We start from the raw sequence: 45,445 nt of genomic DNA, 5'->3' as shown, positions 1-45,445 counted from the left end.
ACGATTTTTTGCCCATTATGCTCTATTTCATCGACACGCAAAAGCCCTACATTTTCTAGGCATTTCATATGTGTAAGATAAGATTCTCCAAATGTCATAAAAAAGCGGATTCTCTTTAGCCCCTTGATATTGCGCACAAGCGATTCAAGCTCTTCGTGATAAAGTAGATAGCTATTTTTTACGCCCACTTCTGGATAATCCCATTCTTTCATTAAAGCAAGAGGGGTGACATCACGCCACCGACTTGAAAGCCTTTATCTTGTGATTCAAATGTTTCACTTAAAAAATGCAAAGTTGCTATGCCACCTAGTGAATGCGTAATAAAATAAGTATCCCTATCAATCTTTTGAATCTCTTTTTGCATAGCACCAAGCCACTCTTTTAGCACGGGTTTATCTGCATTGGGCAGATTGAAGATATTGACTTTATATCCCTCTTTGCTTAGTTTTTGTGCGACAGCATTAAACCACCCATAATTGCTAGTGCTTTTATAGCCGTGGATAATATAAACATCTTTAGCAAAGACATTGATAGATAATGCAATCAAAAAAACTAATAAAATACTAAATTGCTTTGATATAACTCGCAATATTATGAAGTCCTTTTGTTTTTTAATTTTTGATCAAGAGAATAATTACATTGATTTTTTAAGTTAGGATATTCTCTATAAAGTTTATCATTAAGTAAAGCACCATTTTCTTTTTTATTTCGTTTTATACCATCGCCTCCCCAAGTCCCCCATTGCTTAAAGAAAAATGCTATTTTTTGTTTCTCACATTGTTTTTTGATATTTAAAACCCAAGATTCTTGCATAGCCCTTGCATTAAAACCACTCTCCCCACCAACAATCACCCAATCAATACCACTTAAATCAAGTTCTCCCAAATCACTTATTAAAGGCTCACAAGAAAGCCATTTTACATTGGCCTTTAAATCGCGGATTAGTTCGATTCTATCTTTTACTCTGTGAGATTCTATTGTCGTGCCTAACCAGACATTAGTTGGAATCTTATTTTGTAAAAAATATTCTCTCATCCTTTTGGGGCGTTTCGTAAGGATTTGATATTGGTGATAGGGAGTTTTTTTGATAACCTGCAAGATAGAATCCAAAAAAGCATAATCCATTTTTTCATGAAATAAATCACTCATAGAATTTACAAAATATAGTGTGGGTTTTTTATTTTTCAATGGTTCATGAAGTCTGTTTGGAAGCATTTTAAACTTAAAGCCATCTTGATAATCTTTATTGCCCATAGCTTGCAGTCGCTTTGCCATGACTTCAGCATAGCAGTTTTTGCATCCGCTACTTACTTTATTGCAGCCAATAGTAGGATTCCAAGTAGCTTGTGTCCATTCAATTTTTGTTGGTTTCATTTTTTAAGCTCAATATAAACTTTTATTTCTTTTTTATCCAAATGAAAACCGGAATTTGCACCACAATATTCACACTTTAATTTATTTTTATTTTCTTTAAGAATAACACTTGTATGTTTAGTTAAAAATCCATTATCTAAACCAAAATTTTTGATTTCAATATTGCTTCTTTTTTCTTTTAAAAACTCCAATAGTAAATTTTGGTATTCTTTCTCTTTTTGTGTAGGAGCACTCTCATCGTAAAACAAGGTTCCTTTTTCCCTAGAAATGTCTTTGTCTATATTTATATTTCCTTCTCCAAAATCTTTATCTATTTTCCAAGCAGTTTCTAAAAATTTCCTTTGTCCTTCTATATGAGTAGAGAGAAAAATCAAGCCATTGATATTACGATTATCTTTAATAAGAGAAAAAGGAGTAATAAAATTATTAGGAAAAATTTTTTTAAAATATCCAGCTATTACTCTATGGGTTTGATAGCTAGTTTTCCCCTCAAAATCTTCTTTTGATATATACTCAGCATCTAAATATTTTTTAAATGATTCTTCTTCTAAAAATCTTCTACAATGCCCAGAAGAAATAAAAATTAAGATATCTCTTCCTTTGCATAAAAATTCTTTAACTTTATTAATATGTTGAATGCCGTATTGATCTAAAAATATAAGCTTGTAATAATTGTTGGAATACAATTTAAAACTTTGAGTATCAGATGAAATATATTTTACTTCTATATTTTTATCTTTCAAATTAGGGTATTCTTTTGCAATAGTAGATCTTAGTTGCTCAACCTTATTCTTATCATTATCATTAAAATAAATTTTTATTTTCTTACCATTACGATTCCGTTTCAATACTGCATCTAGAATCCTAAGTGGAGAACCCTTATGCGTTTTTGTGCCATCATATCCACTACCACAAAACAAATCATAAATTTCTAGTGTCTGAAATGCCTTATCATCTTTTCTATAATTAAGTGTAACACTAAGCCAATCATCAATATATTGTTCAAATACTTCTAGTTTTGTCAATGTTGCATTGTCCCACTCTTCTTTATGCATATCTTTTGCCATTTTCACTCCTAGTCGCCTACAAATCTATGGATTAATACACCACTCTAAGCCTATCACTTAGGCTAGAATCAAGATTCAAAAAATATTCTAAGCTTAAATCCTCAAAGCCATCGATGAAAATATATTCATTTTGTGTCTTGCATAAAAATTCTAGCACTTCTTTATCACAAGCTACGAGATACAAGCAATCCTCACATTGATAAAGTTTGTTTTCAAAAATTGGCTTTAGGGGTTTATCTAGTGTTTTCCCACTTTGTAGGCTCAAATTTAGTGCTTTATCAAATGGGCTTAACTCTGCGTTACTAAGTAATCCTAAAGTGCCTTGTTTGTCTGTAATGAGTTCGCTCTTGTCGCTTAGGCTTAGCACACTAAAGCAGATAGTAAAATCTGGGTTTGCATTTGCAATTTTCTCACCTGCTCTTTTTACTCTTTCAATCGTTATATCACTAATGACTGGCTTTTTGCTTCCTAGCTCATTTTTGCAAAAATCATAAGCTGCTTTGCTTTTAGAATCTATAAAGCTTTGCCCCTCTATTTTGTCTATATTCAGAATCTTTGTAACACATATAACAATCAAGTGCAATCATTGCATTTTGCACACTCGCGATTTGATAATCTTGCAAACTCATATCTGCGCTAAAGTTTTGTAAATCATAGCGTTCATATATCCCTTTATGTTGCATTCTCTTGTCATTGCATATTTCACTTAAGAGCAAATGTTGTTTGATGTCTGCTGTTTGCTTTGCCTTTGCCATTACCTTTCCTTTAGGGCTTTATAGGTTTCTTCTAGATTCTTTTCATCTTCTAGGATAAAATTTATATTGTATTGTTTGTTATCACTTGCAGTTATTCGGAAAATTCGAACAACTGAATCTTCTTGTAATCCCCATCTTTTAAGATATTTGTTATATGCTCACTTATACTAGATTTTGAGGTGTCAAAGCAAGGCTTCTTTAGAAAAAGTTTTGCCAAGCTTTCTTGGTTTAAATACACACTATCACTAAACTCATAAAGCTTGACTTTAATCTTTTTATCTTGCGTGGTGTAGAGGATGATGTTATTTTGCATTATTATTTGCTTTCAAAAAACTTATATCCATCTGCGATATAACACACTCTATTGTCATCTAATTCCATCTTGCACGAAATTAAACCATAACTCATTGAAGCCACAGAATATTTTTGAGACATAGAAGTTGGATAAAGAATAAGGCTTTTTGCGTTTTCTATAGCCATACTGAAATCATCATTTTTATTGTATTTATTGTATTTATGCAAATAACTCTTATAAAGATATTCAAAAAATATTTTAGAGCTTTTTATTTGTTGTTCAGCCTTTTTTCTAGTTGCTTCAGTGTTTTTAGATTTTATTTCACAAAAGAATATTTTTAACTCTTTATTTTTTATTAAGAGCACAATAAAATCACAAGATTCTATCTTGTCCCCATTATTGCCAAATAAGTTTGTAATTGACGGACAATTCTTAACATCTTGCTGAATAATCAAAACATCATCTTTTTGATCAAAGTTGAATTTGATTTCCTGTATTTTACTTTTTTCTTCTTGTTCTTTAACAACAAAATATGCCCCTTTTTGAATAGCTTTTAGGCTACTATGCAGACAATTTTTAAAATCTTTTAACTCCTTATTTACCATCCTGTTTCCTATATTTCTTTAAAAATCAAACCCTGATTCTCATTTTGACTTTCAATAGCTTCATCAAAAGTCTCCATAAAAATACCTTGTGCTTTTGTTATCTTCACATTTTCTAAAGTATTTTTTCCTTTAATGTTTTTTGCTACATATGCTTTAATCTTATCACTATTTAATTTATACTCTTTTAAGTAACCTCTATTTTTAAGCTTTTGTATTGCTTGGTCTGTTAGATTACTAAGCATGATACAATTACTTAATTCTCTCACAATATAATCGCTATGAGTGGTGATAAAAATTTTAATCCCTGCATTTGCTAGTAGTGCAAAAAGTCTTGCCAATCGAATCTGATTTTTAGGATGCAAGTTAAGTTCTGGCTCATCTATCATCAAAATATCACCCTTTTGTGCTTGATGTAGAATATAATAATTTAACATAAGCAAAGAACGAACAGAGCTAGATGCTATTTCTACATTATAAGCCGTTCTTGTACCTTTTGGCTGAAATAAAATACCAACATCTGTAGTCTTATATTTGCCACCCAAAATCTTTGCTAAACAATCCAAAATTGTTTTATATTGTTCTTTCTCTTTTTTAAATAAACTTTGCTTTTTTGCAATTTCTTTAATTTTTCTAATAAAATTAATATTATCCCTAACTGGTTGTGGATAAAGTTGTTTTTTTGCATCAAGTGTTTCTGTAATTTCGAATAATCCTATATTTTTTTCATCTCTCAATATTTTTCTAGCGGCTTCAAGTCTAGCAATTTTCATAAAATCCAGTTCTTCTTGAAAAATTGACGCACCAGTTCTTTCAACACTAAGAATAAAATTTCTACTCATAATAATATTTAACAATGAATCTAAAAAAGACTTAATATAACCATTAAATTCTCTAGCATTTTCTAGCTTAATCATTTCTATTGCCAAACCATCACTATAAATAGTATGTTTGAATTTAGTTTTATATCTCGTGTGAATTTCATTATTTTCTAAATATTTTTCTACGGCATGCTTGATATCTTCCAAAGATATTGTAATATCGACATTAAAAGATGCATTTACAAAATTCTCATTTTTTCCTGCCATAACCTCTAATAAAATATATTCAGAATATGCTCGCCCTTTTTCCTCCAAATGTTTATATATCCTTTTTTGTATTTCTTCAAAAGTGATTTTCTTCTCTTGTATTTGTTTTTCAACATATCCGCTTTTACTATCTAACAAACTTCTTCTTCTTGTAAAAATATTATAATCTCTAATCTTTCTCATAAAATCCAAATAGCCATATAAACTATAAGTAGCATAAGTTTTTCCAGTATTATTTTCACCGCAAATTAAAGTAATATCGCCTACTTCAAATTCCGCTTCATCAAGCATTCCTATATTTTTTAGTTGAATTTTCATTTTTATTTCTCCCACCAGATTAGATTTCTTAGTTTTGGGTATTTGATTAAGTCGATAGTTTCTAGATTCACAATATCATCATTTTCAAATTTGCAAGATTGTATGCCATTTTCATCAAGAAAAATACTTTTGATTTTAAGCCCTAAGAGATTTGACATTGTAGTAAAAATATCAAAGTTTTTATTCATTTCGCTCATATCAAGGCAGATTTTCTCTCCTTTTTTAAGTCCTTTGATAAGTTTGCGTGATTTTCTATAATCAATCAAAGAATCTTTATCTAGCACATATTCACATTGCTCTAGGGATTCTTCATAGCTTTCAAGCTCATAGTATCTAAAAGCACCACCACCTTTAAACTCCACTTCTTTACTAATCCCACTTGCAAAACCACCGATAACCTTTTTCATTCGCGGAATTACCACTTGATAAACATGCTCTCCCATTTCTACGCCAAGCCATTTACGCCCTAATTTATGAGCAGTGGCGATTGTAGTGCCACTACCTGCAAAAAAATCTAAAACAAGAGAATCTTGATTGCTACCTATATTACAAATTCTTTTTAAAAGTTTTTCGGGTTTTGGAGTGTCAAAAGTTTTGTTTTGAAATAAAGCTTGAATCTCTTTTGTCGCATCCGTTGTAGTGCCAAATTCTGTAAAAATTGTGCGTGTTTTTATTATTTTTGTCTTATCTAGAATTTCATCAAAATAAATCACTTCATAAGGCGTTAATCTCCCTTTAGAATCTTTTTGCCAAAAAACTATGTTCCCTATCTAAGTTTTCAGGTTTTTTACGCCACCTTCCATCTTTGCCATTTGGAGCGATAGGATAAAAATCATTACCATTTGGAGCTTTAATAGGGTAATGTAAGCTTGGAGCGTCTTCTTTTAAAGCACCTGCATCCCATTTTTCAAGTTTTAAAATTTTTGCTTTTTTATCATTTATTATTTTTGTAAAATCACTTTCTAAGTGTTCTACTTCAATATCTCTAATTTGCCAACTATTTTTTGTATAGCATAAGATATATTCGTGTTCTTTGGCAAAATTTTCTGAGTCTTGTGAACCGCCTTTTTCTTTTGCCAAATTAAATTAGCTATAAAATTCTCTTCCCCAAACACCTCATCACATAGAATCTTAAGCCTTGCTTGTTCATTATCATCAATGCTTATAAAAATACTTCCGCTATTTTTTAGAAATTCTTTTGCTAGATCTAGGCGATTATTCATCATCGTAAGCCATGAGCTATGGTTAAATTTATCGGTATAGACAAAGCCATCGCCCCCTGTATTATAAGGCGGATCAATATAGATTAAATCAATCTTGTCTTGATATTTTGGCATGAGAGAATTAAGGGCTTGAAAATTATCACTTTTGATTAGCTCTCCATGTAAAATCTCATCTAAATTATCAAATGCACACAAAAGCTTATAATAATTCTCTTCGCTCAAATATTTCGTATCAAGAGGCAAAAATTTATATTGCTCATCATTGATATTTTTGATTTCAAAATGCTCATCTATGAGTTTTAGCTCTTGCCATTCTTTGATTTGCTGTTTAAAGCCTGTGTCTTGAAAGATAGATTCTAGTATTTGCTCTAAATCTCTAGCGTGATTAGAGATAGTATCAAGACTAAAGACATAATGCACATTTTTAGCAAACTTTGGCTTACACCAAATTGCTTTTAGCTCATCTTCAAAATCCGCTATCAAGTCAATGATTCTAAAGGCTATTTTTTTGAGTTGATTTAACTCATCAATCTTTTCTTTACTCCAATCTGTAATATCATCTACCACATATTTAAACATCCATAGATTAAACTGCTCTTACAAAAAGGCTCTTGCGTTTTTGTGGATAAAAAAGTCGACTTCATTTTGCTTTTTGTAAGCGTATAGAATCTTTTTTATTTCTTCTTCTTGTAGCCGTATTTGCTTGTCTTTTAGGGCTTTGATAAATTCATCGCTTAAATCACTACTATTTTGTTTAAAGACATTGGGGAGATCTTGTAGCTCTTCTTTGTTGTTTAGCACATAGATTCTAATCTCTTCATCTATTTTAAACTTAAAAATAGCCTTATTTTTAGCATTATCACTATTTGGGGTAAAGTAACTTGTATCAAAGATAAAGGTATAGTTAGAATCTTCGCTCTTAATCTCGGCATTATGATAGATGACATCAGATTTGACATAATAGAGATTTTGTGTTTTATAAAAAAGGCTTGTATCTTTAGAATTAGTATACACTCTAGCGTAAATGTTTTTGTGCAAGGGCGTAGCATAGAAAAAGGGCGTGCCTGTTTCATTGAGATAGCTTCCAAAAAAATTATAAAGTTTATTGTAAATAGGACATTTTGCTTCCTCTTTTTCTAGTTTTTCTTTGATAGTTTTGAAGTATTGTGATTTTATTTTGAGTAGATTGATAAAGCCACTTTTTTGTATCTTGTCTGTATTAAATAGGTTTTGAGTATCCTCTATTTGCACTCCAAGATACATAGATTCTAATTGTGAAAAAAAGGCTTGTTTGTAATCTATGGCTTTCCTTTTAAAATGTTGTCCTTAAAGTTGGATTCTATTATAAAAAATCTTGACTAAATTTAAAGAATGGGTGTATTTACTTTCTCCCATCCTCTAGTATTTTTCTCTCGCCTTTAGAATCTATCTCACACACGACATAGGGAAGTCCTTGTTTGTTTAGTTCTGCCATAAAGGGATCGGGGTCATTTTGTTCCATATTCCACACACCACTACCATTATTGGAATCTATCCCTTGATATTCCCCACCTTGTGGCATATCACTATTATCTACACTATTTGGTATTTTTGCCGCTCCTATGCCCCATTTACCCTCGATGATTAGTTTTGCTCCAATCATCGCTGGCACACCTGTGGTATAGCTAACCCCTTGGGCATTGACTTCTTTATAACACGCCTCGTGATCGCAAATATTATAGATATAGATTGTCCTATCTTTGCCATCTTTTATGCCTTTGATGTAGCAACCGATGTGCGTTTGCCCTTTGGTTCTAGGAGCTAGACTTGCTGGATCTGGCAGTAGTGTCTTTAGCACTTGTATTGGTACGATTTTTTGCCCATTATGCTCTATTTCATCGACACGCAAAAGCCCTACATTTTCTAGGCATTTCATATGTGTAAGATAAGATTCTCCAAATGTCATAAAAAACCGAATCCGCTTTAGCCCTTTGATATTTCGCACAAGCGATTCAAGCTCTTCGTGATAAAGTAGATAGCTATTTTTTACGCCCACTTCTGGATATTCCCATTCTTTCATCAAATCAAGCGGTGCTATATCTTGCCATTGTCCGCCAAAGTAGTCTTCATTTTTTAAATCTTGTGTATTTGCCTCTAGGCTAAAATGCTTTTCTTCTCGCTCAAACTTGCGATAAATGGTGTCTTTCTTTAGGTCTGTGTTTTGTGCAAGATTCTCATCTTTTACCCAAAACCTCGCTTTAGAGCTAACTTCGCGCAAATTAATTTCAGGATTAAAGTTTGTCGCAAACGCATAGCCGTGATCCCCTGCATTGCAATCAAGTATATCTATGCTGTGAATCTCATCAAAATAATGTTTTTGCGCATACGCACAAAAGACATTCGTAACGCCCGGATCAAATCCACTTCCCAAAAGCCCAAAAATCCCTGCTTGCTTGTAGCGTGTATCATATGCCCATTGTTCTTTATACTCAAAATGCGCAGAATCTGGGTGCTCATAGTTTGCGGTATCTAAATAATGCGTTTTTGCCCTAAGACACGCTTCCATAATGCTCAAATCTTGATAGGGCAAAGCGACATTTACCACAAGCTTTGGCTTGTATTTTTCTATCAAAGCCACCATAGATTCGACACTATCAGCATCGACACAATCTATCTCAATCTCACGCAAGCCTTTTTGCTTGATAGAATCTGCTATCACTTTGCATTTATCTAGTGTGCGAGACGCCAAGATAATGCGTGAAAAAACTTCTCTGTTTTGTGCCATTTTATGCGCAACCACTCCACCAACTCCACCTGCTCCAATCTGCAAAACACAAGCCATAATAAACTCCCTAAAAAAACACATAAAATACCACGATTGTATAAAAACTCACTTGACAATATTGTTAAGCTCCCTCTCCTCTTTGACTTCAATTTTGCAAAATAACCTCCTGTTTTTAAGTATCTTCGGGTTACTATCACACGGTGTTTAATTTTAATTTTTATAATGCTGGCACATACCTCGCGTATGAATCTATAACATAAAGGGTTTGGCATGAAATTTTTTCTAGCAATGGTTCTAGGTGTAAGTTTTCTTTCTGCAACTAGTATAAATACTGAGAGTGTGAAAGTGTTTTGGGGTGGATATAAAACTCCAAAAAAAGTTGAAGTGAATGGAAGTTTCTCGGATGTCAAGTTTAAGTTTGGCAAAAACAAAAACACATTAACTCAAGCTTTAGAAAATGCTACGGCAACGATTGATCCTATGAGTGCAACGATAGGTGACGATGAGCTTAAAACAAGTAATATACGCGAGTATTTCTTTAGCAAGTTTGATAAGGACAAAAAAGAAATAAAAGTCACACTAAAAAATGTCGTAGAAGGTGAGAATGTCGGGACTATCCTAGCAGTCGTTAAGATGAATGGTAAAACCCAAAAAGTTCCAATGAAATATACTATTGAGGGTCATACATTCAAGGCTTGGGGAACACTTGACTTGAGTGAATTCAAGCTTGATGCTGCAAGAGAGAATCTCCAAAAAGCAGTCGCTGACTTGCACGAAAACCTCACTTGGTCACAAGTAAAAATAGGTTTTGAAGCACATATCGCTCACTAACACTCTCTTGCTCGAACTTTAGAGATCTTAATCTCTAAGTTCGATTCTTTACTTCGGTTTATAGCACCATCACAAATACCACCCATGAGAATATTTAGATCAGTTTTAGGATGTTTTTTGCGTGTGTGAGTGGATTACACTTTGTATTTATTGTACTTTCAAGGTACGTAATCCAAAATATCTTGCGTATTCATTATTGGGCCATTTATTTGGATCATCTCCTGGATTCCCCCAATCTCCGTAGTTTCTATAGCCAGACTTGAAGTATTTATAATCCAAGACTATATCTTGGTTACCCAAGGCTTTTTGTCCTTCTATAAAACCTAGCATTTGCTGCCACTTGTTATTCATAATAAAACACTCATATGCCACATGAAATCCATAAATGAGTGTAGCTAATACAATACCAGATCCGATGAATTTATATAGTAATACAAATTTTGTCTGGAAATACACCAGAAATGCTGTGGTAATGACAATATTTATAAGCGTGTATTGCAACTGCGCTCGATGTGGAACTTCTACTTGGATAGTAGCTAGAATATAGACTATGTATATCATAAATGCATATATCAAGGCTTGGAATAGTTTTGCTTCAGTCTTAAATTCTGATCTTTTGCAATCCCACCAAAGCAAGGCACAGTAAATAACACCAAAAATAAGCATAAAAAACTTATGTATAAATATACAACACATTACAATGAATACGCTACTTAGAATCCAAACAACCAAAGCTTTTAAGTGTGTAAATTTCTGGGAAGTATATATAGCACTTGCAAGCATAAGAGTCACGCCAAGATACATTATATTTCTGCGTGGAAATATGAAAAAAATATATTCTATACGTGCTATTTTTTCTTCTAAACTCATACTCCAAAGATCTCTCAGTGAGAAATACAAACCAAAAGATTTAACCAATTCAGCACGTTTGGCAGTGCCAGGACTAAAATATAAGATAAGCCAACCAGCAAAAAAACCAAATCCTCCAGTAAAATACCAGAGTGGGAGTTTGATATTTTTACGCCAGGCTACAAGAATACTGGCTAAGAATACAAATAGAGTAATAATATTTAATTCGCTGCTCCAACCCGCTATTACACCTAAAAAGAACATACTTAAAGCTTTTATGGATTCTATAGATTTGTTTGAGATTGGTTGGTTTTGCAGGGTGTTGTGCCAAAAGATTCTGTAGGGAATAAGATAAAGGAATATGACAAAATATGCCCACAAGTAGTTAAAGCTCCCTGCTGCCCAGTAAAAAATTGAACCAAAAGCACTATAAATCATAAGTAATAAAAGTATGCAAAATATGATAATACTGTCGCTTAATCCTGCTTTGGGTAATCGCCCAAACATCAATACAAAAAACATATATATTACACCTACGCCAATTCCAGCATTTATAAAATTAAAAATCTGCATATGTGCAAGATAGCCTCCAAACCACACACGAGCTATCTCACCTATGCGTCCATTCCAATTCATATAAGAGGAGATACCGCCTGTAAGACCACCAAAATCAGCGGTTAAATCATCACTTTGTGTCGGAAATAAAGAATTAAGAAGAAATAAGAAGAGATACAGACTAAGAAAAACACCAACAGCAAAAATCTGAGTGTTTACAGTGAGGGGGGGGGGTATTAGATACTATCTTGGAATGCATAAAAACCTTTCTTTCTTTATTTTGTAATGGTTTAAGTTGGGAATCATTTAGAGAAATAATTGATTAAAAAATATGAGGGCATGAAATATGGTGGGCCTTGCAGGACTCGAACCTGCGACCGATCGGTTATGAGCCGAGCGCTCTAACCAACTGAGCTAAAGGCCCTTGTCATACATTTCACACCCTATCTAAATGGCCACCTAAAAAGCTTCCATTTAGTCGTGGGGTGGGCATTATACTCGAAAACAAACCTAAAGGCAAGAATGGATTCTAGAATGGTAAGAAGTGCTATGAAAGTAATAAAACTTGTTCCACCATAGCTTACAAGCACTAATGGCACACCTACAACAGGGGCAAATCCTAATACCATACAAATATTCACGCCAGCATAGAGGAAAAATAGCATTGCGATATACCCACTGACTACACGTAAAAATAAGTCTTGCGTTGAGCTTATACAAATACTCAAGAGGTAGAGTATTAGCAAGAAATAAAGCCCCAGAAGCCCCAATGCTCCAAATAATCCAAAACGCTCCACAAAATATGCAAATATAAAATCTGTGCTTGCATAAGGTAAAAAATTGAGTTGAGATTGGGTTGCCATATCTTTGTTTTTACCATATGCGCCACCTGAACCAATAGCAATAAGTGCTTGTTGGACTTGATAAGGGTAATTGCCACTGATAAAGTCATTTATTCGTCTTTCGTGATACTTTTTGAGCAGACCACTGCTAAAGACAATAGAGTATGTTGTAGGTGCTAATAAAAGTCCGATGATACTTAGCGTTATCCAAATCTTTTTATTCACGCCTACCAAAAAGAGCACGCCAAAGCCGGCAAGCAAAATAAGAAGAGCAGTGCCTAAATCCGGCTCCAAAAGAATAAAAAAAAACGGCAATATAATGAAAGAAGAGATAATGCCAAAATCCTTCCAGCCATAGCCACATTCAGGTGGTGGTTTTTTACTGATATATGAAGCCAAAAATAGCATAAGCGCTATTTTCATTATCTCGCTAGGCTGGATAGAGAAACTTGTGAAAGGAATCTCAATCCATCGCTTGGCATTATTTTTCTCCACTCCTATAAACTTGACTGCTAATACCAACAAAAGCAACCCAATATAAAGAAAAATAATCGAATAGTTCAATCGACGATAAGGAATAAAAAACAATGCTACTGCCACACAAAGGCTAAGAAAGATATATTTAAGTTGTTTGATAAAAAGAGCGCTATCAAGCTCATTGACCAAGAAAAGTGAAATCAAAACAAGCGGCACTATAAGCAAAACAACAATAAAATCGAAGTGTGCTAGAATTTTCATTGCGCCAAGACCTCAACCACCTTAACTAAACCACGACTCTAGGAATTTGTGATACATTGAAGAAAATCATTATAACAGAAGACCACCCTAAAATGCGTTTGGATGTGTTTGTAAGTCAATCTTTGGGGGTATCTCGATCAAAGGCAGTAGAGCTTATCAAAAGCCAAGCATTATTGCTCAATGAAAAAATATGTTCTAAAGCGAGTGTGAATGTTGGCATGGGTGATTGTATAGAGATTAAGGAGAAATCAGGCGAAATAACAGAGAAATGTATGGATTCTCTGAGTTTAGAGGAATTACAAGCCAGCAAGAGAGAATTAGGCGAGATAAAGATCCTTCACCAAGATGATGAGATTCTGCTACTCAATAAACCACCAAATCTTGTAATCCACAATGCACCAAGTGTCAAAGAAGCAACTCTACTTGATTGGCTCAAATGCACCCAGCAACCACTAGATTCACTCAGTGCAAATATGCGCTATGGAATCGTTCATAGGTTAGACAAATTCACAAGTGGAATACTCGCAGTTGCTAGAAGCCAACATGCTCATACGATTCTCAGCGACCAGCTCAAAACTCGCCAAATGGGCAGATATTATCTTGCAGTTATCACACCGCCACTAAAAAGCGATACCCTCATAGAGTGCTATATGGGGCGCAGTCCTAAGAATCGTCTTAAGATGACAAAACTTGCTGATTGCCAATCCCATTTTTTACAAACCAACCAAGCGCAAGCAACACAAAGCCTAGAAAAACATCCTAGACAGATTCCATGGCGTTATTCCAAAAGCGCATTTGTAAAGCTCTTGGATTCTAAAGATGCAAAATTAGAGCTGATTGCAGTCAAGCTTTTTACAGGCAGGACACACCAAATTAGAGTACATCTAGAGAGCATCAATCGCCATATACTAGGTGACACTCTCTATGGTAGCATGTGTAATCACGGCTATGGTGGCAGAATCTTATTGCACGCATATATCATGTATCTGTATCACCCAAAATATTTGCAACAAGCCACTTTCTTACAAAATGATTTAGCACCTAGTATTTTTAAAGCACCGCTTTTTGCCGATATGCTAGATTTCTTGGAGGAGTTTTTTGACAAGGATAGTTTGCATGAGGTATTGGATACTGAATACATTTTGGAGCGTTTTTATTTGTAGTGGTTTTTTTGTTTGTAGTGGCTGTGCTGGATTTTTACACAAATTTAATGAAAAGTTTGGGGAAAAATTTATCGAGAACGAGAATCTTCCAAGATTATCGGATGTGAAGATTCTTAGCGATGTAAGTTCGGTAGCTTTTGAGTGGGATATGCCAAAGGTTGATGAAAATAATGTTTTACAAACAGCAGATATTCAAGGCTATGTAATCTATCGTGCAGATGAAGATTCTCTTAAAAAAGCAACAGTAAGCAAAAACTCTTTACCACTGAATGCATTCACACAAATTGCAAAGCTTACAAATCCCTTGATTACACATTTTTATGATTCTAATCTCAAACCCAAAAGTACTTATTATTATATGTTTGCCACACTTGGCGAGAAAAAGACTATTAGCAAAAAAAGTAAAGCCTTTAGAGTGCAAACTTCTTTTATTGATGCGGTTGAGGAAGTGTTTGTTTCAAACACGAAACCAAGGACACTAAAGCTCGTCATTACACCACACTCTAACCCGAGTGTGCGCTCTTATATTATCGAGCGTCAGAATAAAGATGGTAAGTTTGTTGTTATCGGTGAGCTTAAAGACAGATTGCATATTGAGTTTTTTGATGTTGGTCTTGAGGATGCGACAAACTACACTTATCGTGTATTTGCAAAAGATTTTTTGGGCAATATCAGCGAGCCTTCAGCTGAAATAAATGCAAGGACAATCGAGATTTTAGACAGTATAGAAAATGCGTCTGCTTCAAATGGATTGCCCTTAAAAATTGAGCTAAATTGGGAGCAAAATCCTAAGGCAAAACATTACAAAATATCTGTTGATTCAGAAAATGATGGGCGCTACAAGTTGCTTGCTACTACCACAGATACAAGCTTTACTCACACGCTCACAGAGCATGGAAAAACTTTGCGTTATCAGATTGTGGCAGTTGATTCTTTTGGTATAGATGGCCAAATGCTCAAAAATCCACTTATTGGTTCTACTCTTTCCCGTCCAGAGTCTCCTAAGATCACAGCGCACAGAGTACAAGGTAATCAGCTGATTATAGAGTGGAGTATTCCTAGCGATGGACGCACTAAGAAATACGCTATATATCGCAAGGAATTACAAACCAATCGCTCTAACCGCTACAACAACATAAAATCACAAATTTTCATCGACAAAGAAACCAAAAGAGGTGTGAGCTATGTATACAGCGTAGCTAGCATAGATGAATTTGGTATAGAATCTTTACAGAGTGCTGCAGTAACGCTCAAAAGAGATTGATGTGCCACATTTTTATTCCCAAACCCCAATCAAATCAGAGAGTATCCCTCTTATAAATGGAGATTTTGAATTTGTCTTAAGAGCGAAAAAGTCCTTTAACAACACAGGCCTTATTCTTGTGCGTTATAAAAAGCAAGAGTTTTTTATTGTGGAAGATTCCAGAAAAAATAAGGTTTTATACAAGTGTTTGAAAAGCAGCATGCCTTCTCCTATGGCTATAGCAAAAGATGCACTTAGGATTCTTATGCAGGAGACAGATTGTGTTGTGTCCCATAATCTCTCTGCTAAAGCTTCTTCTAGTGAGAATCTAGTAAGTGGGTTTTTGCTAAGTCCATTGCAGCTACAAGAATTTCTACAAACGCCAAAAGGAAACCTCAGTCTTGAAATCGGGTTTGGCAGTGCCAGGCATTTATTAGAACTAGCCAAATCCAACCCACAAGAGCAATTCTTAGGAATTGAAGTGTATAACCCAGCCATTAGTCAAGCCTTGCGCCATATCAAACTGCTTAATTTGAAAAACCTCTTTGTATGTAAATTTGATGCTAGGACAATCATAGAGATTATCCCAAATCATTCTCTTAAGGCCATTTATATACATTTTCCAATCCCTTGGAATAAAAAACCACATCGCCGTATTTTTCAACAAGACTTTTTGTCCCAAGCTTTATGCAAGCTCCAAAAGACCACATACAAGATTTCGTCACTACAGATTCCAAAAAGCAGTTTTTTGCATTTACGTACTGATGATAGAGAATATTTTGATGATGTTTTAAAGCTTACTTGGAATCTCAAGCAGACTGAATGTATGGTGCGTAAAAATATGGGTATTCATACTGTTAGCAAATACGAAGCGCGTTGGCTCAAGCAGCACAAAGATATTTATGATATGTATTTGTTTGCTAATACCAGCAAGGATACGTGCGTTGAGCTGGACTTCAAAACTCAGAAATTAGAATTTTACTTTTGTGATAAAGATTTACAAATTGCTTGGCAAAGATTAAAAAATCTCACAAAAAATCCACAAAATTTGCCAAAAATCATCAAAAAGGATTACTTTTTGCATATAAACGGAATATATGAAGATAGGGATTGCTTTTTGTTGTCGCTATGTTTTGGGGATTTTTATCAAGCACAAAATACTTTTATCCTCGCTTATAGACACAGCTTGCGTTATATTGGTGAAATGCTTGTCATCCAATCTACTTTGCGTATGCATGAACTTCTTTGTAGGTATCTTAAAGGTAAGGATATATTTTGAGCACAATCATAGAAGCAAAAAATCTTAATCTGGGTTACAAAAATGATGAAAATATCATTAAAGACGCAAGTTTTAGCATTAATGCAAGAGAATTTGTGTTTATTACAGGTGCAAGTGGAAGTGGTAAAAGTACTATCTTAAGCTCGCTTTATGGGTATTTGCCCATTAGAAGTGGGGGATTAGAAGTCTATGGGGTGAATATGCTTAGAGCCTCAAAAGCAAAGATTCATTACCTACGTCAAAATATAGGCATTGTTTTTCAGGATTACAAGCTTGTCAAAGAATGGAATATAGAAAAAAATGTCATGCTTCCAATGGTAATCAATGGCTATAAAAAAGAGATTTGTAAATCACAAGTTGAGCGGCTTTTAGTCCATATCAAACTCTCGCATAAAGCAAGTAAATTCCCCTTAGAACTCAGTGGTGGTGAGCAACAAAGAGTAGCAATGGCAAGGGCTCTAGCACATAATCCTGCAATCATTTTAGCCGATGAGCCAACAGGGAATCTTGATGACTATTCAAGCGAACTTATCTGGGGGTTATTAAAGGGCGTAAATGAGCAGTTAGGAATCACAGTTGTTGTGGTGACGCATCGCTTGCCAGAGCGATTAAGTATTAATTACAGACGCTTACATATCGAAGAAGGGGTAGTATATGAATTCTCTTAAAAGACATTTGGCTTTAATCATTCCTTTGCTCGCATTGCTTTTTGGACTGGAGAGTATTTTGCTTGTCAATCGTGCGATTTCTATACACGAACAAAAACTTACAGAAAACTATTCCATAGTTATTGCTTCTAAAGAGGAGCTTAGCTTGCCAAAGGTGCAAAGCTTTATCCCAGAAGCAAGCGAGCTAAGAGTAATACCTACAGACAGACTGACAAATGACCTCAAAAAAGATATAAGCAAGAGTGCTTTGGATTCTTTACAAAAAGAGCTGCCATATTTTTATAGCTTGAAGCTTTTAGATTTTCCTAACCAGAAGCGTTTGGATAAGATCAATGCGGCTTTGCTCAAAATAAATGGAGTGACAAAAGTAGAATCTTTTGCAAAGGCGCATTCACAGGTCTATAAGCTTTTGCTTATCATCAAAGGTTCTGTGGTGATATTTTCTGTCTTAAGCGCAGTTTTAAGTTGTCTTTTGATGGTGAAGCAAATTGAAGTGTGGAAGTTTGAGCATATCGAGCGCATGCAGATTATGAGCTTTTTGGGTGCGCCATCTTGGATGAGGAATAGCATACTTTTCAAGCTTGCAATTATTGATTCTCTGATTGCTACCATTATAGGAACAGTGGTACTTGTGTATTTTAAAGACAGCCAGTTGGCAAGCAGTATCGCACAGACCCTTGAAGTCAATCTCAATATTATTAAAGTCTGGGGTGATTCGCTGGTATTGCTTTTTTTATCGATAATTATTTCACTTGTTTCGGTGTTTTTTGTGATCATTAAACAAAAAGACTTGTGATGCGATGGTTTTTGTTTTGTTGTGTGATTGGTTTTGGGGGTAATACTCTAGCAAATAGCAAGATTGATACTGATATAAGCCTGAATACCAAAAAACTTGTTGCAAACACAAAAGAGAGAACCCAAGTAAGCCAAAAGCTTGATGAGATTGGGAGAAATATAAGCTTAAAGAATCAGGAAGTTATCAAACTAGATTCCCAAATTGAGAATCTGCAAAAAAATATCAACCAAAACAAAGACAAATACCTCGCACAAGAGAAGTCCTTACAACAAAATCAGATTCGCCAAAAAGAACTTTTAGAAAAACAAAAAGATTTGGAGAATGAAGTTATTACACTCTTTTTGCAAGGTTTGGCATTTTATATGCTAAATAACGAGATTGAAACTCCAGAGGACATGCTCTCAAGTGAGGTATATACAGCACTTCTTGCAATCACTAAAAAACGTATAAAGCTCATCAATATACAAAATCAGCAACTTCATAGTGATATCGTGCAAGTAGGCAAAAAAATTGCAACAATCCAAAGCTCTCTTGACGAACAGTTAAAAAAGAAACACCAACTAGAGGAAATCAAAGCCAAGCAAGAGAGGATTCTCTTATCGATGCAGGATGAACTAAAAATCTATAACCAAAAATTACAAGATATAAACACTGAGAGAAAAAATCTGGATTCCATTCTCGCAAATCTCAAAATCATCAAAGCGCAAAATGAAAAAAGCATTGAAGAAAAAGCCCGCAAAGACGAAAAACTTATGAGAGAAAACAAACCAAAACGCACAATCCTTGCAGATAGCAATATACGAATTGCTTCAAGCGCATACAGAAATATCTCCACGATAAATTACAAGGGTGCTAAGACGATTCCACCTCTTGAATCCAATTCTTTTAGAATCGAGCAGAAGTTTGGACCGACATTCGATCCTGTGTATAAAATGAAGTTTTTTTATGAAAATGTGATTTTAGTGCCAAACGCAAAGAATGCAGATGTAAAGAGCGTGCTTGATGGGAAGATAGTTTTTGCTAAGGAAAATCCTGTCATCAAGAAAGTTGTGATTATAGAACATGCAGATTCTCTGTATACCGTGTATGCTTATTTGGATAAAATCGCTTCCACAATAAGAGCAGGTGTACATATTAAAAAAGGCTATGTGATAGGAAAGGTCAATGAAAAACTGAGCTTTGAAGTGACCCAAAAAGACAAGCATATTGATCCACTCCAACTTATTAAAACGAATTGATTTTCATTGAAAAAGATTTTTATTTGCCGATTTGTCTTTCCATTGCTTTATAAAGATTTAACCAGGAGGATATAAATGGGTATTATGATAAATGATTTAAAAACAGCACAAACTCGCTTAGTAGATATGGTTAAGGCGATGCCTGATGGCAAACAGACAAAAGTGCAACCAAGCGTGCAAGATATAGTGGAATCACAGGCCAATAAAGAAAACAGAAAGCAGCTTGAAGCAGAACTCATAGAGTTAAGTCAAAAGCTTAATGAGGAAATGAGGCGCATAGGTACAAGCATTAGTTTTTCATACAACGAAGCACTAGCAGGATTGACCGTTACAGTCAAAGAATATGGCGGAGAAAAAATTATCCGTGAGATTCCCAGCAAAGAGGCTATAGAATTGATGAAGCGTATGCGTGAGGTTGTAGGTGTGATCTTTGACAAGAAAGGATAAATAAAGCGAGGCAAGGGTGGCATTAGGAAGACTTAGCTCACTGGGTATTGGTAGCAATGTATTAAATTACGACACGATTGATAAATTAAAAAAAGCTGATGAGAGTGCTCAAGTAAAACCCATAGAACAAAAAATAGAAAAGAATCTTGAGAAGCAAACAGAATTGGTTGCTCTTACAAGCGCTGTGAGAGAAATTAAAGGTTATGCAAACAAGTTAGGTGATTACTCTACTTATATGGGGCGGTCAACTAATGTCGTAGGTGATGCTATAAGAGCTACGGTAAGCGATGGTGTGCCTATACAGGATATACGACTTGATATAGAATCGATTGCAAAAAATGATATAAACGAGGTTGGGCCAAAGTTTGCAGAAAAAGATTCTGTATTCAGCCAAAAAGACCTTACTTTGAATTTTTTCACAAAGGGCAAATTTTATGAGATTCAGATAGAAGCCGGAATGGCACTTGATGAAATAGCCCAATTGATAACAGACAAGACCAATGGTGATGTGATTGGTACAGTGATGAAAACGGGTGGAAGAAATCCCTACCAACTTATGATGAATTCTAAAGAAACAGGCGAGCTCAATAGAATCTATTTTGGCTCTGTGCTCAATGGTGAAAAGATAAAATCTGGTGCATTGGATTTAAAAGAAGGCGACTTCAATATAGTGCTAGCTGATAAAAATGGCACAAACAAAACACTCCAAATTTCTCTTTCAACCCCCACAGATTCCACAAATAGTGATAATACTCTGGCATTAAAAGAAGCTATTCTTAGTGCTATTGAATCTGATTCTGATTTTGAAGGATTGCTTGAGAATGGTGATATAAATATCGGAATTGGTGAGGGCGGTGATACGCTTATTGTCAATGACAAAAGGGGCTATGAAATCCAAGTCAATGGAAAACAAATCAAAAACCTTGGATTCAAATCCCAAACAAGCAAAGACAACATAGAGCAAAAAGATCTTGTGGTTACTAAGATAATAAAGCCCGGAATGCTTGAAGGAACTATTAATGTCGGGACGATCCCGCTTGATTTGTCTAAGCTGACCAAAAAAGGAAATTCCTCATACCAAAATGCAAAGGTTATAGCTGAAGCTATTGAGAATATCGCAGGCCTTCACTCAAGGGCTACAGAAGATGGAAAGTTGGTCATAAACTCTGATACAGGTGAAGTGTCTATAGTCGCAAACAATGATGAAGTCAGCAAAAAAGCACTTGAAGACTGGGGATTAAACAGCGGGACAACCACAGATTATATGAAAACCCAACAAGATATTTTTAAAGTCAGAAATATCCAGACTGCTCAAGATGCGAAATTTAGCTACAACGGCATCAAGATGCAGCGCCCAAGCAATACAATTGATGATATTGTAAGTGGTGTAAAGGTTGAGCTACTTTCTACCACAGAGCCTGATAAACCAGCAATGATTAATATCACTCGTGATGATGAGGAAATCGTTGAGACTTTAAGCAAGTTTGTAGAATCCTATAACCAATTGAGTATGAAAGTCGATGAGCTGACCAGATTTGATGAAGATTCGCGAATCGCTGGGGTGTTTAATGGTGATGGCGATGTGCGTATGATTCGCCCAACTCTTAATAAGATTTTTTCCTACACAATGGGTTTGGGAATCGAGAAACAATCCCTTGTTAAATATGGTGTAACAATTGATGAGAAAGGCATAATGTCTCTTGATACATCAACACTTAGAATGGCCTTGGGTAAAGATCCAGAAGGCGCACAGGAATTTTTTCAAGGGAAAATCACTACCAGAAATTTCAAAGAAATAGAAATTGATGGTGTTTTTAAAATGCTAGATAAAGAATTAGCAAAATTGGTCGATGGTAGTAGCTCAAGATTGAAACTGCTTGAAGAAAGTCTTACTCGAGAGGACAAAAAACTTAGAGAAGACAGAAGTCGGGCAATTGCTATGCTTGATACACGCTATGACCTTATGGCGCAGCGTTTTGCTTCTTTTGATGGGCAAATTGCAAGAGCAAATAATGCCTTTAATAGTGTGCAGATGATGATAGATCAGTCTATTGCAAATAATAAAAAATAAGGGAAAAGAATGAGAAGTAATGCCTACGATCTTTACCAGCAAAATGCCGTTATGGTCGAGTCTCCTGTTAAGCTTGTTGAGATGCTTTATGAGGGTATATTGCGCTTTTGTACTCAAGCTAAGCGCAATATAGAATCAGGAGATATAGAAAAAAAGATCTATTACATCAATCGTGTGACAGATATTTTTACAGAGCTGCTCAATACTCTTGATTATGAAAAAGGCGGGGATGTCGCTGACTATCTCGCAGGGCTATATACTTACCAAATCAAATTGCTCACCCAAGCAAATGTTACCAATGATGTGAGCAAGATAGATATTGTTTTAAATGTCGCGCAGGGTCTGCTTGAAGCTTGGCGCGAAGTCAATAGCCACGAACTTCTGTCTTAATGCAGAATACTGACACACAAAAATGGCTTGATAAACTCAAAGTCGCTCTTTTATCTCATGATGAGACTACAGCTTTTGAACTCTCGCAAAACTTGCCTGAAGGTTTGTCTCAAGATTCTTTAGAATCCCAACTCCAAGCCAAAGAATTGCTCTCTCAAGTAATAGAACTTCTAGAAAAGTGCAAGGAAGAAAGCAAACAGAAGCTAGAGCAAATCAAAGCTGCTAAGGCATTTTTGCAAAACTAGCCCTTTCTTTCATCACAAATAATCGATAGCTGACACACATGGCATTTAGGCCTTCCTCGATGACAAAATAAGCCCTGCGGTAAAAATCACTAATCTCATCACTACTAAGATGTAAGGCGCAAACCATCAATGTATGCAGCAAATGAGCGATACTGCCTTCAAATAAGATTCCAACAAATGGCTTGCTTGCACTTTTTTTGAGACTGGTTGTGTGCGCTAAATCTACGAGCGCAAATAGCTCTTTTTTGCTTTTGATCTCACTTTTTAGAACACGAAGAATTTCATCTCTAAATGCAAGCACTTCTTGTAGATAGAGACTTTCAAACTCATTTTCTTGGAATACTTGAGAATAATCACTTTGGAAATACGTACAAAGCTCTTCAATCGCACTTTGTTTATCCACATCTCTTAAATCAAAGTCATCTACCCTGCAAGGTCTTGCACCTTTGATAAATGCTCCAATGCCTAGATTCAGCACCAGCATGGGAGAGTATGCCTGAATGCAATGTTGCATATTCTGTGCGCTTAGAGAAAACAATGCGTCTGAAAATACCTTGTGTCTTGCATTTGGTAGCACTTCGAAGGCGTTTTTTGGAATCTCTTTACTCTCCTTGCCATAGAAGGAATTACTAGCGTGCTTGCTCCTGCCTTCTATATACCCGCAGTCTAGCCCGCATATCAATACCTCGTGAGCCAAAAGACAGGCTAGCGCAAAGCCTGCATTGCCTACAAAAGGCGCACTAAACTCTATGATGCTTTTTGCTCTAAACATATACGCACTCGCACTGCCACCCCGCATAAACATATACGCCTTTTTGCCAAGTGCTATTGCATTAGGCTGCACGATTGAGCCGCATAAAAGAGTTGTATCACCTATTGGCGCAAGTTCTAAAATTTCTTTGAGATAGGGAATGCGCTCGATTTCTATCTGAAAGTCTGGCTTGATTCCATAGTGCAGAAGTGGTTTGAGTGCCGTTCCACAAGAAAAAACTATCATCTTTGATAAGTTTTGCTTGATAAATGGCAGTAGCTCTTCTAAACTTGCTCCATTGCCTACGACGCAAATTGGTACATTGATGCGCTTTGGGAGATTTAAAATTGCATAGGATTTTCTGAAATTTTCTACACTATTGCGCACTCCAACCATCTCATCATCAAAGCTACCCCAACCGCGAGAATTGATCTTATAAGCTTCATGCACGATTTCTCTAGCATTGTTGATTTTTTCACTTTCATAGAGATAAAGCTCAAGGCGCAAAAAATTGTTTGTGATTTTGTGTGATTTGAAATAGGTATTGACAAATTCCTTATTGATGAGATTTTCAATAAAAAGAAAGCATGACTTGCTATTGACCTGCTCAAATAATCGAGCTAAATCCAAAAAATAGAGCATAACTCGAAACATATCAATGTATTCCTCAAACAGCAAAAGCGAGTGGAAATACACATTTCTTTCTAAAAGGATTTGCAAAAAGATTCCACCCAGTGCGCCAAAGATCGTAAAGCTTGGTAAGAAATTTGATGGCAAGTGGTATGCGCTTTGTGATGGCGAATCTAGCATGAGATCAATGAGTTTATTGCAAGCTTTGGCAGTCAGGGGGATTTTATTTTCGTCAAGCTTTTGTAAGATGAGGTTGTTTGTGTAGAGTTGGTAGCTTTTGTTCTTAAGTGGAGAGATAGCTAGATTCAAATGGGTTGCAATCATGCCAGTGTGTTTGTCAAAGGCAAAGGTTTTGCTCTCTAGATTCATGATATTTAGCTCTTTGCCATCAAAAAAGAGATTGTGTGTTGTTGCAGGCTTGGTGAGTTTGGCAAAGAGTTTTGGGTTGAGTGTTTTTAGGTATTCCATATTTTGAGCAAAGCTCTTGTTCATATAGTCTGGGAGCTTGCTAAGATTATTGCTTGTGAGAATCTGTGTCAGATTCATTGCTAGATTATCTGGGCTTTTCCATCACGCATAACGACAAGATCTTCTATACGCACTCCAAACTTACCACCAAGATAAATGCCCGGCTCGATTGAAAACACCATGCCATCTTCTATGATCTCATCGCTTCTTGCAGAAATTACTGGCAGCTCGTGTATATCAAGCCCTATACCATGTCCTGTGGAATGTACGAAGTACTTGCCATAGCCACTAGATTCTATGACTTCTCGTGCCAGCGAGTCAATCTGGGATGCTTTCATACCAGAGCGAGCTTGAGTGATTGCTTTCTCTTGGGCTTTACGCACAATGTCATAGATTTTTTGCTGTTTTGGGTTTTTGAATCTCTGTTTTTTAGAGAAGCTCATATTTTCATCTACTTGGGCTGTACGCGTTCTATCTGAGCAATAACGTCGAAATTTTATGCCCGCATCAAAGAGCAAGAGATCGTTTTTTTGCAAAAAAATATCTGCGCTAGGCAGAGCATGCGGTTTAGCACCTGTAGCATTTATGCCCACTATTGGATTGAAGCTTAGCTCATAATCTCCAAAGTCACTCAAGAATTCACTCGCATAAAAATGGAGCTTGGATTCTGAAAGTCTTTTTGTTTTTGTGAGTTGTTTTCTTATAAAGTGTGCAAATGCTTTGAAAGCCTTCTTATTGAGTTGTTGGGATTTTTGAATAAGTGCGATCTGTTTGTCAGTCTTGATGATACGCAATTTCTGATGAAAATTTGGCTTTTGGATAAGCTTGGTTTTTGTGGATTCCAAGGATTTGAGAAGCAGGTTATAATCGCTAAGACTTAATTCCTTTGGATCAAAGCAAAACCTGCTTATCTTGAGCTGCTTTACTACCTTGCCCAAATCAGCATACAAATCCTTTGATTCTCTTACCTCGACACCTTTTTTGACATTCTGTTTTGCTTCCAGAACATAGCGCATATCTGTAAAAAATATCTTGCCATCTTGCGTACAAAGCACAAGTGCATTATCACAGGAAAATCCTGTTTCATAATACTGCGCGCTTTGGTTTAGGACAAAGTAATTTTGTTCTGGCATCTACTGCTTGTTTTGTTCTTCTTGTTGTTTGAGAAGTGCGAGTTCATTAAGAATCTGAAAGAGTGCTATTAGTCCCAAATGGTAGCCAAATGCTCCAAAGCCTGCTATCACACCGGCACATACTCTTCCTGTAATGCTCTTAGTCCTAAAATCCTCTCTGGCATGGATATTGCTGATATGCACCTCAACTACAGGAACACCACAGCTAGCAATAGCATCTGCTATCGCTACAGAAGTATGCGAATAAGCCGCTGGATTGATAAGCACACCCGCATACTCCCCACCGATACACTCTTGTAGTTTATCGATAATCTCACCTTCAAAATTGGTTTGAAAAAATTCGATTTCCATATTGTTTTGCTGGGCTTGGGATTTGAGATTCTCATGGATTTGCTCTAATGTCACATTGCCATAGATATGTGGCTCTCTGTGTCCTAAAACATTAAGATTTGGTCCTTGTATGACAAGAATTTTCATTCATCTACTCCTTGAAGTAATTTGGCCAGCGCATTATAAGACAACTTCTCTTAAGTTGTTTTTAGCGTTAGAGTTTTCCTTGTATAGGCTTATTTACTGAATCTCATTGAGTGAGCTTTGTATGATGCGCTCTAAATTAGCCAAAGCAAGATTGATACGATGTTGGGATTGATTGAAATGCAATCTTGCCTGCGAGAGTGCTATCTCAGAATTTAATACCTCTCTTGAAGTTTCTATGTTTTGTTTGTAGCGGTTTTGTACTATTTTGTAGCTTTCCTCGGCTAATAACACGGCTTTTTGCGAAGTGTTGTATTGTTCTTTAGCGGTTTGCAAATCACTGATGGCAATATCTAGCGCGAGATTGAGTTCGTATTTTAAATCAAGCAAGCGCGCTTGTGTGATAAGAATATCAAGCTCTTTGGATTCTAGAAGATATTTATCATTCAAGCCATTGAAAATATTCCAAGTGAAATTTATTCTTGCTTGGGATTGTAGATTTGTCCCAAGTCGATTGAGTGTGCTTACATCATTGCTATACCATAGCCTTGAGATACTTGCATCAACACTCGGTAAATACGCGCTCTGGTAGCTTCTTTTCTCGTATCGTAGAGAATCCAGCACAGACTGCATATACAGGTATTCTGAGCGGGATTTGAGCATGGCTTGCTCTAATTTGTCTCTCTCAAAGTTTAGTTGGCTAAGGTTGCGTGTTGTTAAGCCTTCTAGCGTGTTTATGTCAATTTGTGTGTTTAAGAGCTTTTGGAGTGAGAGCAATACATGCTGCAAGGCATTTTTATTATTACTCTGATTGACTTTGGCATTAGCAAGCATGACTTCTACACTCAAGAGATCGCTTTTTGATTTGAGACCTTGGGAATAGAATTCTTGGGCTTGTTTTTGCTGGGATCTCAAAAGACGGACAGATTCTGTTGCGATTGCCAAGTTATTACGTGCTTCTAGGATTTGTATATAAAGCTTTTTGGTAAGCAGGATAATATCTTGTGTAACCGCCTCTTGCATGTGATCTTGTGCTTGTTTTAATGCTTGGTAGCTTTTTAGAGTGTAGAAATCTTTGAATCCATGGAAAAGGTTGTAGCTTGCGTGAATATCGCTGAGGTTGAGTATATAAGTATTGGCATTGACACGATTATTTTGGGTGCTTGAGTAGCGAAACTCTAGCTTTGGTGCAAACTTCCCGTATTGCGCACGGATATTATTTTGGGCGATTTGTGTGCGGAGCTCTTGTTCTCTGATTTTTTGGCTATTTTGCAATGCGAGTGCGATCGCTTCATCCAAATTGAATGCAAGCAAAATATCAGCAATAAAAAAGAGCAGAATACTTCTCATAGCCTACCCTTTTCGTAATGCTTTGATTCTTGCATACACCAAAAGAGCACACGGAATCACAAACAGACTAAGAATCCCAGAAAAGAGCAATCCCCCTACAAGCACTGCTCCAAGCCCACGATAAATCTCGCTTCCTTCACCCCCTGTAATCACAAGCGGGAGCAGACCAAAGACACTTGTAAGGATACTCATACATATAGGGCGCATGCGGCTCTTTGTCGCTTGTAGTATCGAATCTAAATCATTTAGTCCATAAGTTAGGTTGTATTTTGTCTGATAGACAATCAAAATAGCATTATTCACAACGCTTCCTACTAAGATAATAAATCCTAACAAACTGAGCATATCAAGGTTTTGTGGTGAGAAAACATTTAAGAGACTCAGCCCTAAAAGTCCTCCTGCTATAGCAAACGGGACGCTAAAGATAATAATAAATGGGTAGCTAAAGTTGCCATACAATGCACAAAGAATGAGATAGGTGATAAAGACTGCTAGCAGAAATCCCAAATACAACTCTGAGCGATTTGAATCTATTTGCTTTGCAGCACCGCCAAAGACCAAACGATTATTATGCAAATCCCCATTAGCTTGTAAGTCTGCTATAACATCCTTACGCAAGGTATCTAGTACCTCTTGCAATGGTAGAGTTGGGGGGGCATTTAATACAAGCAAGATAGTCCGCTCTCGCTCAAAGTGTCTGATTTGTGCCATTGAGAATTGTTGTGTGATTTCTGTCAGTGATAAAAGTGGTACTAATTTTCCACTTGGCGTATAAATTTGCGTGTAGGCAAAGTCTTCTGGTGCTTGGAAGTTTGATTGTGCACGTTGTATATTTTGCTCGTTTAAGTCCGGAAGTGCTTTGAGTACAAGGGCAATGGTCTTGCCACTTGGTGTTTTAAACTCATCAATCTCCTTGCCATCAAGGACAACATCTATGATTTCCCCAAAATCCCTCACATTGATATTATTGAGTGAGAGCGCTACATAATTAGGATGCAGCAGTATCTCACGGCTGTTATTCTCAAGACTTGGTAATGCGCGAATTTGCATAAAGGGCATTTTTTCTTTGATGGTTTTTTCGAGTAATTGCGCGCTTGCGCTCAGAGAATCCAAATTTTCACCAACAACATAAAGATAGATACTTTGTGTGCTTGAACCCTTATCAAATATACCTTGTTGCACGACAGAGGCACGTACATCTGGGATATTTTCAATGCTTTGTTTGATTTGTGGGATGAGCCTTTTTATCTCTTGTGGATTGCTTGAAGTCACTCCTAGCTGCATGTAAGATTCGCTACTGGTAAAAAAAAGTGATTGTATTGGCGGCAAATCTTTTTGGGTTTTTTGCTCATAACCTAGAGATTGGAGTAAGTGTTTGTTTTGCTCAAAGATACTTTCACCTATGGCTTTGCGCTGCTCATATGAGATGCCTGGCGCAGTGCTAATATGAGCAATGAGGAGATTTTCATTGCCGCGTGGGAGATAATCAAGCTTTGGCATAAGCGTAAAACTCAAAAGGATGCATATAAGTAAAAATCCAACAATAAAACCAATGCAATATCTTGCGCGCGATAGGATGTAAGAGAGCAGAGTGATAAATTTTTGGTTGAGGTTTTCTCCAAAGGACACTAAAGCAAGAGAGAGTGTGGAAGGATTTTTGGAGTGGGAAAATCTGTTCATCAAGACAAATTGCGCACTAGGTATTACAAAAACAGAGACAAAAAACGAAAGCACAAGACCAAAGCACACGCTTAAAGCAAGATCATAAAAAAGCTGCCCCAATTCGCCCATATTCATAATTGGAATAAAAACCGCAATGGTAGTAATCACAGAGGCAAAAATAGCTCCCATAACTTCCATAGTTCCATCTATACAAGCTTTGAATGTATTTTTTTGCAACTTCAGATGGCGATTGATATTTTCTACCACCACAATGGCATTATCAATAAGCATGCTCATAGTAAAGCTAACTCCGGCAAGCGTTATGACATTGAGAGTGCGAGAGAGGGAATCTAAAAAGAAAAATGATCCGATGACACAAATTGGCACGCATAAAAGCACTACAAGCATGCTATAAACATTGCGCAAAAATAAATACAGCACAATGCAGGCCAGAACAATCCCAAGCAGTATATTGTTTGTAACAAGAGCAATAGAATCTAAGATATAGCCTTCTTGGTCTCTGCTCCATACAAATTCTAAACCATGCTCTTTAAGGATGGTGTCATTGAGTAGATTTACTACTTCTCGCGTCTTTTGCGTAAGATCTAAGATATTGGCATTGTGTGAGGGAATGATTCTAACCCCTAGCGCACGAGTATTGTTAATATAGCTATAGCTTGTGGGCTTTGCAAATCCTTCCTGCACTATGGCAATATCTTGGAGATAGACAATTTTGTTGCCGGATTGTTTGATAGGAGTATGCAGGATAGAATCTTTATGGCTGTATTCAGATTCCACTTTGATTCTGTAGTTGCGCAGTCCATAATCTAAGCTTCCAGCAGTTGTATTGCGATTATGCTGTGTGATAGCATTTATCACTTCGTTGATGCTTATACTATGGTACGCAAGTGCTTTAGAATCAAGCATAATCTCCATTTGGCTTGCTCTACCGCCTGTATAGGCTACTTCCCCCACACCATTTATACGCTCTAATCTCCCTAAGATATAGTCTTCAAAAAATGTTTTATAGGTATCCACACTCTGAGGATTGGAATCTAATGTGCGTAAGAAAAGATAGATTGCTGGGGGAATATTCTCTCCGCTTAGTACAATCACTGGCTTTTGCACATCATTTGGATAGCCTTTGACCTCATCAAGTTTCGCACTTACTTTCAAAAGAGCAAAATTCGCATCCACTTCTTGGCTGAATTCCAGTCCGATTATTCCGCGATTGAGCCTTGCAGTTGAGACAATACTTTGTAATCCTTCAATACCCTTAAGCGCTCTCTCTTGTCTGTTGATGATTTCTTTTTCTATCTCATAGGGTGTAGCACCACTCCAAGTAGTGTAAATGCTAATTACTGGACGGGTAACTTGAGGCATAAGCTGGTAGGGCATATTTTTTAACCCCAAGATTCCAAAAAGCAATACAAAAACTACCCCTACAAAAACCACCATAGGATTTCTAAGAAAAAAATACAGAAGCTTTTTCATCGAAGATTTAAGAGAGCAGATTCTTTTACCGCTACACCATTTTTTAGTCTATCTTGTCCGCGATAGACGACCATATCATTAGACTTTATATTTGCGCGGACAATGGCATTTTCTCCTTGTATGCTGAGTATCTCGACATTGAGTGCTACTGCCTTAGAATCACGCACAACAAAAATGCTAGGTATGCCTAAATAATTCACAATAGAATCTCGTGGCACCATATTGCCTTGTATTTTTCCACCATTTGGAAGCAAGACATTTGCAGGGATTCCATCTACAAAGCTTCCATCATTCTCTACGCTTATTCTTACAGGAAGCGTTCTTGTATGCAAATCTGCGCGCGGAATAATCGCATATATTCTGCCTTTGTAATTCTTTTTGTTGATGCTAATGCTTACTTCTTGTTTGTTTTTTAAATACTCTAGTATTGAAGAAGGCACATCTACTATAACTTCTGCTTTTGTGGTGTCTAGAATCTCACAAATCGCATCGCCCACTTCAATCCACTCACCAATATTGATTTTTTTATCAACAATGATTCCACTAATTGGTGCCTTTATAAGTTTCTTGCTCAACTCCACCTTTGCAGATTCTAGCTCCACAGTCAGTGCTGTGATGTTGCTTTCCTGAGATTTTTGCTCATATTGTATGTTTTCAAACTGGGTGAGCGAGACAGAATCTGATTGCAAAAGATTTTCATAACGTTGCAATTCTTTTTGCTGTCGCTCATAGATATATCTTGCCTGGTTGAGTTTGGCTTGCTTGCTTTGGATTTCTTTTTGTAATAAATCTCCATTGATTTGTGCGAGATTTGCATTTTTTCTCACACTGTCGCCTATTTTAAAATTGATTTTTTCAACTACCCCACGTGTCTGTGAAGCGACCTTAGAAGTATTGCTAAAGTGGAGTACTCCAAGATAAGAAGTTTGGGATTCTAAAGAGCCTTTTGTGATTGGTTTAGAGACGATACTCACTTCTGCGCAAAATGCAAATACACCAATACAAATGATTGCATAGACCAAACGCACATATATTCCTTCAAGCAGATTGAATCTTAAATCGTTGAGAATCCCAAAGTTTTAAGGTTTGTAATGCAGATTTTGCTCTACGACGAGTGAATGTGGCTTGTAAGAACTTTGTATGAGCTGCAGGACTACAGAAGCTTTCAGATCTGATTTTGGTTTCTCATGTTCGATACTCAAAGGCACTTCAAGCTTTACCACAAAGGGGAGTTGGTTGAGATTTTCCATCATTTCTTGTAGTTTTGTATTACTACTGATAAGGCCTGTGATACGGAAGTTTGTGTAAAGTAATTCATCATGGGATACGCTTGTTTCTAGAGTGATTTTCATATTGAGAAAATATTGCTCTAAATACCTTTGGAGTTCCTCTTGGGTTTGTTGTAATGGTTTGTTGTAATAGAGTTTGTCAAAGATGAATTTGTTTTGGGCTATATAGCTGTTGGTTTGGCTGGAGAGTTTTGTGAGGTCTGCTGCAGTTTGGTTAAAAATCAATTGGGAGTGTTTGTTTTTGCTTAGCTGCAGTTTGTAAGCATGTATTTGGGGTAAGAGAAGCTGGGTGATTGTTGTGGCTACTATAGTGATAAACACAACAAAAAAAGTCGCATTCTTTGTTATGTATTCTGTTTTGTAATCACTCATTAATCTTTGTCCTTGTCTTTTGGTATGAGATAGGGGTTGGTTTTTCTATTGACAGAAATAAAGTGAAACCAACCATTTGATAGCGGGAAAAACTCTACCTTGCTTTCATCAAAACTTGCTTTGAGTGGAGTTTGCAATAAGAAGATATACACTTCTTTGGAAGGTGTGATTCCATGCAGTTCTAAATAGTTGTCCTGTATGATGAGATGTGAGAGCGTGATTTGCGCTGGGATTAAACCAAGCAGTTGCGAAAAACCATCGCGATAGCGCTTGTTGGTGGAATGTGTAGAATCTATCTGTGGAGATTCTATAATCCGTGCTATTTTGCTTTGCTCAAAGTTCAAGCGATTCAAATAATCCTTTGTTGCGATGATGTTTAATTGGAGCTTTGCCGTATCCTGTTCTAAAAGTGTAAGTTCGTTTTGCTTATGGAGGATCTGGACATGAAGCAGGCTGTAAAATCCAGCCATACACAAGACACTCAGTCCAATACAGAGCATCCATATTTTTGTGAGTGTTTTGAAGATGGATTTTGCTTTTGGTCGGATAAAGCTGTATGTAAGATTCATTTGGCTCTCATCCCCATTTTGTTTTCTCTACGCATAAGTTTTACGATAGTTTTTGAGAGTTCTATTGGCTTTATTTCGATATCCAAAAGCAAGCTAGATCTGAGATGTTGGAGTGCCGGCTGTGAGATTCCATAGCAGTCTAAGAGAATCACTTTCTCCAAAAAATCGCTTTTATAAATTTCATTTGAGTAAAACTCATTTATGCAATTTATGATGATATCACTCGTATTATTTGCACGTGCTAGGTCTTTTAACTCTTGTAAATGCGATTGTTTGGCTTCTTGTTCTTTTTGCTCTTGGAATTCTTGGGGAAGCAATTCCTCTGCTAGCACATCTTTGTCAATGTCCTCCAATTCACCGATTTCCTCAAACTCTTGGCTAGGTAAGCCAATGATGTCTTCGATATTTGCCATATCAAAAACTGAATGTATTTCTTGCAAATCATCTTGTGTTTCGTTATCTATATCCAAATCACTACTTAAGAAGAAATAGCCTCCAAAAAGTACATTATTTTTGTCTGCGATAAACAAGCTTACAGTGTTTTGCTGCTGTAATACATAAAGGCAATTGCGCTTGCGCAAGTTTGCAGAGACAAGAGAATAGATAAGCAAAAAAGGCGAAAACAAATAATCAAGCCCAAGTGCCTTAAGATAACGCACGCGATTCTCATCAATAGCGCGTTTTTGGATATAGCAGCTCCAATTATCAAGCTTTATGAACTTATTGTCATTGACACTGATTCCAAACTTTGCTATCTGCTTAGGGTTTTTTGTGCTTACCAAGCCTTGGTTGTAAGTCTTAGAAAGTGCGCCCAGATAAGTAAAGGGATATTTGTTTCTGTAAGTCCGAATCAATTTTGCCGCTTCTATGGGCAATTCATTATTGACACATTTAAATTCTTTGCAAAATTCCTCTTTGATTTTTCCATTTTTATGCACAAGCACATAGACACTGCAATTACGACCATCGACATCTATGCCTATAAAAGCAGTAGAAAAAAAGGGTCGTAGCAAACGCGAGAAACCTAGCAACTTTGTATCCTTGAGCGAGCTTTATGATTGGGGTAGATTGTATCTAAAAATACTTTTTTAAGGCAGAGCCTCATTAGGCTTATGTACCTGCTTTGTCCAAGTTCCAATTCTCAAATGCCTTTTTGACTACTTCTAATACACAATCAATCCCACCAGCAAGACTAAAAAGCCAATATTTATGCGCATAGAGCAAATCAATCTGCTTGGCTTTGAGCGCAATATCATCAGTGCTTATGCGAGTGATAATTTTTGCAATTTCCATTTCTTGATGCACGATATAGCTTTGGATTGCGTCATTAAAGCACATAGTGAATTGTTCGTCATTGAAAAAATCCTTGATTTCTTGGATGTGTTCTAATGCACAAGTGATTTTGCTGAAATCAAATTCTTCTAATAAGCCCTTTTTATTGACTTCTTCTAGCTCTTCTGTGAGCGAAGCCACCTCCAAAAACACTTCCTCAACTTTTGACTTCTTGCTCATACCAAAATCGATAAATTTTTCTATTTTCTTCTTTGCCTTAGCAATGTTGGATTCTATGACGCTAGGGCTTGGGGCATGCAAGATAAGAGGCTCTTTTTTCCCGCCTTTTTCTAGTCCTTGCAATGCCTCTTTGAAACCCATCTCTTTTGTACCAAGAATTCTTACACCACCCTCGGTGGCATTAATCACTTCTATAGGATAGGGCGTTTGGGCAATATCTGTTTGGTAAAACTCCAAAAACAACTTCCATATCGAAGTGCTCTCAACCATCCCCTTGCCACCATAGGCTTCAAGCTGCACTTTGTCTTTTCTTTTTTTTGGATCTATTTCGTTGGCGCCATAGACAGAATCCTTTGCATGTGAGCTGCCATCTTTTGCAAAGCTCAGATCCTGCCCGATGATTATGCAGCGTTTAAATCTCGCATACACGACCATTTCATATGCCATATTTGCTGCACTCATGCCAACGCCAATATATCCATACTCATCAAAACCAAAGTAATAGGTGTAGCCAAATGGGCGCATGTTGTATTGCACTATATCGCCATCAAGTGCATTCCTTAGACGTTCGTGTGTGATTGAAGTGATGGCAAAAATCACATCTTTGTGTGCGGACTTTGGCGTATCTTCATAGAATCTCGCAGTCAAATCCACGCGCTCTAGGCTAAAGACCACATCAGGCTTTATACCCTCTCGCGCTAAGATAGGCAGCGATGCGTCGATGCAAAAAATCGTAACGAAGTCTTGGTATTTCTTAAGCAGACTAAGCTGCTTGCTTAAGCTTGGACCAGTAGAGACAATCACTGCACTTGAACCTTTTGCACCAAGCGCACTCTCAAAATGCTCGGAGCGCTTTACTCGTAGCTCTTGGATAAGGCTTGCTAATGTTGGTGAGCGTAGCATTTGTGGCAGTGTCTGTATGTGGTGGGTTATTCCTATTACAGAATCTTTACTGTCATTGCCCACGGTTATTACCACATGCTCTATTGCATTGATAAAATACCTATTAAACTCCATACAAATATCTTTGAACCGCTCATAAAATCCATTGAATATATGCAAATCATAGAGTTTGGCATATATTTTTTTATGCTTATCGTTGATAAAAATACCAAACACATCTTGTGCATTGCTATCCTTATCCAAAAACACCACGCGCCTTTGCAAAATCTCTTGTGAGAAATCAAGAAAATGCAGCACGATAAAGAGAATCTCAATTTCAGGCTCAATGATTACTGCGCACTTGAGATTCTCATTTTGCAAAAGTACTTTATGGAATACCCCATTACCAAGCCCAAAAAAATACAAATATGGATATTGCGCAAAAGCCATAAAGTCTAGAATTTTTTGGTTTGTATATTGGATTGGAGAATCCGGGAATATAGGGCAAGAATCTACTCTGGAAATGATATTAAAATTGAGTGCATCATTTGTGAGAAATACTTCGTATTTAGCATTTGGCACAACGCTTTCTAGTCGTTGTGCTAGGGTTTTGTCAATAATTTTTAGAGCACAGAGATTGGATTCAAAAAAATCTTGCATTTATAGAGCTTATTGGAGCAAGCGTAAGACATTCTGCTGGACTGCATTAGCTTGTGCCATCGCAAAACTTCCGCTTTGTGCAAGAATGCTATGTTTAGAGAAGGTCGAAGATTCCATAGCAAAATCCACATCGCGAATTTGTGATTCCGCGCTTTTGACATTGACCTGGGTTACAGAGATATTATTGATAGTAGCTATAAGCTGAATCTGCACCGACCCCATATCTGCTCGGAGTTTATCAAGCTGGATTCTTGCAGACTCTGCCATGTCCATAACCACCATTGCACCTCTTAGGCTTGTAACACCTGTGCCTATCCCACCTGCATTAAGTTCAGCCTGAGCCACATTGGCGTTTGCACCAGCAGCTGATGCAATGTTAGCATCCATCTCTCCACGCACAGAGCGTAGATTCACGGTATATTCTGCTATACCTTGTGCGGTATGGAATCCCACATGGCTAAAGTTTGTCCCGCTAATGATAATATCGCGCGCATCAGTTCTTACAAGGGTGAGACGGCCTATGATAGCGTGTGTGCTACCGCTAATCCCAGCGAAGTTCCCACCGCCAAAAACTGCCCCACTTGAGCTGTATGTCTGCAATGAGATAGCTCTACCGTCGGTACTACGCAGATTTACTCTACCTGTGATATCAATATAAGCCTCAGCTCCCGTTCTTTCTTTCACCGAGTTGATAGCATTAATAAGCCTGCCATCCGCATCATTTTTACGCACATCATTAATAGTCCCAATCGTTACGCCATTAATGACCAATCCATGAACCGTTCCAGACTGCACAGGCAAGCTCCCTGTACCAACGACACTCCAGCTAGCGCGTACTCCCAGTTTGTCTGAATATTTGTTGATAACTTCTGAAAGCACTCCAATACCAGTCCCAGCAGAATTTGAAATCTTGACCGTTTCAAGAGTGAAGCTATTTTTGCCATCAACTTCTTTGACATGGAACATAACTTCTGTGAGGTTGCTTGCTGCACCAGAGGCAAGCATTCCGCTAGCAGAAAATGACGCACTTTCCATTCGGATATGACCTATCTTATCAGAGCTTGTAGGACCTACCGAGGCTTTGATAGTCGTGTTGGAGTATGCGCCAATTTGGAATTCTTTATTTGCGAAAGCGCCAGAGAGCATTTGCTGTCCGTTAAAACTTGTGGTATTAGCAATGTTATCTAGCTCTTCTAAGAGACGTAAAATATCGCTTTGGAGTGCTTTGCGAGATTCTGAAGTTTGTCCATCTTGTGCGGCTTGGATAGCTTTTGTCTTGATGGTGTCAATGATTCTGAGCTGCTCATCCATGGCCTTATCAGCCACTTGAATCATACCGATGGCATCATTTGCATTGCGTATAGCCTGCCCTAAACCTTCACTTTGAGAGCGTAGGCCATCAGCTATTGCCATGCCCGAAGCGTCATCAGCCGCCTTATTCAAGCGCAAGCCGGAGCTTAATTTTTCTAGCGAATTATGCAAGCCTCTGTTATTCATCACACCGATTGAATGGGCGTTGAGTGCAGAGATATTGGTATTAATCCTAAAGCTCATGAAATATCCTTTGCCAAGTTTTTGTTGCTTTGGGGCTTTTAAAGCAAAAGACATTCCACAAAAAAAGTGCAGGATAATGCCACAAAGATAATGCCAATAAGTTAAGGACTAGAGCAGAGACAATTTCGAAGAAACACCACAGATTAAGATTGTCCTATGCAAGTTTATGCGCTTTAGTTAGAGCTTTGGAGTCGTTGAAAGTCGTTATTTTCTGTGCTAGAATGAAGCCACAAAGCAAATCCTAGTCTTAGAGTGAAACCCCATGAAAAACCTTATCATTGTAGAATCCCCGGCCAAAGCGCGCACTATTAAAAATTTTCTTGGTAAAGATTATGAAGTCATCGCTTCAAAAGGGCATATCCGCGATTTACCCAAATACACCCTTGGTATTACCATACAAGACCAGCAATTCAAACCAACCTATACGATTGATAAAGACCATAAACAAATCGTCTCAGAGATAAAAAAGCTCGCCAAAAAAGCCAAAACCACTTATATCGCCACCGATGAGGACAGAGAAGGTGAGGCCATAGGCTACCACATCACCCAAACTCTCGATCTCCCTTATGACAGATTCCCACGCATCGTCTTCCATGAGATCACAAAAAATGCCATAGAAAATGCCCTCAAAAATCCACGAATTATTGATATGAATAAAGTCAATGCACAGCAAGCAAGGAGGCTGCTTGATAGAATCGTAGGCTTTAAGCTAAGCAATCTTATATCTTCAAAAATAGCACGTGGCTTAAGTGCAGGGCGTGTGCAAAGTGCTGCTTTAAAGCTAATCATCGATAGAGAAAGAGAAATCCAAGCTTTTAAGAGCATAACCTACTTTCTTATCAATGCGACTTTTGAGGGCAAATCCCACGAGAGCCACGAGAGCCACGAGAGCCACGAGAACATAGAAGCTGAGCTTGTAAGCTATCAAGGTAAGCCTTTAGAGAAACTCTCGCTCCAAGATGAGAATCTCGTCAAGCAGATGACCAAAGAGCTAGCAAGCCAAAGTTATTTTGTCAAAGAAATCAACACAAAGACCAAAAAAACACCAACTCCTCCGCCATTTATGACCTCCACACTCCAGCAAGCCGCCTCCAGCCAGTTAGGATTCACGCCTACAAGGACTATGAGTATTGCACAGAAGTTATACGAAGGAGTGCAGACGCATGATGGAATCATGGGTGTAATCACCTATATGAGAACTGACAGCCTCAATATTGCCAAAGAAGCAAGCTTTGCAGCACGCGAACTTTTAGAATCCACATATGGCAAAGCTTATGTCCCAGCAAAGCCAAAGACCTATGCAAGTAAGTCCAAAGGCGCACAAGAAGCACACGAGGCTATCCGTCCTACAAATCTCTCTTTTACTCCACAAATTGCTAAGTCCTATCTCAAACCAGAGGAGATCAAGCTCTACACACTCATTTATAATAGATTTCTTGCATCACAAAGCACTGATGCGGAGTTTGAACTCCAAAATATTATTTTTGAATCAGATTCCAAAGACTCCCAAAGCTCAGCTTTTAAGGCAAATGGCAGATGTCTTGTCTTTGATGGATTCTATAAAATCTTAGGAGTAGAGGATAAAGATGAGCTTTTGCCAAAGTTTGAGGTCAAGGAGCAGGTGCAAGTAGCCACAATCAATAGTGCTAAGAAGCATACAGAGCCGCCAGCTCGTTATTCTGAAGCAAGCCTGATCAAACATCTCGAATCTCTTGGTATAGGTAGGCCAAGCACCTATGCGCCCACAATAGCACTACTGCTTAATCGCAGCTATCTTATAAGTGAGAAAAAATCCCTCATTCCTCAAGAAAGTGCCTTCAAGGTCATCACAATGCTTGAAACTTCATTCCATGAAATCGTAGAAGCCTCATTCTCTGCTTCACTAGAGGATAAACTCGATTCCATAGCGCAAGAAAAAAGTGATTGGAACAATGTCTTATGGGAGTTTTATGAGCCATTTATGAAAAAGATCGAGGAAGGCAAGCAAAACATCATCTCGCAGAAGCAAGTCGCACTTCCAACAGGCGAGCTATGTCCTAAGTGTAATAGAGATCTTGTCTTGCGTCATGGCAAATTTGGCGAGTTTGTAGCTTGCAGTGGCTATCCTAAGTGCAAATATGTCAAGCCTACCAATCAGAAATCTGAGCCTACAGGCGAGATTTGCGAGAAATGCGGAAAAGACATGGTGAAAAAATTCGCCAAATTTGGCGAGTTTGTAGCTTGCAGTGGCTATCCAGAATGCAAAAATACAAAACCACTCAAAACAAAAGAGATTCAAAAACTAGCAATCCCCTGTCCAGAATGTGGTGGCGATGTACTCAAGCGCTTTTCCAAGCGCGGTGCATTCTATGGCTGTGCAAACTACCCCAAATGCACCTTTATCTCAAAATACCCATTAATCGAAGAAAGATGTGAGAAATGCGGCGGTGTGATGTGTGAGCGAGAATATCGCACCCAAGAAATCTATGAATGTCTCAAATGCAAAAATAAAATCCCAGCCCACAAAGAATAAAATACGTGTTTGTCTATATCTGCAAACGTCTAGCCTTGCTTGTACCCACACTCTTTCTTATTTTGGTACTCAATTTTTTGCTTATACAACTCTCCCCCGGCGGACCTATAGAGCGCACAATAGCCAAACTTGAAAATCTCGACAAACCTACAGAATCCAGCATTGCCCAAAAAAGCTTTTACAAAGGATCCATTGGCCTAGATTCAGAACTCATAGCAAAGATAGAGCAACTCTATGGATTTGATAAGCCCCTAGGCGATCGGTTTTTGAGTATGGTCAAAAATTATTTGTGCTTTGAGTTTGGAGAGAGTTTTTATAGGCAAGAGAGCGTGGTAAATATCATCTTTGAGAAACTTCCTGTAAGTGTAAGTTTGGGCGTTTTTAGTACGCTTATTATCTATCTGGTAAGCATTCCCTTAGGCATCTACAAAGCCAAGAAATACGGCAGTACTTTTGATATTGCCACAAGTTTTCTCATCGTCTTAGTCTATGCTATCCCCGCTTTTGTCTTTGCGATTCTGTTTATCGTGCTTTTTGCTGGGGGGAGTTATCTTGATATTTTTCCATTGCGTGGCTTGGTGAGCGAAAACTTCGCACAAATGGATTTTTTAGAAAAGAGCAAAGATTATCTTTGGCATTTGTGCTTGCCTGTTACCTGCTTGTCGTTAGGGGGGTTTGCCACTCTTAGTATGCTTTCAAAAAACTGCTTTTTAGAAGAAATCAATAAAACCTATGTCCAAACCGCTCGCGCAAAAGGTGCAAGCGAAGATAGGATTTTATACAAGCATATTTTCAGGAATGCCATGCTTTTGATTGTGAGTGGATTCCCGATGGTATTTGTAGGAATGTTTTTTAGCGGTAGCTTGCTTATTGAGATTATCTTTAGCCTCGATGGACTTGGGCTTTTAGGTTATGAGAGTGTGCTAAATCGCGACTATCCCATAATCTTTGCAACCCTCTATATTTTCACATTCCTTGGGCTTGTAGTGGGAATAATCAGCGATGTATTCTATGTGCTTATAGACCCAAGAATTGATTTTGAGAAGCAGTGATGAATCCGGCGAATAAATGGCACAAATTCAAGGCCAACAAAAGAGCCTTTGTATCACTTATTATCTTTGGCTTGTTTTGTATCTTGAGCTTGCTTGCGCCATTTTTGGCTAATGACAAGCCCCTGTTTGTTTCTTGTGCGCACAAGAGCTATTTTCCTCTACTTTTTGATTATCCAGAACGCGAGTTTGGCGGGGATTTTGAAAGTTTTACAAACTATCTTGATCCCTATGTCAAAGATGTGCTTTTAAAAGACTGTGTGGTAGTAAGCGCGCTCATTCCTTATAGCTATGACACTATTGTGTTTGATTTGAGTGAGCCCTTCCCGACATCCCCAGATTCTAAGCATTGGCTTGGCACTGATGATAAGGGACGCGATGTAAGTGCTAGAGTGCTTCATGGCATGCGCATATCTATCGCTTTTGGGATAGCTATCACATTTTTTAGCGTGATTGTTGGCGTCTTGATAGGAGCATTGCAGGGCTATTATGCTGGCAATATCGACCTCTTAGGGCAGAGGGTTATAGAAGTGTGGAATTCTATTCCTATCCTTTTTGTCATCATCATTGTCTCAAATACCCTAAATCCTAGTTTTTGGTGGATTCTCTTAATCGTCCTTGCTTTTTCGTGGATCAGTCTTGCAAGTGTGGTGCGAGCAGAGTTTTTAAAAGCACGCAATCTGGAGTATATAAAGGCCGCCAAGGTGTTTGCTCTTAGCTCTTGGCGCATTATCTATAAACATATCTTGCCAAATGCTATGGTTGCTACGATTACCTACATTCCATTTATTATGGCGGGTGGGATTGTCATGCTTGGCAGTCTTGATTTTCTGGGTTTTGGCATGGATAGCACAAGCGCGAGTTTAGGCGAGCTGCTTTTACAAGGTAAGAACAACCTCACCTCCCCACATCTTGGAATCACCGCATTTGTAGTGCTTTCTGTATTGCTTTCAGTCTTAGTTTTCATAGGGGAGGGGATAAGAGATGTTCTTGATCCAAGACACAAAATCTAGCTATCAGGGGTTGATGCGATGAATACAGCACTTTTGTCTGCAAACTTCAGCTTTTTAGAAAGATTTCTCATCAGATGGGAGACACGATCTCTTGGTGCAAATATTGACAGGCTTATAGCCATTTTGCCTTGCATTATCTATGCTGATAAATTACACCAAGATTTTCTGTTTGCACACTGCAAGAAAGTGCTAGAGGAGTTTTTGAAGCCAAGTACCTACAGCATCCCAAGAATAATGGACAGAATCCTTTTACGCATGCAAGAATTCCGGCAAGACGAAAAACTTTATTTGCAAGACAGAGCCAGAGTGGTTGATATACTCATGCAAGATATGCAGCTTTATGGTGTGATTATCGATATGTATAGCGCACCGCAATTTTTGCATTTACTCAAAGTATTCCAATCCCTCCTACAAGAAAAATACGACAAAGAATACATGCTAGATCCCAGAGGCCGGAGAATCTTGAGTTTTCAGGAAAAATACATCACCTAAAAATCAAGTGTGTAGTTCAGAAGGATTTGTGTGTTATTAAACGCAGCAATCCCAGCGCCAATTCCCTCTTGCATAATGCGCGAGTTTGTCAAGAAATTACTACCCAAAGACAAGCCAAGGTATGAGAAATCAAAATTATCCAAAAACGCCTGTCTTAATATCAGATATATCTTGTGCTGCTTATAGAGCGTGATTGCCACCCCGATATTATTCACCCTATTTCCATAAAAAAGCCAGTCCCCCCAATCATATGCATTTTCTGCATGGTAGATTCCATCATTGTATGGCTTCTTTTTTCCGCCTGTACGATATTGCGTGATCTCAATACTTGTGCCAAAAAAGAGATTGATAGTCGTATGCGTAAAAGGCCGGAATTCATAATACACATTGTATCCCACCCCAGCACGCCAAAGTGCCGCTTCGATCTCATTTTCTTGGAAACTATTTTGGTTGAGTTCAAGTTCAGAATACCCGCTATTAACACTGCCTCTAGTTGTTATGCCAAATCTGGATTCTTTATGTTCTGCTACTTCATGGGTACTAGGATTTTGTAATTCCATTTGTGTGTATGAGCGTTTATCGATAAATCTTTCTTGTAAAAACTCTGGAGCGATTTTTTCAAGTGGAAGGTTGGAGTTTAGAGTATCTGCATACAAGCTCAAATCTACAAAACACGCAAGAAGTAACAAGCAGAATTTTAGGCGCATACAAACCATCATCATCTTATAAACTAAGCAGGGGACAGAATTATACACTGTATAATTTTGCTTAATTCTTAACCCCCCCCCTAAGAGAAAAGAATAAACAAGAAAAGAATAAACATAAGGAGAGAATATGCACGAGCTACAAATAGGCGATATTGCGCCAAACTTTTCTGCGCCAAACTGCGATGGGATAGAAATAAGCCTCAATGATTTTTTAGGAAAAACCATTCTTTTGTACTTCTACCCTAAAGACAATACGCCAGGCTGCACAATCCAAGCCAAAGACTTCAGCTTACTCAAAGAGGACTTTGAAGCTCTAGGCTGTGTCATCTTAGGTATCAGCCCCGATACTCCCAAAAGCCACAAAAGCTTTATCTGCAAGCAAGATCTTTCAATCACTCTGCTAAGCGACCCTGATAAGAAAATCGCCACAAGCTATGGCGCATATGGCAAGAAGCTTCTGTATGGCAAAGAAGTAATGGGAATCAAACGCTCAAGCTTTCTCATCGATGCAAATGCCAAGATAGCCAAGACTTACTACAACGTCAAAGCCAAAGACCACGCCCAAAAGGTGCTACAAGACTTACGGGCAAAAACAAGCCAAGCCCAAGCCCAAGCCAAATCCAAAGTTTAGAGAGACAATGCGCTTTATAGATTCTTATTTCTACAACCCATCTTTTTGGCAAAAGCTTTTAAGCATACTGCTTTTGCCACTCTCTGTACTCTATGCCTTAAGTGCTACACTGCGCAGGAAGCTATCGCCTCACCACATATTTAGCATACCTATCATAAGCGTTGGTAACCTCATACTTGGCGGCACAGGCAAGACGCCCTTTATCATCGAAGTCGCAAGCAGATACCAGAAGGCTTTCATCATCTCAAGAGGCTACAAGCGCAAGAGCAAAGGACTCGTTGTAGTGAGCTTACACGGAGAGATTCTATGCTTACAGCAAGAAGCTGGCGATGAAGCCTATTTGATTGCTAAAAGTCTGCCAAACGCAAGCGTGATAGTGTCCAAAAACCGCCTAGAAGCCGTGCATAAAGCCATCAGTCTAGGCGCAAGCTGCATTTTCTTAGACGATGGATTCCGCTTTAACTTTCAGAAGCTCAATCTCATTCTCAAACCCAAGCTTGAGCCATATTTTCCCTTCACCCTGCCCAGCGGTATGTACCGTGAGATGCCCTATTTATACAAGAGTGCAGATTTGCTCATACAAGAGCAGCAAGAATATGTGCGCGAAGTATTTGTAGAAAACCCCACTTCTGCTATGCTGCTTCTGACAGCCATAGCCAACCCTGCAAGACTTGATGACTTCCTTCCAGAATCTATAGTAGGCAAGATATTGCTAAGAGACCATGCAGACTTTGACAAAGAGTTTTTAGCTCAAGAGATAAGACGTACCCAAGCCACAAGCCTTCTTGTAACCCCAAAAGATGAAGTCAAGCTCCAAGGCCTAGGTTTTAAACTAAGTGTATTGCGATTAAGACTGAAGATAAAAGATGAAGTACTAGAGCGTATAGATTCTTATATAGCCAAACATACTTAGTCAAATATACTCAGCCAAACATACTCCACCAAGAGAAGCAATCCACCACATCTAAGCATTATGATTCCAAAAAGAGCGATAAATCCAACTAGCACACAGATTTCGCCAAAGCCTGCTCTAAAAGGTTTTATTAATTTGTCAAAGATAAGTTTGGATCAAGAAAGTACCAAGTGTTAAGAATGAGAGATTCTTAGCTTAGTCTAAAGTCTGCTGCAAGAGATTTTGTATAGGAAGCTTTGCATCTGGTTCTACCAAGCGCTCGCCAACTTCTTTTCCATTCTTATAAGCAATCAACGTAGGAATAGCCCGAATGCCTAAAGATTCTCTAATCTCAGAGTCTGCAGAGACTTTATAGATATGAGCCCGACCCTCAAATTCCCTTCCAAGCTCAGATAAGATAGGATCAATCCTACGACAATCCGGACACCAAGACGCACCAACAACGATCATACAAGATTCTTGTTTGCTAACTTCCTCATATTTTTTG

General features: G+C 37.6%; 42 protein-coding genes, 1 tRNA gene and 2 pseudogenes. 17 read left to right on the top strand and 28 right to left on the bottom strand.

Annotated features, from left to right (window positions below; genetic code table 11):
• From CCY97_RS05745 to CCY97_RS05695, 12 genes and pseudogenes are all read right to left on the bottom strand, one after another.
• Window positions 1-224: pseudogene (locus CCY97_RS05745) on the bottom strand (saccharopine dehydrogenase family protein); the annotation flags it as partial.
• Window positions 212-547, bottom strand: coding sequence for an alpha/beta hydrolase (locus CCY97_RS05740; RefSeq protein ID WP_258457050.1), 336 nt, complete (start codon window positions 545-547; stop codon window positions 212-214). The gene CCY97_RS05740 and the pseudogene CCY97_RS05745, both read right to left, overlap by 13 nt.
• A 44-nt stretch (window positions 548-591) precedes the next feature.
• Window positions 592-1,374 (bottom strand): phage Gp37/Gp68 family protein, encoded by a 783-nt coding sequence (locus tag CCY97_RS05735; RefSeq protein ID WP_112064527.1) that lies wholly within the window; start codon window positions 1,372-1,374, stop codon window positions 592-594.
• Window positions 1,371-2,441, bottom strand: a complete 1,071-nt coding sequence (tcmP, locus tag CCY97_RS05730) for a three-Cys-motif partner protein TcmP (protein WP_112064526.1) — start codon at window positions 2,439-2,441, stop codon at window positions 1,371-1,373. The genes CCY97_RS05735 and tcmP overlap by 4 nt, the downstream gene beginning before the upstream one ends.
• A gap of 31 nt (window positions 2,442-2,472) precedes the next feature.
• Complete coding sequence (locus tag CCY97_RS05725) at window positions 2,473-3,018, bottom strand: hypothetical protein (RefSeq protein WP_112064525.1); 546 nt, start codon at window positions 3,016-3,018, stop codon at window positions 2,473-2,475.
• Window positions 2,948-3,196, bottom strand: a complete 249-nt coding sequence (locus CCY97_RS05720; protein ID WP_181562841.1) for a hypothetical protein — start codon at window positions 3,194-3,196, stop codon at window positions 2,948-2,950. Before CCY97_RS05720 ends, CCY97_RS05725 begins: the two co-directional genes overlap by 71 nt.
• A 91-nt stretch (window positions 3,197-3,287) precedes the next feature.
• Window positions 3,288-3,509: a hypothetical protein gene (locus CCY97_RS05715; protein ID WP_258457045.1), complete on the bottom strand. Its 222-nt coding sequence runs from the start codon at window positions 3,507-3,509 to the stop codon at window positions 3,288-3,290.
• Window positions 3,510-3,511: 2 nt separating this feature from the next.
• A complete protein-coding gene (locus CCY97_RS05710; protein ID WP_112064524.1) occupies window positions 3,512-4,096 on the bottom strand; it encodes a hypothetical protein in 585 nt (194 codons plus the stop codon).
• An 8-nt stretch (window positions 4,097-4,104) separates the two neighbouring features.
• Window positions 4,105-5,499 carry an AAA family ATPase gene (locus CCY97_RS05705; RefSeq protein ID WP_112064523.1) on the bottom strand — a complete coding sequence of 465 codons (1,395 nt, stop codon included), beginning with the start codon at window positions 5,497-5,499 and terminating at the stop codon, window positions 4,105-4,107.
• Between the two features lie 2 nt (window positions 5,500-5,501).
• Window positions 5,502-7,301: pseudogene (locus CCY97_RS05700) on the bottom strand (site-specific DNA-methyltransferase).
• 18 nt (window positions 7,302-7,319) lie between these two features.
• Window positions 7,320-7,985: a hypothetical protein gene (locus tag CCY97_RS08515; protein ID WP_258457044.1), complete on the bottom strand. Its 666-nt coding sequence runs from the start codon at window positions 7,983-7,985 to the stop codon at window positions 7,320-7,322.
• Window positions 7,986-8,103: 118 nt separating this feature from the next.
• Complete coding sequence (locus CCY97_RS05695; RefSeq protein ID WP_112064522.1) at window positions 8,104-9,543, bottom strand: saccharopine dehydrogenase family protein; 1,440 nt, start codon at window positions 9,541-9,543, stop codon at window positions 8,104-8,106.
• Between the two features lie 213 nt (window positions 9,544-9,756).
• Here CCY97_RS05695 and CCY97_RS05690 point away from each other — a divergent pair, with 213 nt between their 5' ends.
• Window positions 9,757-10,317 (top strand): YceI family protein, encoded by a 561-nt coding sequence (locus CCY97_RS05690; protein ID WP_112064521.1) that lies wholly within the window; start codon window positions 9,757-9,759, stop codon window positions 10,315-10,317.
• Window positions 10,318-10,464: 147 nt separating this feature from the next.
• Here the strand turns inward: CCY97_RS05690 and CCY97_RS05685 are convergent, their stop codons facing one another.
• The 3 genes from CCY97_RS05685 to CCY97_RS05675 all read right to left on the bottom strand — a co-directional run bounded on the left by CCY97_RS05685 (window position 10,465) and on the right by CCY97_RS05675 (window position 13,301).
• Complete coding sequence (locus tag CCY97_RS05685; protein ID WP_258457049.1) at window positions 10,465-11,928, bottom strand: DUF6056 family protein; 1,464 nt, start codon at window positions 11,926-11,928, stop codon at window positions 10,465-10,467.
• A 140-nt stretch (window positions 11,929-12,068) separates the two neighbouring features.
• Window positions 12,069-12,145, bottom strand: a tRNA-Ile gene (locus CCY97_RS05680).
• 19 nt (window positions 12,146-12,164) lie between these two features.
• Window positions 12,165-13,301 carry an FtsW/RodA/SpoVE family cell cycle protein gene (locus tag CCY97_RS05675; protein ID WP_112064519.1) on the bottom strand — a complete coding sequence of 379 codons (1,137 nt, stop codon included), beginning with the start codon at window positions 13,299-13,301 and terminating at the stop codon, window positions 12,165-12,167.
• Between the two features lie 56 nt (window positions 13,302-13,357).
• Here CCY97_RS05675 and CCY97_RS05670 point away from each other — a divergent pair, with 56 nt between their 5' ends.
• From CCY97_RS05670 to CCY97_RS05625, 10 genes are all read left to right on the top strand, one after another.
• The gene (locus CCY97_RS05670; protein WP_258457042.1) at window positions 13,358-14,464 is read left to right on the top strand and encodes an RluA family pseudouridine synthase; all 1,107 of its coding nucleotides are present in this window, start codon (window positions 13,358-13,360) and stop codon (window positions 14,462-14,464) included.
• A complete protein-coding gene (locus CCY97_RS05665) occupies window positions 14,418-15,728 on the top strand; it encodes a fibronectin type III domain-containing protein (protein ID WP_112064518.1) in 1,311 nt (436 codons plus the stop codon). The genes CCY97_RS05670 and CCY97_RS05665 overlap by 47 nt, the downstream gene beginning before the upstream one ends.
• A gap of 1 nt (window position 15,729) precedes the next feature.
• On the top strand, window positions 15,730-16,986 hold the full coding sequence (trmB, locus tag CCY97_RS05660) for a tRNA (guanosine(46)-N7)-methyltransferase TrmB (protein WP_112064517.1): 1,257 nt from the start codon (window positions 15,730-15,732) through the stop codon (window positions 16,984-16,986).
• Window positions 16,983-17,654: an ABC transporter ATP-binding protein gene (locus CCY97_RS05655; RefSeq protein ID WP_112064516.1), complete on the top strand. Its 672-nt coding sequence runs from the start codon at window positions 16,983-16,985 to the stop codon at window positions 17,652-17,654. Before trmB ends, CCY97_RS05655 begins: the two co-directional genes overlap by 4 nt.
• Entirely contained in the window at window positions 17,641-18,450 is an 810-nt protein-coding gene (locus CCY97_RS05650) for an FtsX-like permease family protein (protein ID WP_112064515.1), read from the top strand. The genes CCY97_RS05655 and CCY97_RS05650 overlap by 14 nt, the downstream gene beginning before the upstream one ends.
• Window positions 18,450-19,688 carry a M23 family metallopeptidase gene (locus tag CCY97_RS05645; protein WP_112064514.1) on the top strand — a complete coding sequence of 413 codons (1,239 nt, stop codon included), beginning with the start codon at window positions 18,450-18,452 and terminating at the stop codon, window positions 19,686-19,688. The genes CCY97_RS05650 and CCY97_RS05645 overlap by 1 nt, the downstream gene beginning before the upstream one ends.
• A gap of 75 nt (window positions 19,689-19,763) precedes the next feature.
• A complete protein-coding gene (locus CCY97_RS05640) occupies window positions 19,764-20,135 on the top strand; it encodes a FlaG family protein (RefSeq protein ID WP_346435144.1) in 372 nt (123 codons plus the stop codon).
• Between the two features lie 16 nt (window positions 20,136-20,151).
• The gene (gene fliD, locus CCY97_RS05635) at window positions 20,152-22,206 is read left to right on the top strand and encodes a flagellar filament capping protein FliD (RefSeq protein WP_112064513.1); all 2,055 of its coding nucleotides are present in this window, start codon (window positions 20,152-20,154) and stop codon (window positions 22,204-22,206) included.
• 9 nt (window positions 22,207-22,215) lie between these two features.
• A complete protein-coding gene (gene fliS / locus CCY97_RS05630; protein ID WP_112064512.1) occupies window positions 22,216-22,596 on the top strand; it encodes a flagellar export chaperone FliS in 381 nt (126 codons plus the stop codon).
• Window positions 22,596-22,841, top strand: a complete 246-nt coding sequence (locus CCY97_RS05625; RefSeq protein WP_112064511.1) for a hypothetical protein — start codon at window positions 22,596-22,598, stop codon at window positions 22,839-22,841. Before fliS ends, CCY97_RS05625 begins: the two co-directional genes overlap by 1 nt.
• Here the strand turns inward: CCY97_RS05625 and CCY97_RS05620 are convergent.
• The 11 genes from CCY97_RS05620 to CCY97_RS05570 all read right to left on the bottom strand — a co-directional run bounded on the left by CCY97_RS05620 (window position 22,819) and on the right by CCY97_RS05570 (window position 37,641).
• Window positions 22,819-24,768: a 6-hydroxymethylpterin diphosphokinase MptE-like protein gene (locus tag CCY97_RS05620; protein ID WP_112064510.1), complete on the bottom strand. Its 1,950-nt coding sequence runs from the start codon at window positions 24,766-24,768 to the stop codon at window positions 22,819-22,821. The genes CCY97_RS05625 and CCY97_RS05620 overlap by 23 nt on opposite strands.
• Window positions 24,769-24,770: 2 nt before the next feature.
• Window positions 24,771-25,823: a M24 family metallopeptidase gene (locus CCY97_RS05615; protein ID WP_112064509.1), complete on the bottom strand. Its 1,053-nt coding sequence runs from the start codon at window positions 25,821-25,823 to the stop codon at window positions 24,771-24,773.
• Complete coding sequence (aroQ, locus tag CCY97_RS05610) at window positions 25,824-26,300, bottom strand: type II 3-dehydroquinate dehydratase (protein ID WP_112064508.1); 477 nt, start codon at window positions 26,298-26,300, stop codon at window positions 25,824-25,826.
• Window positions 26,301-26,393: 93 nt separating this feature from the next.
• Window positions 26,394-27,647, bottom strand: a complete 1,254-nt coding sequence (locus tag CCY97_RS05605; RefSeq protein WP_112064507.1) for a TolC family protein — start codon at window positions 27,645-27,647, stop codon at window positions 26,394-26,396.
• 3 nt (window positions 27,648-27,650) lie between these two features.
• On the bottom strand, window positions 27,651-30,803 hold the full coding sequence (locus tag CCY97_RS05600) for an efflux RND transporter permease subunit (RefSeq protein ID WP_112064506.1): 3,153 nt from the start codon (window positions 30,801-30,803) through the stop codon (window positions 27,651-27,653).
• Window positions 30,800-31,831 (bottom strand): efflux RND transporter periplasmic adaptor subunit, encoded by a 1,032-nt coding sequence (locus CCY97_RS05595; RefSeq protein WP_181562839.1) that lies wholly within the window; start codon window positions 31,829-31,831, stop codon window positions 30,800-30,802. The genes CCY97_RS05600 and CCY97_RS05595 overlap by 4 nt, the downstream gene beginning before the upstream one ends.
• 51 nt (window positions 31,832-31,882) lie before the next feature.
• On the bottom strand, window positions 31,883-32,464 hold the full coding sequence (locus CCY97_RS05590; RefSeq protein ID WP_112064504.1) for a hypothetical protein: 582 nt from the start codon (window positions 32,462-32,464) through the stop codon (window positions 31,883-31,885).
• On the bottom strand, window positions 32,464-33,033 hold the full coding sequence (locus CCY97_RS05585; protein WP_112064503.1) for a hypothetical protein: 570 nt from the start codon (window positions 33,031-33,033) through the stop codon (window positions 32,464-32,466). Before CCY97_RS05585 ends, CCY97_RS05590 begins: the two co-directional genes overlap by 1 nt.
• A complete protein-coding gene (locus CCY97_RS05580; protein WP_112064502.1) occupies window positions 33,030-34,064 on the bottom strand; it encodes a hypothetical protein in 1,035 nt (344 codons plus the stop codon). Before CCY97_RS05580 ends, CCY97_RS05585 begins: the two co-directional genes overlap by 4 nt.
• Window positions 34,065-34,143: 79 nt before the next feature.
• The gene (locus tag CCY97_RS05575) at window positions 34,144-36,087 is read right to left on the bottom strand and encodes a motility associated factor glycosyltransferase family protein (RefSeq protein WP_112064501.1); all 1,944 of its coding nucleotides are present in this window, start codon (window positions 36,085-36,087) and stop codon (window positions 34,144-34,146) included.
• A gap of 9 nt (window positions 36,088-36,096) precedes the next feature.
• Window positions 36,097-37,641, bottom strand: a complete 1,545-nt coding sequence (locus CCY97_RS05570; protein ID WP_112064500.1) for a flagellin B — start codon at window positions 37,639-37,641, stop codon at window positions 36,097-36,099.
• Between the two features lie 262 nt (window positions 37,642-37,903).
• On the opposite strand from CCY97_RS05570, the gene topA reads away from it, so the two are divergent.
• The 4 genes from topA to CCY97_RS05550 are packed head-to-tail and all read left to right on the top strand — an operon-like array spanning window position 37,904 to window position 42,707.
• A complete protein-coding gene (topA, locus tag CCY97_RS05565) occupies window positions 37,904-40,153 on the top strand; it encodes a type I DNA topoisomerase (RefSeq protein ID WP_112064499.1) in 2,250 nt (749 codons plus the stop codon).
• A 5-nt stretch (window positions 40,154-40,158) separates the two neighbouring features.
• On the top strand, window positions 40,159-41,205 hold the full coding sequence (gene yejB, locus CCY97_RS05560; protein WP_112064498.1) for a microcin C ABC transporter permease YejB: 1,047 nt from the start codon (window positions 40,159-40,161) through the stop codon (window positions 41,203-41,205).
• Window positions 41,205-42,215 carry an ABC transporter permease gene (locus CCY97_RS05555; protein ID WP_112064497.1) on the top strand — a complete coding sequence of 337 codons (1,011 nt, stop codon included), beginning with the start codon at window positions 41,205-41,207 and terminating at the stop codon, window positions 42,213-42,215. The genes yejB and CCY97_RS05555 overlap by 1 nt, the downstream gene beginning before the upstream one ends.
• Before the next feature lie 18 nt (window positions 42,216-42,233).
• Window positions 42,234-42,707, top strand: a complete 474-nt coding sequence (locus CCY97_RS05550) for a hypothetical protein (RefSeq protein ID WP_112064496.1) — start codon at window positions 42,234-42,236, stop codon at window positions 42,705-42,707.
• On the opposite strand, the gene CCY97_RS05545 is transcribed toward CCY97_RS05550, so the two are convergent.
• Window positions 42,704-43,462, bottom strand: a complete 759-nt coding sequence (locus CCY97_RS05545) for a hypothetical protein (protein WP_146744510.1) — start codon at window positions 43,460-43,462, stop codon at window positions 42,704-42,706. The genes CCY97_RS05550 and CCY97_RS05545 overlap by 4 nt on opposite strands.
• A gap of 79 nt (window positions 43,463-43,541) precedes the next feature.
• Between CCY97_RS05545 and bcp the strand changes: the two genes are divergently transcribed.
• Both bcp and CCY97_RS05535 read left to right on the top strand, forming a co-directional pair.
• On the top strand, window positions 43,542-44,045 hold the full coding sequence (gene bcp, locus CCY97_RS05540) for a thioredoxin-dependent thiol peroxidase (protein ID WP_112064494.1): 504 nt from the start codon (window positions 43,542-43,544) through the stop codon (window positions 44,043-44,045).
• A 7-nt stretch (window positions 44,046-44,052) separates the two neighbouring features.
• Window positions 44,053-44,958: a tetraacyldisaccharide 4'-kinase gene (locus CCY97_RS05535; RefSeq protein ID WP_112064493.1), complete on the top strand. Its 906-nt coding sequence runs from the start codon at window positions 44,053-44,055 to the stop codon at window positions 44,956-44,958.
• 195 nt (window positions 44,959-45,153) lie between these two features.
• On the opposite strand, the gene CCY97_RS05530 is transcribed toward CCY97_RS05535, so the two are convergent.
• Window positions 45,154-45,408 carry a thioredoxin family protein gene (locus CCY97_RS05530; protein ID WP_258457047.1) on the bottom strand — a complete coding sequence of 85 codons (255 nt, stop codon included), beginning with the start codon at window positions 45,406-45,408 and terminating at the stop codon, window positions 45,154-45,156.
• Window positions 45,409-45,445 lie beyond the last annotated feature (37 nt).

It is taken from the genome of Helicobacter sp. 10-6591 (assembly GCF_003288805.1).
Classification (GTDB): Bacteria; Campylobacterota; Campylobacteria; order Campylobacterales; family Helicobacteraceae; genus Helicobacter_F.
This window is presented reverse-complemented; position numbering and strand designations above follow the sequence as displayed.

What these genes read in the sequence shown, in the direction of transcription:
- CCY97_RS05720 (WP_181562841.1), bottom strand. Translation starts at nt 3,196, where the DNA reads ATGGCAAAGGCAAAGCAAACAGCAGACATCAAACAACATTTGCTCTTA.
- CCY97_RS05530 (WP_258457047.1), bottom strand. Translation starts at nt 45,408, where the DNA reads ATGATCGTTGTTGGTGCGTCTTGGTGTCCGGATTGTCGTAGGATTGAT.
- CCY97_RS05710 (WP_112064524.1), bottom strand. Translation starts at nt 4,096, where the DNA reads ATGGTAAATAAGGAGTTAAAAGATTTTAAAAATTGTCTGCATAGTAGC.
- CCY97_RS05600 (WP_112064506.1), bottom strand. Translation starts at nt 30,803, where the DNA reads ATGAAAAAGCTTCTGTATTTTTTTCTTAGAAATCCTATGGTGGTTTTT.
- CCY97_RS05695 (WP_112064522.1), bottom strand. Translation starts at nt 9,543, where the DNA reads ATGGCTTGTGTTTTGCAGATTGGAGCAGGTGGAGTTGGTGGAGTGGTT.
- CCY97_RS05585 (WP_112064503.1), bottom strand. Translation starts at nt 33,033, where the DNA reads ATGAATCTTACATACAGCTTTATCCGACCAAAAGCAAAATCCATCTTC.
- CCY97_RS08515 (WP_258457044.1), bottom strand. Translation starts at nt 7,985, where the DNA reads ATGTATCTTGGAGTGCAAATAGAGGATACTCAAAACCTATTTAATACA.
- CCY97_RS05665 (WP_112064518.1), top strand. Translation starts at nt 14,418, where the DNA reads ATGAGGTATTGGATACTGAATACATTTTGGAGCGTTTTTATTTGTAGT.
- CCY97_RS05615 (WP_112064509.1), bottom strand. Translation starts at nt 25,823, where the DNA reads ATGCCAGAACAAAATTACTTTGTCCTAAACCAAAGCGCGCAGTATTAT.
- bcp (WP_112064494.1), top strand. Translation starts at nt 43,542, where the DNA reads ATGCACGAGCTACAAATAGGCGATATTGCGCCAAACTTTTCTGCGCCA.
- CCY97_RS05555 (WP_112064497.1), top strand. Translation starts at nt 41,205, where the DNA reads ATGAATCCGGCGAATAAATGGCACAAATTCAAGGCCAACAAAAGAGCC.
- CCY97_RS05625 (WP_112064511.1), top strand. Translation starts at nt 22,596, where the DNA reads ATGCAGAATACTGACACACAAAAATGGCTTGATAAACTCAAAGTCGCT.
- CCY97_RS05705 (WP_112064523.1), bottom strand. Translation starts at nt 5,499, where the DNA reads ATGAAAATTCAACTAAAAAATATAGGAATGCTTGATGAAGCGGAATTT.
- CCY97_RS05605 (WP_112064507.1), bottom strand. Translation starts at nt 27,647, where the DNA reads ATGAGAAGTATTCTGCTCTTTTTTATTGCTGATATTTTGCTTGCATTC.
- CCY97_RS05575 (WP_112064501.1), bottom strand. Translation starts at nt 36,087, where the DNA reads ATGCAAGATTTTTTTGAATCCAATCTCTGTGCTCTAAAAATTATTGAC.
- CCY97_RS05535 (WP_112064493.1), top strand. Translation starts at nt 44,053, where the DNA reads ATGCGCTTTATAGATTCTTATTTCTACAACCCATCTTTTTGGCAAAAG.
- CCY97_RS05735 (WP_112064527.1), bottom strand. Translation starts at nt 1,374, where the DNA reads ATGAAACCAACAAAAATTGAATGGACACAAGCTACTTGGAATCCTACT.
- CCY97_RS05590 (WP_112064504.1), bottom strand. Translation starts at nt 32,464, where the DNA reads ATGAGTGATTACAAAACAGAATACATAACAAAGAATGCGACTTTTTTT.
- CCY97_RS05650 (WP_112064515.1), top strand. Translation starts at nt 17,641, where the DNA reads ATGAATTCTCTTAAAAGACATTTGGCTTTAATCATTCCTTTGCTCGCA.
- CCY97_RS05640 (WP_346435144.1), top strand. Translation starts at nt 19,764, where the DNA reads ATGGGTATTATGATAAATGATTTAAAAACAGCACAAACTCGCTTAGTA.
- CCY97_RS05620 (WP_112064510.1), bottom strand. Translation starts at nt 24,768, where the DNA reads ATGAATCTGACACAGATTCTCACAAGCAATAATCTTAGCAAGCTCCCA.
- topA (WP_112064499.1), top strand. Translation starts at nt 37,904, where the DNA reads ATGAAAAACCTTATCATTGTAGAATCCCCGGCCAAAGCGCGCACTATT.
- tcmP (WP_112064526.1), bottom strand. Translation starts at nt 2,441, where the DNA reads ATGGCAAAAGATATGCATAAAGAAGAGTGGGACAATGCAACATTGACA.
- CCY97_RS05550 (WP_112064496.1), top strand. Translation starts at nt 42,234, where the DNA reads ATGAATACAGCACTTTTGTCTGCAAACTTCAGCTTTTTAGAAAGATTT.
- aroQ (WP_112064508.1), bottom strand. Translation starts at nt 26,300, where the DNA reads ATGAAAATTCTTGTCATACAAGGACCAAATCTTAATGTTTTAGGACAC.
- CCY97_RS05675 (WP_112064519.1), bottom strand. Translation starts at nt 13,301, where the DNA reads ATGAAAATTCTAGCACACTTCGATTTTATTGTTGTTTTGCTTATAGTG.
- CCY97_RS05690 (WP_112064521.1), top strand. Translation starts at nt 9,757, where the DNA reads ATGAAATTTTTTCTAGCAATGGTTCTAGGTGTAAGTTTTCTTTCTGCA.
- CCY97_RS05715 (WP_258457045.1), bottom strand. Translation starts at nt 3,509, where the DNA reads ATGCAAAATAACATCATCCTCTACACCACGCAAGATAAAAAGATTAAA.
- CCY97_RS05645 (WP_112064514.1), top strand. Translation starts at nt 18,450, where the DNA reads ATGCGATGGTTTTTGTTTTGTTGTGTGATTGGTTTTGGGGGTAATACT.
- CCY97_RS05570 (WP_112064500.1), bottom strand. Translation starts at nt 37,641, where the DNA reads ATGAGCTTTAGGATTAATACCAATATCTCTGCACTCAACGCCCATTCA.
- fliS (WP_112064512.1), top strand. Translation starts at nt 22,216, where the DNA reads ATGAGAAGTAATGCCTACGATCTTTACCAGCAAAATGCCGTTATGGTC.